This is a genomic window from Photorhabdus aegyptia, assembly GCF_000612035.1.
GTDB lineage: Bacteria > Pseudomonadota > Gammaproteobacteria > Enterobacterales > Enterobacteriaceae > Photorhabdus > Photorhabdus akhurstii.
In genome coordinates this window covers 1-45,828 of record NZ_JFGV01000041.1, presented here as the reverse complement: position 1 = coordinate 45,828, position 45,828 = coordinate 1, and the positions used below count along the sequence as shown (strand labels likewise).

Genomic DNA, 45,828 nt, shown 5'->3' with positions numbered 1-45,828 from the left:
TCTATGCTCCCGGGGATTCGCTCCCTTGCCGTCGCGATGCATCTTGAAATCCATAGGGTATAGATGATATGAATAAGCCCACACAAGTTGATGGGCCATAAGGTATTTTTACCCGTCAACCTTACCGCAACAATAACGTTAGCGATAGCGTTTTATCGGGCTATTTTGATCCTGTTCAGCAAGCCAGGCGAGTTTATCGCCTATTTTACTTTCTAACCCTCGGTTAGCCGGATGATAATAGCGGGTTTCCCGCATCTCAGGTGGAAAATAAACTTCACCCCCCGCGTAAGCATTAGGTTCATCATGAGCATAACGATATTCTTCGCCAAGCCCCATCCCTTTCATCAATGTTGTCGGTGCATTGCGCAAATGTGCAGGAACATCATAGTCAGGTTTCTCCTGCGCATCAGCCATCGCTGCCTTAAACGCGGTATAAACCGCGTTACTTTTCGGTGCGCAAGCAAGATAAACAATAGCTTGGGCAATCGCTCTTTCACCTTCTGCCGGCCCAACGCGCGTAAAACAATCCCACGCAGCAATGGCTACCTGCATTCCCCGAGGATCGGCATTACCAACATCTTCGGAAGCAATAGCCAATAAACGGCGGGCAACATATAACGGATCACCACCGGCGGTAATGATCCGGGCATACCAGTAAAGCGCAGCGTCAGGTGCAGAACCACGAACGGATTTATGCAGTGCTGAAATCAAATCGTAATAACGATCACCTTTATTATCAAAACGAGCACTTCGCTCTCCACTGACCTCTTTCAATAGCGCCGGTGTCAAAACCCTCTGTCCCTGAGCATTGGTTTCTGCCATATCCGCCATCATTTCCAGCAAATTCAATGAACGACGGGCATCGCCGGAAACCAGCTCCGCAATCATGTGACGGGTATTTTCAGGCAAAATGATATTCTGTCCATGATAACCGTGCTCTTTATCATTCATTGCCTGATCAAGTACTTGCTCAATCTCTTCTGTTGTCAATGATTTAAGCAGATAGACCCGTGCCCGTGAAAGTAATGCGGAATTCAGTTCAAAAGAGGGGTTTTCTGTTGTCGCACCGATAAAGGTGATCGTGCCATCTTCAATGTGTGGCAGAAAAGCATCCTGTTGGCTTTTGTTAAAACGATGTACTTCATCAACAAACAGGATAGTTCTACGCCCTGCATTCCGGTTTTGACGCGCCTTTTCAATCGATTCACGTATCTCTTTGATGCCGGAAGTGACCGCAGATATCCGTTCAACATCAGCTTGAGCATAATGCCCAATAATTTCAGCTAATGTTGTTTTGCCTGTCCCCGGCGGCCCCCATAAAATCATGGAGTGAAGTTGTCCAGCCCGGATAGCCCTTGGAAGTGGTTTTCCTTCTGCCAGTAAATGCTGCTGGCCGATATATTGCTCTAATGCCATTGGCCGCATACGCGCGGCCAATGGCTGGAATTCATTTTGTGAAAAATCGAGTGACAGGTTGTTCACTTAAACCTCACTGGCGCTGATCATCCAACGTAACGCCTTTCGGTAGCGTAAAACTGAACTTTGCCGCATCCACATGGGTATTTTGCTGCCCTTTTAATTGATAAGCACTCTTTTGTCCATCCTGTTCTATGGCAGAAAATTTTTGGATAGTGCCGTCAGCCGTGACGGTAATCGAGAAGCGTTTCAGATTGCCAGCGACATTATTCGGCGTCAGTTCAAAATCATTTCCTTGCTGGCTAATTTTATATTGAGACCAATCTTTAGCATCGTTACGAGTAATTAACATAAACGGCGTGTTACCTGTGGCATCTTTCAACCAATTAGCCGTTACCTGCTCAACAAATGGATTATAGAACCACAATGTTTTACCGTCCGATACCAAGACGCTTTCATCAGGGGATATCATGTGCCAGTTAAATAGGTTTGGTCGTTTAACCCACAACTGCCCTTCACCTTCCTGAATTGTCGCCCCATCATCACTGGTGACTGTCTGAGTAAAGCTGGCATGAAAACTGTTTACTTTACCCAAACGCTCCTGCAAATTCTGACTGGCATTTGCCCATGCCGCATTGATATTCATGCCAGCCATTAAACAACCAATCAATATCAGCTTTTTCATGTAAGAGATACCTTTCTCAGCGTTATTACTTCTTTCTCAACGTTATTACTTAAGTGATTTATTATCAGAGTCTTCAACGTTCAATATTCATTATCAGCTCTCATGTGGCGGCGGGGCCAATACTTCACGATTACCATTATGACCTGGAGCACTGACAATCTGTTGCGCCTCCATCTGTTCCACAATACGCGCCGCTCGGTTATAACCAATACGGAATTGACGCTGGACGCCAGAAATCGAAACTCGTCGTTTTTCCGTTACGAATTGAACTGCCTGATCAAACAGGGCGTCTAGCTCTTCATCACTATCAAAGCCCAGGCCACCCTCAGCATCATCACCACCACTGAGAATGCTGTCAACATACTCTGGACGACCGCGGGCTTTCCAATCATTCACCACTTCATGAACTTCCTGATCCCGAACAAAGGCGCCATGAACACGCACCGGAATCGAGGAGTTTGGCGCCAGATAAAGCATATCCCCCATTCCTAATAGAGATTCAGCGCCGCCTTGATCAAGGATGGTGCGGGAATCAATTTTGCTGGAAACGGTAAAAGCAATACGTGTCGGAATATTCGCTTTAATCAAACCGGTAATAATATCGACCGATGGACGTTGGGTCGCCAGAACCAAATGGATACCGGCAGCACGCGCTTTCTGCGCTAATCGTGCAATCAGCTCTTCAACTTTTTTACCGACAGTCATCATTAAGTCAGCAAATTCATCGACCATGACAACGATGTATGGCTCTTTTTTCAGTACTGGATGAGTAATATCCATGCTGTCACCGGGCTTCCAGAATGGGTGAGGGATTGGGCGTCCCATCTCTTCTGCCTGTTTAACCTTTTCGTTATAACCCGCCAGATTACGTACCCCTAATGCGGACATCAGTTTATAACGGCGCTCCATTTCACTAACGCACCAGCGCAGTGCATTAGCAGCATCTTTCATATCAGTAACAACTTCGGTTAACAGATGCGGAATGCCTTCATAAACCGATAACTCCAACATTTTCGGGTCAATCATAATAAAGCGCACATCCTCTGGTTTCGCTTTATAGAGAATGCTGAGGATCATGGCGTTGACGCCAACAGATTTACCCGAACCGGTTGTACCCGCCACCAGCAAGTGCGGCATTTTACCTAAATCAGCGACAACCGGCTGACCACCAATATCTTTACCCAATACAATTGTTAGTGGCGATGGATTATCACGGAACTTTTCACAATCCAATACTTCACGCAAATAGACCGTCTGACGTTTTTTATTCGGCAATTCTAAACCAACATAAGGTTTACCCGGAATCACTTCAACAATACGCACAGCGACCGCAGATAGAGAACGTGCTAAGTCTCTTGATAAATTGGAAATACGTGCTGCTTTAACACCCGGAGCTAAATCCAGTTCAAACCGGGTAATCACCGGACCGGGTGAGAAACCGACGACATCAGCTTTAACTCGATAATCACTCAGACGCGCTTCAATCAAACGGGACGTTTGCTCAAGGGCAAACATATCAACGGGTTCTTCTTCTGCTAAAGGACTGGTTAACAGTTCGAGCGAAGGCATTGGTGTCGTTGGTTTTGGCAACGGTTGATCGTTACGAACCAAAAATGGATGAAATAAGCTATTTTGCTGCGGTTGCTGCGGTTGCTGCGGTTGCTGCGGTTGCTGCGCAGTATTGTGTACAGGCGCTGACGCAAAAGCAATTTCTGTGAGCCATTCTGATTGATTTTTCGGCGCGGATTGAACAGAAGGCATAAACAGCGGCTCTGTTGGCTCCTTTTCAACTAAATCTTCAACCGGCGAGAAGTTATTTAAAATCGATAAACTCTCCAGAGCCGAGAGCTCTTTTTTCTCTTGGCGACTTTGCTCTTGATAACGCTTATGTTGCGACTGCTCAACTGTCTGTTTAACAATCTCTGTCGCTGTTTGAGCCTGTTCTTCCACCGAAGGCCGATTTTCCGGCTCAAATAAATTCTGTCTTATTTGAGGCTGAATTGAGACCTGTTTTTCTGTATCCGTCGTAATACGATAACGCTCGCGCTGTTGCTCAAGAAATTGCTGACGCAGCAACACTTCTTGCTGTTCATCAACATCAATATCATCCTCCGATCCATCTACTTGCTGTTTGATCTCATACTCACGCTGCTGTTCTGCAAGACGTTGTGAAGGAACTTTGATTCCATACAGTTCACGGCGGGTTGGAATACGGACAGGATTAGGACGAGGTAGTTCTGGCCCGATTCCTTGTTTAACCTGAGAGTTACCCGTTATAACCGTTGCGGCGGTTGCTGCCATAACATTTTTTTGCTCTGTATTTTTTGGCTCTGTTTCAGGCATGAAAGTGAAAGTATTACTGCTGTTTTGGCTACTTTCGACAGATTCAAATGTTGGCGTCGCTTGACGGTTAGATTCAGATATAGGTTCAAAATGGTACTCAGCAGGAATTTCAAATGTATAACGAACAGGTTCGTCGTTATTATTCTTTTCACTCTCTTCCACTAATGTCTGAGACTGTTCAATATCATCAGATCTATTGACCAGAATTTTAGGTTCAACATCAATATCAGCCATATTAATGGTAGGAATATCCGTTGGCTGTTCTTGTTCGATTTCTGTTTTCACTGATTCTGGTTCGTCCAGTTCAGTTTTTGCTAACTCTGCTGCTGAAGGTGCTGTAAATAGCACATCATCATGATCAATATCAGCCGCTGTGAATTCAGGTTCTGTTTTATCATAGGCGAGATCTTCCCGCGCAATAGCCGTTTCATCGTATGGCGTATATTCTTGTTCATTACGGCTGCGGTTGGTAATAAATCCTATTGCCCCCAGAATCACTGCCCCTGTTTTTTCAGCAATAGTCAACCATGACCAGCCAGTAAATAGCGTAAATCCAATCGCCCAAATACACAGCAAGACTAAAGTCGCGCCCAATTCATTAAACCAAGGCAACATTGCGCTGCTAAACAGACTGCCAATAATCCCGCCGGAAGCAAAGTAATGGAGATCGTCAACATTCAGCGCCGCTAATCCACATGAAGTTAAGACGATTGCCAATGCGCCAATAACGCGCAAAGCCAGCGCGAAGAAATCGACATACTCCCGGTCATCATGTTGCCTAAAAGCAGTCCAACAACCCAATATCATCACCGGGGGAATGGCATAAGCTAGAATACCAAATGCAGAAAACAGCGTATCGGCCAGCCATGCGCCAACTCCGCCACCCAAATTATGCACCGGTTCATGCCATGCAGTCTGAGACCAACTGGGATCAGAAGGATTAAAACTGACAAGCGCGACCATCAGATAAGCCGCCAGGATGACAATAACAAGCAACACAGCTTCTAACAGCCTGCGTCCACTACTCAGTCTCTTTAACTTAATATTTTTATCTTCTGTATATTCCTGGCTCAAGAAAGGCTCTCCAGGTTTCCTGTTGATTTAACGGAACAATTGATTTAACGGAACAACGCCGAGATAGCTCAGCGTTGAAACTGTATGCATAAACAGGAGTGTACCTAAGTTTTTCCAGTTTTGCACCTGTACATTTTTGGTAAGATTTTAGCGCGTCTTAATGACCAGACGGTTGCTCTGCTTAACTTCTTCCATTACAACATATGTGCGGGTGTCATTAACACCTGGCAAACGCAACAAAGTTTCGCCTAGCAACTTACGGTAAGCTGACATGTCTGGTACGCGGGTTTTTAACAGATAGTCGAAATCACCGGAAACCAAGTGACATTCCTGAATCTCTTCCAATTTTTGTACAGCAGCATTGAATTGTTCAAAAACATCTGGAGCACCACGGTTTAAAGTAATTTCAACAAATACCAGCAAAGATGCATCCAAATAGTGAGGATTCAGCAATGCCGTGTATCCAGTAATAAACCCTTGACGTTCCAGACGACGAACACGCTCCAGGCACGGGGTTGGAGACAAACCTACCCGTTTGGACAGTTCTACGTTAGAAATTCGCCCATCTTTTTGTAGCTCATTTAGGATATTACGATCTATGCGATCAAGATCTTTTCCCGGACGTTTTTTATTATCTATCATCTTGTTGATCTCTCTTTATTTTCCTACACCCATAACATTTTCCCCTATCTCTCTGAGTTTGAGTTGGAAAAGATGTCTTAAAGTTAAAGCCTCGCTCTATCAGCGTAAAGCAACTCACAGGCCATTTTTTTAATGCTACACAAAAGAGGATTATCCGCATGTCGATTTTTATGGAAACGAATTTAGCGAGGTGGATAATTATCTCTTACAGTGATGTTTTCGCAAATGCACAGCCGATTGTCAAAGTAAATGAGCAAAAATCAGAACAACCTGTGGAACAAATTTTCAGTTAATCGTTTCGATAGTCTACCATTAATTGAAAACGAACAAATGAAATACAAACAGCACTAAAAGAACACTTTTCTCAGGTTAAAATCATTATTAGTTAATATCTATCGGTAAAATCGTTAGTAACATGAGTCTTTTAGCTTTTTTTACCCTCCTATTTCTCCTACAATCGCTCGATATTCGATTAGGTGATAAATGGAAATGAGGTATTCATGAGCGCCGTCAAACACCACAAACTCATTATTCTTGGCTCCGGTCCAGCAGGCTATACTGCCGCGGTTTACGCTGCCCGAGCAAATTTACATCCGGTTCTTATTACCGGGGTTGAAAGAGGCGGTCAGTTGACTACCACCACCGAGGTCGAAAACTGGCCTGGCGATCCTGACGGTCTGACCGGCCCAGGGTTAATGGAACGCATGCATCAACATGCTGAAAAATTCCAAACCGAAATCATTTCTGACCATATTCAAAAAGTTGATCTGCAAAACCGGCCTTTACGCCTTTATGGTGATGAACAAGAATATACCTGTGACGCACTGATTATCGCAACAGGTGCTTCCGCCCGTTATTTAGGTTTACCTTCTGAAGAGGCATTCAAAGGACGTGGTATTTCAGCTTGTGCAACCTGTGATGGTTTCTTTTACCGTAACCAGAAAGTCGCCGTTGTCGGCGGCGGTAACACCGCCGTAGAAGAAGCCTTATATCTGGCAAATATTGCAGCAGAAGTTCACCTAATTCATCGCCGTGATACTTTCCGTTCAGAGAAGATCCTAATCGGTCGCCTAATGGATAAAGTAAAAAATGGCAATATCATCCTGCACACCGATCGTATTCTGGATGAAGTACTCGGTGATGATATGGGCGTTACCGGTGTTCGCCTACGCGATACCAAAAGCGGCGCTACAGAAGAATTAGCGGTTACCGGCACATTCATTGCTATCGGCCATACTCCCAATACCGCTATCTTTGAAGGCCAATTAGAACTGGATAATGGTTACATTAAAGTTCAATCCGGTTTGCAGGGTAACGCCACTCAGACTTCAATTCCCGGTGTATTCGCCGCCGGTGACGTTATGGATCATACCTACCGTCAGGCAATTACATCCGCCGGTACAGGTTGTATGGCAGCCCTTGACGCAGAACGTTTCCTGGATGGGCTAGCCGCTAAATAAATTCTTTTTCTTTCAAGGCGCTATTTCGGTAGCGCCTTTTAACATGTAACATATCGGCAGGATGCTGACACATAGGATATGTCCAGCCTTTTGGTACGCCATTACCCTCACCTGCTAGATTAGAATTTTTTTCTATGGACAAAACAAGACAGTACGAATTGGTTCGCTGGCTGAAACAGCAAAGTGCCCCAGCCCAACGCTGGCTCCGCCTGTCCATGTTACTCGGCTTAATCAGTGGATTGTTGATTATCACTCAAGCCTGGTTACTTGCCTCAATTCTGCAAGCTTTAATCATGGATAACCTTCCGCGCGAGCACATCTCGAATGAATTTTGGTTGTTAGCAACCATCTTTGCTCTACGGGCCATCATCAGCGCTATTCGGGAACGAATAGGCTTTATCTGTGGCAAAGTCGTGCGTCAAAAAATCCGCGCTATGGTATTGGATAAGCTTGAACAACTTGGCCCGGTGTGGGTTAAAGGCAAACCAGCCGGTAGCTGGGCTACTATCATTCTTGAGCAAATAGAAGATATGCAGGATTATTACTCCCGCTATCTGCCGCAGATGTCTCTTGCCGTCATGATCCCGATTCTTATCCTGATCACCCTATTCCCTGTTAACTGGGCTGCCGGGTTAATTTTATTCGCGACGGCTCCGCTGATTCCCCTGTTTATGGCACTGGTTGGTTTAGGCGCCGCAGACGCTAATCGGCGTAATTTTGTCGCGCTAGGACGGTTAAGCGGTAATTTCCTGGATCGACTACGCGGGCTGGAAACGCTGCGCCTGTTTTATCGTGGCAATGCAGAAGCACAACAAATCAGCGAATCCACCGAAAATTTCCGTCGCAGGACAATGGAAGTGCTGAGATTAGCGTTCCTTTCTTCCGCAGTGCTGGAATTCTTTGCTGCCATTTCTATTGCTATTGTGGCTGTCTATTTCGGTTTCTCCTATCTAGGGGAGCTTAATTTTGGCAGTTACGGGATGGGCGTTACCCTGTTTGCCGGTTTTCTGGTGTTAACCCTCGCACCGGAATTTTTCCAGCCATTGCGCGATCTGGGCACTTACTATCACGCCAAAGCACAGGCGGTCGGTGCCGCAGAAGCATTAGTGACTTTACTGAGCAGTGATAGCGAACATGCACCTACCGGTGGTGATAAAACGCTAAATACCCAAGATTCGTTAACCATCATTGCTAATAATCTGGAAATTCTGGCCCACGATGGCAACCGGCTTGCTGGCCCGTTGAATTTTACTATAGAGAAAAATCAGCGGGTGGCATTAGTTGGTCCAAGCGGAGCAGGTAAAAGCTCCCTGTTGAATTTACTGTTAGGGTTCCTGCCCTATCGTGGCTCAATACAAATTAATGGCGCTGAGCTGCGTGAGTTGGATCTACAGAGATGGCGTAACCAACTGAGTTGGGTTGGACAAAATCCACATCTGCCTGAACAGACTTTGCTTGATAATATTCGTCTGAACCAACCTAATGCCAATCAACAACAAATCCATCAGGTTATGGAGCAAGCATACGTCACCGAATTTATTCACGATTTACCCGATGGGCTGAATACCATTATCGGTGATAATGCAGCACGATTATCCGTTGGTCAGGCCCAACGTATCGCGGTTGCCCGTGCCCTATTGAAACCTTGCCGGTTATTATTACTGGATGAGCCTAGTGCCAGCCTGGATGCGCATAGCGAACAACAGGTGATGGCAACACTCAATCAGGCATCTCATCATCAGACGACCCTGCTAGTTACCCATCAATTGGAAGAAACGCTGGAATATGATCAGATTTGGGTCATGCAAAAGGGGGGGATTATTGAACAGGGAGATTACCAGACGCTAAGCCAATCTCAAGGGGTATTCACCCGCCTGTTATCCCATCGAAGTGAGGAGCTGTAGTTATGCGGGTATTGCTTCCTTTTCTGGCGCTCTATCGTCGTCATTGGTTTCTTATCAGTTTAGGCATGGTTCTGGCCGTTGTTACGCTACTCGCCAGTATAAGTTTACTGACCCTCTCTGGCTGGTTCCTTGCTGGCGCAGCACTAGCAGGTTTTGCCGGTTATACCTTCAACTATATGCTACCGGCCGCGGGTGTCCGTGGCTCTGCCATTCTTCGAACTGCCGGACGCTATGCTGAACGGTTGGTTAGCCATGACGCCACTTTCCGGGTATTGGCACATTTACGGGTTTTTGCCTTTCAGAAAATTTTGCCACTCTCACCGGGAGGAATGGCTCGTTTTCGTCAGGGCGAATTATTAAACCGGCTAGTCGCTGACGTTGAAACATTGGATCACCTCTATTTACGGGTGATTTCGCCGATATTATCAGCTTTTATCGTTATTATAGTTATCACTTTCGGTCTTGGTTTTTTGGATCTCACATTAGCCTATACTCTTGGCGGTATTATGCTGACGCTGTTGATCCTACTGCCATTGGTATTTTATAACGCAGGTAAATCCGTCGGCCGCGATCTGACTATTCTGCGTGGTCAATACCGCACCCAACTTACAGCGGCGTTGCAAGGGCAAGCTGAATTGATGGTATTCGGTGCGGTTGGCCGTTTTCGCAAGTCAATGGCCGATATTGAGTCACATTGGTTAAGACGTCAACAACAGCAAGCCAATCTGACCGGTTTGTCACAGGCAATCATGATTTTCGCCACCGGTATGACTGTCACATTGATCTTATGGCTGGCAGCTAACGGCGTGGGAGGCAACAGCCAGCCGGGAGCATTAATTGCACTGTTTGTCTTCTGTTCTCTTGCCGCGTTTGAAAGCCTGGGGCCTGTCACAGTTGCATTCCAACATCTAGGGCAAGTCATTACCTCTGCAACCCATGTTTCTCAATTGATGCAACAAGAACCGGAAATCACATTTCCTGCATCAGGGCCGGAAAGTTCGGCACAAGCCAGCATTGATATCAAAAATATCAGTTTCACCTATCCTGATCAGCCAATAGCCGTCCTGAAAAACATTTCTCTCTGCTTGAAAGCGGGAGAACATATCGCGCTGTTAGGCAAAACCGGTTGTGGTAAATCTACCTTACTACAATTACTGACCCGCGCCTGGGATGTTGATTCAGGCACAATCTGTCTGAATCAACATCCCATTACTGCTTATGACGAATCAACTCTGCGCAGTATGATATCGGTTGTTCCACAACGAGTGCATGTGTTCAGTCATACTTTGCGTCAGAATTTATTACTGGCAAAACCAAATGCAGCCGATAATGAACTGGAAACTGTGCTGAAACAGGTAGGTTTAAACAATCTACTGGAAACCGATGAGGGGCTAAACTGCTGGATGGGCGAAGGTGGTCGTCAGTTATCAGGTGGTGAACAGCGTCGCTTGGGGATTGCCAGAGCGTTATTGCACTCGGCACCACTGATGTTGCTGGATGAACCTACGGAAGGACTCGATGCGGACACTGAACAGCAAATTCTGTCTTTACTGCGTCAGCATTGTCAGCATAAGTCATTAATTATTGTCACCCACCGTCTGTACGGACTTGATCATATGGATCGTATTTACGTCATGGATGGCGGCACCATTATTGAACAAGGGCAACATGATGAATTACTGACCCAGCAAGGTCGCTATTATCAATTTCATCAACGGCAACATCAGATTCGTCTTGAACCGGAGCAGTAACACACGATGCCAATAATTCAACTGAATGATGATTCATATGATTTCCCTCACCCGAAAGAAGCATTAACGGAGCCTAATGGCCTACTGGCGGTAGGAGGGGATTTATCCGCCAAACGATTAAATGCGGCTTACCATCAAGGCATTTTCCCTTGGTTTTTACCCAGTGAAGTGCCACTTTGGTGGTCTCCCGATCCACGTGCGGTAATCATTCCCGGTGAATTGCATATCGGCCGAACATTACGCCGGTTTTTGCGCAATCATCCATACCGTATTACGGTGAATCATGCCTTTGAACAGGTGGTTTATTTCTGCGCTCAACGGCAGGAAGGAACATGGATAGGCCGGGATATCCAACAAGGTTATCAGAAATTGCATCAAACAGGACAAGCGCACTCAATAGAAGTCTGGCACAATGAGCGGATTGTTGGTGGCTTGTATGGTGTTAGCGTTGGCACACTATTCTGTGGTGAGTCTATGTTTAGCAGAATGGAAAATGCATCCAAATGTGCGTTCATTGCTTTCTATCACCATTTTCTGCGACACGGTGGTGAACTACTGGATTGCCAAGTGCTTAACCATCACACTGCGTCACTAGGTGCAAAAGAGATCTCCAGGGAAGAATTTATTCAGCATCTTTATCAATTCAGAAATCGGTCATTAAGACTCGGTTGCTGGTCACAACAAGTACTGGAATTATAATCAACATTTGACCGATTCATGTTGATTATAACGTAAATATCACCATGCACCATTTGCAAAATAACGGGTTAAAATACAACATTCCTTTACATAATGAGGGTTTTTCGGCATTATCTTGCCCGTTAAAAACGATGGTTATTAAACTTAGAGGATTAGATGGCCAAAGAAGACAATATTGAAATGCAAGGTACCGTGCTAGACACGCTACCAAACACTATGTTCCGCGTTGAGTTAGAAAACGGGCACGTAGTCACTGCTCACATCTCAGGTAAAATGCGTAAAAACTACATCCGCATCCTGACAGGCGACAAGGTTACAGTTGAGCTGACCCCATATGACCTGAGCAAAGGCCGTATCGTCTTCCGTAGCCGCTGATTCATTACCGTTTATCAGGTATTACACCACAGGTAGCAACTTTGTATCTAACAACGTTGTATTCACCTGTGGTGTCACTCTTTATTAGTGCACTACATCTTCCGGCTTCTGCTTATAAGCACTGCTGAAATCGTAGGTCAGTACGCGTCTTACCTTATCCAGGCCAATACTTACTGAGCCACCGTGAACTAATGAGCCGAACAGAAGTTCATTTGCCAACGGTTTTTTCAAGCTATCCTGAATAACCCGCGCCATTGGTCGAGCACCCATTGCTTTATCATAGCCTTTGTCACATAACCATTGACGAGCATCCGCACTGACCTCCAACGAAACGCCTTTTTCATCCAATTGTGCTTGCAGGGCGACAATGAACTTATCAACTACCTGTTGAATAACCTCGATAGAAAGCGTATTAAACCAGATGATGCCATCAAGACGGTTACGGAATTCCGGTGTAAACACTTTCTTAATCTCTTCCATTGCATCAGAACTGTTATCTTGCTGCTTAAATCCAATGGACTTGCGCTGTGTTTCACGTACTCCCGCATTGGTTGTCATGACTAAAATGACGTTACGAAAATCCGCTTTACGGCCGTTGTTATCAGTCAAAGTACCGTTATCCATGACTTGCAATAACAGGTTAAATACATCTGGATGTGCTTTTTCAATCTCATCAAGCAGTAATACTGAATGAGGATGTTTAATCACCGCATCTGTAAGCAATCCTCCTTGATCAAAACCAACATATCCCGGTGGCGCCCCAATTAAACGGCTTACTGTATGGCGCTCCATATATTCTGACATATCAAAACGCAATAATTTGATATTCAGCACCTTAGCAAGCTGTACGGTGACTTCCGTTTTCCCCACGCCTGTCGGACCTGCAAGCAGGAAAGAACCCACCGGTTTATTATCCTGCCCCAACCCTGCACGACTCATCTTAATGGCCTCGGTCAATGCCGCAATCGCGGTATCCTGACCAAATACCAACATTTTCAGCCGCTCATCCAGTGTTCTTAAGACATCTTTATCACTGGCAGAAACGGTTTTTTCAGGGATACGGGCAATCCGGGCAACGACGAATTCAATATCCGACACATTAATCGTTTTTTTACGGCGACTAATCGGCACCAGACGGGTACGCGCCCCGGCTTCATCAATCACATCGATCGCTTTATCCGGTAAATGGCGATCAGTAATGTATTTCACTGATAAATCAACCGCGGCGCGGATCGCTTTCGTGGTATAACGTACATCATGGTGCGCCTCATACTTTGGCCGCAACCCTTTAATAATCTGTACCGTCTCTTCGGGTGAAGGCTCAACAATATCAATCTTCTGAAAACGACGCGCTAACGCCCGATCTTTTTCAAAAATATTACTGAACTCATGATAGGTCGTAGAACCAATCACTCTAATACGACCACTAGATAACAATGGCTTAATCAGATTAGCCGCATCGACCTGCCCCCCTGACGCGGCGCCCGCACCGATAATGGTATGGATTTCATCTATAAATAGAATACTTTTCTTATCCTGCTCAAGGGTTTTTAACAATGCTTTGAAGCGCTTCTCAAAATCACCACGATATTTAGTTCCCGCCAGTAATGAACCAATATCCAGCGAATAAATCGTACAATTAGCCATCACCTCCGGTACATCTTTTTGCACAATCCGCCATGCCAACCCTTCTGCAATGGCGGTCTTACCGACCCCCGACTCGCCGACTAACAATGGGTTGTTTTTCCGACGACGACACAACACCTGGATTGTTCTTTCCAACTCATCCTGGCGGCCAATCAATGGATCAATCTGCCCTCTTTGAGCGAGTTGATTCAGATTAGTTGTGAAATTTTCCAACCGATCCTCACCTGTAGAGTGTTCTTCCGCAGATTGCGAGCCTGTCTCCTGATGATCCGATTCAGTGTCCTCTTTTTGCGTTCCGTGAGAAATGAAATTAACCACATCCAGACGACTAACATCATGTTTACGCAGCAAATAAGCAGCCTGAGACTCCTGTTCGCTAAAGATAGCCACCAGCACATTAGCACCGGAAACTTCTGAACGCCCAGAGGATTGAACATGAAATACCGCGCGTTGAAGAACACGTTGAAAACTCAACGTCGGCTGAGTCTCCCGCTCATCATTTTCAGGTAACAACGGTGTCGTTTGTGAAATAAAATTCTCCAGCTCCTTACGCAATTGAGCCAGATTGACCTTGCAGGCTTCCAATGCTTCACGCGCTGATGAATTGCTTAACAACGCCAGCAATAGGTGCTCCACAGTCATAAACTCGTGTCTGTTATCCCGTGCTTTAGCAAAGGCAATATTAAGACTAAGTTCAAGCTCTTGGTTGAGCATAGGCACCTCCCCCTAAAATCAGTATACCTGGTCAGATTTTTTCCAGCGTACAAAGTAATGGATGCCCGTGCTCCCTGGCATACATATTTACCTGAGCCGCTTTAGTTTCTGCCACCTCAGCAGTATAAACTCCACAAACAGCCTTCCCTTGATAGTGGACATCCAACATTAACTGCGTTGCCCGTTCAATATCATAAGAAAAGAACTTTCGTAATACGTCAACTACAAACTCCATCGGAGTGTAATCATCATTGTTAAGAATGACCTGATACATTGACGGCGGCTGCAATTTTTGCTGTCGTTCATCCTTAACAGATTCCTTACTTTTCAAACTATTATGATACTCGCTCATTATTTTCCCAACAGGATTAACCTCTAATACCAGCTACTACCAGCAAATAAATTATGTTGCCATTTATCTTATCATTCTCTGGGCAACTCCTTTTACCACAGACTATTCCCCTATGAAAACTCGGCATAAAAGTGAATGAACGAAACTCATATCGTTATCTATATCAAACTTTAGTCATTCAAAACAACCAGACATTTGTTCTGTGCTTGACGAGAATTTGATTTTTACTACAGTATGTTTTGTGAACAAACATAGATAATGTCGCTGTTTACATGTGATTGTTTACGACTGTTATATTAATGGCTCATCTCAACCGAAATTATTAAACGAGGGATGTAGAAGTATGGAGACAGGTACTGTTAAGTGGTTCAATAATGCGAAGGGCTTTGGGTTTATTTGCCCGGCAAGCGGCGGAGAAGATATATTCGCTCATTACTCAACCATTCAGATGGACGGTTACCGGACGCTGAAAGCGGGCCAGAAGGTGAATTTCAGCGTTCACCAAGGCCCAAAGGGAAATCATGCCAGTATTATTGTTCCCCTTAAAAACGAACCCAAAGGCTAAATAGCCTGGCCTGTGGGTCATAACCAGGTATTATTCACACGCCGCTGGTCATTGCCTGCGGCGTAACGTATTTCATTTCCACTTATTCTCTTGCCAACGCTTCTATCGGATCAAGTCGAGCAGCATTACGGGCAGGTAGAAACCCAAATATCACGCCAATTGCGGTAGAACAGGCGAAAGCACTGAGTAAGGCTATCGGCTGGAAGACAAAATGCCAACCAGGCAGCGCCAGTTGTGCAATCAATGCAATCGTATAAGAGAGTGCAATGCCCAAAACACCGCCAACCAGACAAACCAAAATAGCTTCTATCAGAAACTGCTGCATCACATCACTGGTTCTGGCGCCTACTGCCATACGGATACCGATCTCTCTTGTACGTTCAGTCACCGAAACTAACATAATATTCATCACGCCAATACCGCCAACTATCAGCGAAATTACCGCCACCATCGTCAAAAATAGTTGTAAAGTATGGGCTGTTTTTTCCGCCGTTTTTACCATCATGTCCACGTTATAGGTGAAAATATCCTTTTTCCCGTGGCGTAAAGTGAGCAATTGAACAATCTTCTTTTCTATATCCTTAGAGTTATAACCATCCTTTATTCTGACAGTAATCGAATCCAGATAATTTCGGTTCACCAGACGGCTGGTCATCGTGCTATGAGGCAACCAGACATGCAATGATTTGCTACTGCCAAATGTCGCTCTCTTATCAGATACCACTCCCACAATTGTGGCCGGCATATTACCCACCAGGATCACATCTCCAATCACATTTTTCTGGTGAGGAAACAGCTTGCGCTGGGTATTTTTATCAATCACCACAACTTGCCCCTGACGGCGTATCATATCCAATGAGAATCCCATCCCTTGGGAAAAGCGCAGAGCATAAACTTGAAAAAACTCATCACCCACGCCAGTCACCCTCGAAGCTACATCAATGTTCCCTTTACGAAGGCGCATTTGTCCCTCGATTTCTGGTGAAACCGCCAGAATATAGGGCTGCGCTTTAATCGCGTCGGCATCCTCTATTTTCAGCGCTTGCATATTGACCGGATCATCAAGGCCAAAATCTTCTCCCGGATAAATATCAATAGTGTTGGTCGCAATCTCTTTAATATCAGATAACACCGATGCCCTAGCCGCATCTCCGATAACCAAAATAGTCACAACGGAAGCAATACCAATGATAATCCCTAACATGGTTAGTAAAGTTCGCATCTTGTTGGCAACCATCGCCCGCCATGCCATGAATAAGGCTTCATTAAACCGCCCAAGGGTCTGGCGTATCGACGATATTTTTGATGTTAATGACGGGGCCTTAGTGACTTTTCTACTCACTTGCGTGCCAGAATCACTCATAATGCGACCATCTTTGATCTCAATAATCCTCTGTGCCTGCGCCGCAATTTTCGGATCATGAGTGACAATAATGACGGTATGCCCCTGTTCACACAATTGTTTGAGGATTGCCATCACCTCTTCGCCAGAATGGCTATCCAACGCTCCGGTTGGTTCATCAGCCAAAATGACTTGACCACCATTCATCAACGCCCTGGCGATACTGACCCTCTGCTGCTGCCCACCAGAGAGCTGCCCCGGCTGATAGTCGATTCGCTCTTCAAGCCCTAAACGACCAAGCAACTCTATTGCTCTCTGGCGACGTGCTGCTTTAGCGGCTCCTGCGTAAATAGCGGGAATTTCCACATTCTGTTCAGCAGTTAAATGAGTCAGTAAATGATAACGCTGAAAAATAAAGCCAAAATGCTCCCGTCTCAGTGCGGCCAATTCATCATTACTCAATTCAGCAACATTCTGTCCCGCGACCCGGTATTCACCATTACTAGGTTGATCAAGACACCCAAGAATATTCATCAGTGTCGATTTACCCGAGCCTGACGCACCGATAATCGCAACCATCTCACCGGCGTAAATAGACAAGGTGACATCATCCAGTACTTTTACCTGTTGCTCACCCGCGGGATAGCTGCGCTCTATACCTTTCAGCTCAAGTAACGCATTCATTACTCATCCCCTGCTGCATCACTAAGACCAGTAATCACCTGCTCATGCTCTTTCAGACCAGACAGAATTTGTACATTCACATCATTGCGTACGCCAATGGTCACTTCTCGTTTCTCTTCTTTATCTCCATTCAGGATATCCACCTCATAGCGAGTTGGCGTAATCTGTTTACCCAGAGCCGAGATCGGGATCGTTAACACATCACGATGGGAATCGAGTTGAATTTTCACCTGGGCGGTCATTTGCAAACGCAAAAGTTGCTGAGGATTAGCCACCTCGAAACGGGCATAGAAGAAAATTGCATCATTAATCTTTTCTGGCGTCGGCAAAATATCTTTCAACACCCCTGGAAAATTTTTATCCGGGGCGCCTAATACGGTAAAAGAAGCTTTCTGACCCGGTTTCAGGTAAATAACATCTGCCTCTGATACTTCTGCTTTTACCAACATCGTGCCCAAATCAGCCAGCGTCAGAATGGTCGGGGCTTCCTGTGCCGCAATGACTGTTTGCCCCTGAAGCGTTTTGATATTGACAACGATACCATCCATTGGTGCGGTAATCCGGGTATATTGCAAATTCGTCTCAGCAGTATCAAGGCTGGCCTGATTTTTACTGATTTGCGCCAATAAAGTTTCTACCTTCGCTCTTTTCACTTCAACATCCGTTTTAGCCTGATCCAATTCCTGGAGCGAGACCGCCTGCACTTTTGCCAGATTGTTCTGACGCTGTAATGTAAGCCGCGCCAATTTCAATTGTGCCCTGGCTTCTATCAGATCAGCATTCAACTCTCTGATCGTGGCTTCAACTTCTTTAACCTGGTTTTGCGCTGGCTTAGGATCAATCAATGCCAATAACTGGCCTTTTGTCACCTTATCACCCACCTCAACATACAAATTCTGCAACTGACCACTTACCTGTGCGCCAACATCTACTTTTCTGACTGCATCCAGTTTCCCTGTTGCCAATACATTCTTTTCCAAATCACCTTTAATGGCAGGAACTGTTTGATATTTAATCGCTTCCGTCCCATGTAGAAAATACCCCAGAACCAATGTGATAACTGCCACAATAGCTAACAACACAACCCATCGACGTTTCGAACGAATAAAATTCATTTAAATATCACCATATTAAGCATTGAATTCAAAGAAATGGTAAAAACTTATTTCTTGCAATACCACGAAGACTAAGGACTTTCACTCATTCTAGATAGATACTGTTCCTTTTACGTTTTATACACATTAAACGTTTTTAATAACACTCCACCTTAAGAATAAAAAATTCTTTGAGCAACAGCATACTTCTCTCTATCCTGACTATTCTCTTAATGTAAAAAAATTGATATCTTTTATTTTCATGGTTTTTACAACCATTTTTGAAAGTCTTTACAACCGATTTTTATACTAGATTTGGATAAAAAGACATTAACTGTTTTACAGGATGTTAATTATGTACTCTGGGCTGCTGATCATTCTTTTGCCGTTAACGCTAGGCTATCTTATCCATTTGAATAATAAGGCATTGTTAAATGCTATTCATCGCCTTCTTAACGCGATGGTTTATATCATCCTGTTTTTAATGGGGATCAGCTTGGCTTTGTTGGACGATTTAGGCCGCAACCTCTTCTCTATCTTTCAATATGCAATAACATTTTTTTTATGTATTTTTACAGCTAATATGCTAGCGTTATTCCTGCTTGAAAAACGCGATCCTTGGATTGTTAGTCCACATAAACAGGAAAAACCGCCTTCCCGTTTACATATGATCTTCGAATCACTGAAATTATGTGGTGTGCTGATTTTAGGTTTCCTGCTTGGGCTCACTGGCTGGTCATGGCTACGCTTCTCCAATCCTGCCAGTAAAATCGCCTTAATCGTTTTACTGCTATTCGTCGGTATTCAATTACGCAACAGCGGTATGAGCCTGAAACAGATATTACTAAACCGCCGTGGTGCCATTATTGCGATTATCATTGCTGTCAGCGCGCTTATCGGCGGTACAATTGCAGCACTTATTCTCGGACTTCCAGTGAAAACAGGTTTAGCATTAGCTTCTGGTTACGGCTGGTATTCCCTTTCTGGCATCTTACTTTCCGACGCTTACGGGCCAGTAATCGGCAGTGCCGCATTCTTTAATGATCTGGTGCGCGAACTGGCGGCAATTATGTTAATTCCAGTTCTAATCAATCGATATCGTTCAAGCGCTCTAGGATTAAGCGGTGCAACCTCGATGGATTTTGTCTTGCCAGTATTACAACGGTGTGGTGGAGTCAGTATTGTTCCAGCAGCAATAGTTCACGGTTTTATACTGAGTTTGTTAGCGCCCTTACTGATGGCATTCTTTACTTAACCAGAATTTGAGCCACAATTAATACTTGATGTCATCAATAACGGTTCGGACGCTTCATTTGTCATAAGTCGTCCGCTGCCGCTGCTTGCCCTATATGCTTACTCACTGTGGTCGATTCATCCTCCCACAGTATGGCAACAGAATAAATAAGCTTTTGTTGATAAATCACACAAGGAGAGAATAGAGCACGTTAATCAGGCATGTAATTGAAATATCAATTAATAATATTCTGTGCATAAGATGTTGCATAATTATGCTAACGGGTTTAGCATCGAAATAAATCACTGACTATTCAGAATAAAAGCATGAGTATTCAATTAAAAAGCATTGATTGCTATTACGGTGTCCATCAAGCACTGTTTGATATTAATCTTGAGTGTTCTCTAGGGGAAACAATGGTTTTGCTAGGGCCAAGCGGTGCCGGTAAAAGTACGCTGTTGCGAGTATTAAACCTGCTGGAAATACCACGATCCGGCCAGTTACATATAGCTAATCATCAATTCGATTTCGAACAAACACCAGGAACAAAGGAGATTCGTTCTCTACGCCAGAATGTAGGTATGGTTTTTCAGCAATATCACTTGTGGCCCCATCTTACCGTTATGGATAACCTGATCGAAGCACCCTGTCGCGTGTTGAATTTATCCAGGCAACAGGCACAGGAAAAAGCGAATAAGCTTCTTTCCCGTTTGCGCTTAGATGATTTTGCTGGCCGCTTCCCACAACATTTATCTGGAGGACAACAGCAACGGGTTGCTATCGCACGCGCATTAATGATGGAACCTCAGGTTTTATTATTTGATGAACCAACGGCAGCATTGGACCCAGAAATTACAGCACAGGTTGTCAATATCATCCATGAATTATCTGCAACGGGCATTACACAGATTATCGTTACCCATGAAGTGGAAATCGCCCGCAAGGCCGCGAGCCGTGTCGTATATATGGAAAACGGCCGCATTGTAGAACAAGGTGATATCGGCCATTTTACCCAACCACAAACCAAAGCCTTTGCTAATTATCTATCACACTAACTATTAATAGGATATAGCGATGAAAAAACTACTTTTTGCAGCCCTCTTAGGCACAGTAACTTTATCTGCAACCGCCACGGAAAAAGAGACCATTCGTTTTGCCACAGAAGCCACTTATCCTCCATTTGAGTTCATCGATGCAAATAATAAAATTCAGGGTTTTGATGTCGATTTGGCCAATGCTCTCTGTGAGAAAATTAATGCAACATGTACCTTCACTAACCAATCCTTTGATAGCCTGATCCCCAGTCTGAAATTCCGTCGCTTCGACGCTTTAGCCGCCGGTATTGATATCACTCCTGAGCGCCAAAAGCAGGTTGATTTTACTAACACTTATTACGACAACTCAGCGGTTTTTATTTCCGTTAAAGGTAAAGTCTCCAGCGTAGCAGAGCTGAAAGGCAAACTTGTAGGTATCCAGAATGGTACAACTCACCAGAAGTATCTGATGGAACAACGAAAAGAGATTAAAACCGTTCCTTATGACAGCTATCAAAATGCGATTCTGGATCTGAAAAATGGCCGTCTGGACGCCGTTTTCGGTGACACTGCCGTTGTTAACGAGTGGCTGAAAAAGAATGAAAATTTAAATACCATCGGTAACAAAGTCACCGACAAAAATTACTTTGGCATCGGTTTAGGGATTGCCGTTCGTAAGGGTAACAAAGCGCTACAAGATAAATTTAATAAAGCACTTGCCGACATCAAACGAGATGGTACTTATGACATCATCTATAAAAAATGGTTTAAATAAGTCGCTGAATCTCCATGAATGAATTCCAATCTCTAACAAGCGCCGCCGGCATCACCGTCGGCCTTGCCGTGTCTGCATTAGTGCTTGGTCTGATTTTAGCCATGCTATTTGCCGCCTGGGAATCAGCCCGTTGGAAACCCTTTGCCATACTTGGCACCTGTTGGGTCACTCTGTTCAGAGGATTGCCGGAAATTTTGGTCGTGCTGTTCGTCTACTCCGGCGCGTCACAACTTCTCCTGATACTGGCTGATGGCTTTGATGTTTATCTTATCTTCTGGCATCCCAGAGTTCAGATAGAGATTCAAAACTTTTATGTCAGTCCATTTCTTTGTGGCGTCATTGCACTTTCCCTGCTCTACTCTGCCTATGCATCCCAGACACTCCGTGGTGCGATAAAAGCCATTCCTGTCGGCCAATGGGAAGCCGGTCAAGCATTAGGTCTTGGTCGCACTGAAATATTTTTCCGCCTGATCATGCCCCAAATGTGGCGACATGCTCTACCGGGGCTCGGCAACCAATGGTTAGTTTTGTTGAAAGATACCGCATTGGTATCGCTTATTAGTGTGAATGAGCTGATGCAGCAAACCAAAAGTATTGCCACACGCACTCAAGAACCTTTTACCTGGTATATGATCGTGGCGCTTATCTATCTGGCTATTACTCTGATCAGTCAGTTTATTTTGAAGAAAATTGAGATGCGTACCACTCGCTTTGATCGGAGTGTTCCCTGATGCTTGAGTATATTCAACAAATTTTACCGGGGTTGACAACCAGTCTGAGCCTGACCGTCACAGCGCTTTTTGTTGCTTTCATGATGTCCGCCCTGTTCACTATGGTTCTGACCATGAAATTGCCGGTACTGACACAACTGGTAAAAACCTATATTACTCTGTTCACCGGTACGCCTTTGCTAGTGCAGTTCTTCCTGATTTACTACGGACCGGGGCAATTTCCATCCATAAAAGCGTACCCGTGGCTTTGGCAATTACTGTCTGAGCCCTGGCTGTGTGCAATGGTAGCACTGGCGCTTAACAGTGCGGCATATTCTACTCTGCTATTCCACGGCGCGGTAAAGGCAATTCCTGCTGGTCAGTGGCAATCCTGTCAAGCGTTGGGCATGTCTAAAGCACAATCTATGCGGATATTGCTGCCCTATGCTTTTAAACGGGCGTTATCTTCCTATTCCAACGAAGTTGTATTGATTTTCAAAAGTACCTCTCTCGCAAGTACGATTACTTTGCTGGAAGTCATGGGATACAGTCAGCTGCTATTCGGCCGTAATTATGATGTGATGGTTTTTATCGCCGCAGGGGTGATTTATCTATGTGTTAACGGAATCCTGACTTTACTGATGCGAATGATTGAACGCCGTGCACTCGCTTTTGAGCGCCATAACTAAATGGGATGGGCGGTTCTTCTAGAACCCCCATTCCCCACATATTCTTTCGTTATTTAATCGTAACTTAACCTCAATAACGTTAAAACTTCGTAATGCTCGGTATGGGGAAACATATCAAACAACTGTGTCTTTTCTACACGATAGTTGGCTAGTGCCGCAATATCTTTCGCCATTGTCTGAGCGTTACAGCTTGAATAAAGAATATAATCCGGCGCCATTTTACTGAGATAATCGCACAACGCTTTACCAATTCCCCGACGAGGTGGGTTTACCAAAACCAATTGCGGAATTTGCTCTTTCGCCACGGCGAAATTTGTCGAGTCCAAAGCTTGAAACTCGATATTTTCCAAACCCAGTATTTTTGCCGAATCACGGGCACAATCAATGGCTTCGGGGCTGATTTCGATTCCGGTTAAACAGGTGTTTTTATCTACGCAATGCAGACCAAAACCCCCAACACCACAAAATAGATCCCACATGCTACTGATTTTCAATTCACGAACCCAACGCCCTGCTGTTGCATACAATTCAGAAGCCATGTTCGGGTTAGTCTGGAAAAAACTATGTGGACGAATGTAAAGAGGAATACCATTGAACTGTTCCTTGAGCGCTTTTTGCTCAGTAAATAGGATCTCTGTTTCTCCCTCTAAGATCGCCATATGGATCGGCTGAATATTAGCAGAGATCACCGTAAGCTGTGGCAATTGCTCAAGCAACCGGGGCAAGGAACGCTCCAATTGAGCAATTTTCGTTTCAGAACGCAGTACAAAACGCAACATCATTTCACCGCTATGACGGCTTTCTGTCAGCAACAAATATTTTAGTTCACCCCGCTTACGAGCAACGTTATACGGCGTCAACCCGGCATAAGCAATGAACGATTTAACAACATCGAATACAGGCTGAAAATGTGCTGGATAGAGGGGACAATTACACAGATCAACCGCCGTGCCATCACGATACAGCATACCTAGTAATGGACGTTCTACACTGCCACTGACGACCATTTTGGCTTTGTTACGAAAAGCGTCTGATTGGCTGGCGATTGGAGGTAACCATTGATTCACAAGGGTTTGAGATAATAACTGTTTTAAATTCTGCTGTTTATCTTCTAACTGCTTAGAATAGGGTTTTTCAAGCCACTGACAAGAGTGACAATGCCCCGCAGAATAATGCGTACATTGCATTGTAGGATAACCGTGTTGGAAATATTAGTGCAAAGTAAAAGTCGGCGCTTTAGCAGAAGTTTGTGCTTCTTCTTCCTCTTCAATGTCACCCTCAATTTCGATATCACGATTAATATACAGCAAGTTATTACTGTGAATTTCAAAAATCACACCTGCAATCTGCTCTTCGCTTTGTTGCAAGAAATGAGAAAACTGGGAAAAAGTCAGCCCGGCTGAAATAAGGAAAGATTGACACACCACCAGTTTCGGTAAATTTTCATCCTGAATATCAAGAAAAGCCTTGATTGTCAGGGAACTGGCATTAATCTGGCTTAGATTAGCCATCAGAGGAATAATGGCGGTTGGTTTAACTTCAGCCAATGCAGAAAACAAGATTACATTGTCTAACAGATCAATTTTGGCATCAAATAAACCATCAATATTCTGCATATGAGGTAGATGCAGCGCTTGGCATGAATCGCACTCAAAGTAGGAAATTTTGAGCTGATCCAACCACTCACGCAATACCGATAAGTCAGGAATGACAAGTGAACTCATCTAACAACCCCATACAACGGAAAATGAAAAAGCGCTATAGCTTACGAAATAATTCTTTATCGCGCTATCACCAATAACTGATAAATTATTTTTATCTACCGTTATCACTACCTTCTGCCTTATTTTTACTCTCTTTTTTATGATCAATTCCCAGAAAAGAGAGACCACACACTGCACGCCAAATGATATTAACCGCAGCGGGGACCAAACAACCCACGCCGGTGAAAATCATAACAACATGTGCTTCTGGCGTCATTAGTAAATCTGTTAAGACGACAATATCATTAATAGTCAAATATGCTAGAAGCAAGCAGCCAATACCGATAATTTCTAGCAGGATAACCTGTTTTGGCATATCTGCCAATGAACTCATACTGCTTTGACGACTTTTCATCACACCCTCTTTAACAACCTGATGCTGCATTATACTACCGAAAACTCTGTTACCAAAATTGGTATGTTGAATTAAAACAAAAGGCAATTTCTGCTTTTTTTTACAAATCTATGCAGGCATAGTAGCGTTCAAATAGGCATGAACAACACATCAAACCGCATTATTTTAATATAACCAAGAGGAGTGTATATGTTTACTGTGATTTTCGGTCGTCCTGGCTGCCCATACTGTGTCCGCGCGAAAGAGCTGGCGGAACGACTGAAAGAGCAACGTGATGACTTTGATTTCCGTTATGTTGATATTCACGCAGAAGGTATTACTAAAGCTGATCTGGAAAAAACGGTTGGCAAACCCGTAGAAACGGTTCCACAGATTTTCGTTGACGAGAAGCATATTGGTGGCTGTACAGACTTCGAAGCATACGTGAAGGAACACCAACTGCTACAATAATCGAACTTCCCCCTTTGCTTTATTGTGGTAAAAATCGCCGTTGATTATTAGCCGCAGTGGACTCGGTTGATTTGTGCAAAAAATGTTATTTTCACCAAACTGAAAAAAAATCTGATTTTTTTTCTTATCACGAAGAACTTTCTTGCCAAGTCGTAGTCTGAGTTAATGCCACTGCTTTTCTTTGATATCCCAATATTGAGGAACCCGATAGTCATCCACTTTGGTTCAAGACTATCGGGTTTTTTTATCGTTTGAAGAATATACCGTCATAAACACATAACCGATTCTACAAATGATCAAACTATCAACTACTTGTACTATCACTTCGGTAATCCAGAAACTATTATCATATATATCAATTACTTGCTTAGTTTCTGTCATGACGATTACCTGTATTTCCTTGACCGAAATATAAACCAAACATAAATAACATCAACAATTACGCTTTACTCACAAGTCGGCCAACTTTACTCTCTTGCGTCCGACTATCGTGATGTACATAAGTGACTATATGTGAGGCCCGATTTGTTAGAACAAATAAATCATGATCTGTTTACTTTTTTCAATGCTACACCTGAATCATCACCAGCCATGATTGCAATAGCGGTGTTCATTGCAAAATATCTGGTTCTTATTTTCCCTCTAACATTGGTTAGTTTCTGGTGCTGGGGTTCAGAGCGTACTCTCCCTTATCATCGGGTTATCGTCAGTAAAACCACCATTGCCTTCTGTTTTGCCATGCTAACCTCATACTGTATCGGTTTACTCTGCCCTCACGACCGCCCTTTTGCAGAAGGTTTTGGTTATAACTTTCTGCCTCACGCACCAACAACCTCATTCCCAAGTCACCACGGAACAGCTGTCTTCACTTTCGCTTTATCCTTTCTATTCTGGTATAGAATTTGGCCAGGCTTATGTATGATGGCAATTGCACTGGCTATCGCATGGGCCAGAGTCTATTTAGGCATTCATTGGCCGATGGATATGGTCGGAGCATTTATCGTCAGCCTAATGGGATGCACTTTTGCGCAAATAATCTGGAGCCTGTCTGGTGAAAGTTTACAAAAAAGATTGAACAGCCTGTACCAACGTTGCTGCGCTTTTCCTATCCGTAAAGGCTGGATAAAAAGCTAGTAACATAAATGCAACTTAATAACTTGAGATAAACAAACCCTATTTTAACATCTATTTGCGCTTAAATTCAGCTCAACGATTTTCATATAAATCAATAAATCTGTATAAATCACTATGTAAATAGATATACAACGAAGGAGATTATTAAAACTTGATCAAAGGATAGAGAGTACATCTTTCATGCATATTATTGATGCCATTAATCCATTATCCTGGTTTTATATATATCTTTCACAAAAATACAAACATGACATCAGAGATAGCTATTTTTAAAATTCGGTAATAAATTGATATTTATCAATTTATTAACCATTTCTTCTATTTGTTATTTCCATTTATTAATATGTAAACGAATAGACAAGAAATAACAAAAACATAAGATAATAATGAGAGTTGAGTAATGGGAAAATTGAGGTTATAATTTGACCTCGTTAAAATTCGCAATATTTAGGCAACAATTACACTAAATCTCGCAACATGATGACTTTTCGAGATATATTCCGCATTTGAGACTATGATCACGGTACTATTCACTAAAAATCGCTATCTTGCCGCTATCAAAAGTCTGGTCTTAAAATTTCCAGACTTTCTTTCAAAAAAGAAAGTAAAGCGAAAATTTTGGATTATTAATTTAAAGTCCAATTTTCGACCAAGATGTTAATGTGGTAATAAAAACGTTTAAATAAACACCAAAGATATTTAAAGAATTTATTTTTTATAAAGAAAGAGTTAGGCCACATGTATTTGCATTTATTGCATACTTGCGGCATTGTAATTTCGTTTTTTAATTTACCGCGTTATTCTCGGAGATAACTATGGATATGACTCAAACAGGTACAATCGCATCGCAGGCGACCAGCCCAAGCGATTATAAAACCTGGCGTAAATCAGATACAGTATGGATGCTTGGCTTATACGGCACCGCGATTGGCGCCGGTGTATTATTCTTACCTATCAACGCTGGTATTGGCGGCCTGCTGCCTCTTCTGGTGATGGCACTACTGGCTTTCCCTATGACTTTTTTCGCCCATCGCGGGATGTGTCGTTTCGTTCTATCGGGTAAAAACCCAGGTGAAGATATTACCGAAGTCGTAGAAGAGCACTTTGGCAACCTGGCAGGTAAACTTATCACCCTGCTCTACTTCTTCGCTATCTACCCGATTCTGTTGGTTTACAGCGTTGCTATTACCAACACCGTAGACAGCTTTATTGTTCACCAATTACATCTGCCATCACCTCCTCGCGCCCTGCTGGCTCTGATCCTAATTATTGGCATAATGACCATCGTTCGTTTCGGTGAACAGGCTATTGTTAAGGCGATGAGTGTGCTGGTATTCCCATTTGTTGCTGTTTTGATGCTGCTGGCGTTCTATCTGATCCCTAACTGGAACACCGCAATCTTTGAAAACATCACCATCTCTGCATCAGGTGCAAGTCATGGGCTGCTTATTACGCTATGGTTGGCAATCCCGGTAATGGTATTCTCCTTCAACCACTCGCCAATTATCTCGGCGTTTGCCGTGGCAAAACGTGAAGAGTATGGTGAGAATGCTGAGAAAAAATGCTCCCGCATCTTGGCATACGCCCATATCATGATGGTTGCCACTGTGATGTTCTTCGTATTTAGCTGCGTATTGAGCCTGTCTCCAGAAAATCTGGCAGAAGCCAAAGCACAAAATATTTCTATCCTCTCTTATCTGGCTAACCACTTTAATACGCCAGTGATTGCCTACATTGCTCCGTTTATTGCATTCATAGCCATTACCAAATCTTTCCTTGGTCATTATCTGGGAGCGCGTGAAGGCTTTAATGGTATGGTTATTAAGACGTTGCGTGACCAAGGCAAAACTATTGAGCCTAAAAAGCTGAATCGTATCACGTCCATTTTCATGTTAGTCACGACTTGGATTGTTGCGACTCTGAACCCAAGTATTTTAGAAATGATAGAAAGACTGGGTGGCCCTGTTATCGCAATGCTGCTGTTCATTATGCCAATGTATGCAATCCGCAAAGTTCCTGCAATGCGCAAATATGGCGGCAAACTAAGTAACCTATTTGTCATCTTTATGGGATTGGTGGCTATCTCTGCGGTCCTCTATTCACTGTTTGCATAGATAAACACGACTTGGTTGCTGTTCTCTTTAAACGAACAGCAACCAAATAATGATATGAGCTAACCGACGGAAAAATTTAAGCTTCCCTCCACTTCACCCAATCCCCTTGCTGTTCATCATATTGCCATAAATCGTCCTCGTTAAAATATCCGCGTTCATCTATTGGCACCCCCTGCTCCTCTTCTTCGTCCCATTGTTGACGCAACTTATCTGGCAGGATATAAGGCGTCTTGGTCGCAATCTCCCCGGTAAAAGGAAACCTATTGCCTGTCTCTTCAAGACGGATAAATCTGGCATCAGTAGGAATATTAGAGATAACTACAGCCTCGGTTGTTGAAGGAAAGAGAATATAACCGTTAATCAGCGGGAAATATCGTGGTAAACCCGGTTTATACGGCGGCGGAATGATATCAACGGCATTCCACATAAGATGATAATCTAACCCCTCATCGTTATTAGGCCCCATTGGATAACCTTGGTAAAAATAACGGTTATGAACGGAATAATTACCCGTCAATACATATGCAATATAAAAATAGTAACTAATCAGATCGACTTCTTCTGTTCTGAACGTACCGAATATTGAATGTAAAGGAAATGTTCCCATACCGCCAAGGAGACCAAGAACTTCATACTGTTCATCATGACCATATTGATCAATATATTTCCCAGTCTTGATTTTCGACACCTGTATATCGGTCAAAATATTATCGCGTCCATTACTTGGGTTGAATCTATATCGACCATAAAGAAAATGCAAACTATCTTCATAAATGTAAGTAAATTGCTCCTGATTAAGCATACGGAGAGGATTAGGCTTATCCGTCCATCGCTTGTCAGTACTTAAGTTATTGCGATTTCCGAAACGGATAGAAAGCGCTAACGGATCAAGATATGACATATAACCACCTTCATCATAGAACAGTGAGCCTATACGCCCATTAGAAAACGATAATTATTTTTCCAACAACGACTTAACGCTATATTATCATGCCAATTGATAACTACCTCCCAGGCATTATCTCAAATATGTTACTGCTAAGGCACTAAATGCACATATTAACTCCCTGCCAAGAATAAGCAATCTACGTCTATATTCAATAGAATAATGAATTCTAATTATTTTATTTCTAATAACATTCTTCTATTGATAAATAGAAAATTGCTCTAATACAATTTAGCCTTAATATTGAAATAGTTATTTGCATGGCTATTTTATTTACTATTGAGTTTTTTAAATAATAGACCAATACTTCATAAAGAAAAGTTTTTTTTATAAAAAACACATACAATATCTCATTTACATTAATATTTATATAAATTTCAAATAAATAAATTAACCATATTTATTTACAACAATTAAAAATATAATTTAAATTTTTAATTATCAAGCTAATCATTCAAAACAAATAAATTACAAATAACATTTTAATTTGATCTAATTATATGAAATATAAAAACTTCCGGTTGTTTTATATTTATCATGTTGACAATTTATTTTCTATTTTTAGCAATATAACTCTACTTATCAATTAATTACATTATTTTTTCAAATTTATTTGACAACCTATAAATGGCACCTATAGTTATATGTGTTAGAGAAAATGTTATATGCCAATTAAAAATGTTAACTGTCCTATATTTTTAGTGCGAAAAAAATTTCTTATGTAGATTGCTTTTATAGTAGAAGTACCAACCACCTTATATTTCTCAAACAAACGGTTTTCCGTTAATTATTCAGAGACAATATAGGTCATTTATTAATTAATTTATATTTTGGAGTTTATATTATGATTAACGACATGCATCCTTCTTTAATCAAAGACAAAGATATGGTAGACGACGTAATGTTACGTAGCTGTAAAGTCATTGCAATGAAAGTTATGCCAGACAAAGTTATGCAAGTCATGGTGACTGTATTAATGCTTGATGGCACATCTGAAGAAATGCTTTTAAAATGGAATCTGCTAGATAATAGAGGCATGGCGATTTATAAAGTCCTGATGGAAGCACTTTGCGCGAAGAAAGATGTGAAAATAGGAACCGTAGGAAAAGTTGGTCCTCTCGGTTGCGATTATATTAATTGCGTAGAAATCTCTATGTAAAATAATCGCCTGTGAAATGCTTGAGCCAAATAATAGATTCCTAATAGAAACTCTATCTGATTGAAGCGATTTCATTAATCGCGAAATACAGTACTTTTGTGATAGGAGTTTGGCACAGCATTTCTCTGGTATAATGAAGCTGATTCTTATAACAGCACATTCTACCCTATTTGAGGCAGAGCGTAATATTAACGCTCTGCCTGGTTGTATTTAATATAAAAATATAAATTCATAAAAATAATATAAAATAAAACTCCAAAAAATTATAATTAATTAACCAGTTATCTATTTCATACAGACAATATCAATATATTATTATCAAAATTTAATTTCGTTCGAAAACATTTCTTATAAAAACCACCTTTAGGATAGAACACAGCCCCCATTCAATCTTAAAAAGACAAGGTATAACAATATCCCATTATTGTACACTGTGAATAATTAACAACATATGTAATTACATCAATAACATTCGCAATATATAATTATTAATAAAATATCATACACTCAGGCATTATTAACATTAAAATAGATTCAAATTAATTAATTTCAAACGTTGCAGTTATATATATCTATGCGAAATATTATAGGGTAATAATAATTTCATAATGTTTTATCTGAATATTAACTAGAAAACAGAAATTTAAACCATTCACTACATACTGGCTGTTCATTTCAATGCCTACAGCTTATTTCTTACCCATACTCTATTAATAAGAACATCCTGTATAAATAATCCCTACTAGAGCAGATTGTTAATTTTTTAATTTCAACGACACGAAATAAATATCAATATTATTTTTTGATTAGAGTGATACCTTTGATTATTATAACCATTTAGAGGAAATATATTATTGGCAACATTTTAACAGCATCAATAATTATATAACACAGATAAACTTTTAATATGGATTACAATTACCAATTATCTTATATTTCTTCGGCGGACAAATTACTGTTCTGCACATTTTGGTAAAAAATTCTATTGTTCAATTACATTAAATTAAAAGGTTAACACGATGAACTATGCAAATCCTGCTTCTAATGAAGCGGCAACAGAAAATAAACCTGAAAACACTTCTCCAACTCCTAATTACTATTTCGCTGTTGGTACAGTAACTTCAGTTCAAGCTGCACCTGATCAAAACCAATTGCAAGTGACTGTAACTATGCAATTCCCTAACGGCAAATTTAACTATCTGTTATGGTGGAATGCGCAGGACTACAGAGGTGCTGCACTGTATCATCTTCTTCTGAACGCTTGCAGTAATAACAAACGTGTAAATATAACTTCTTCATCAGCGGTTTCTCCTGGTGGTTACAATTATATCTACAACGCAACATTGTTGGCTTCTTAATATAAAGTCATAAATTGCTAAATAGCTGCGCCTAATTCCTTATTGCTACAATAGAAATTGAGTGTAGTATTTCTCTGGTAGAACAAAGCTGATGTTGAGTAAAAGCTAACAGTATTTTCTACCAGAGATTCCCTTCTCCAGGCAGGTCCTTAATCACAAGGTTCTGCCTGTTCTCGCAACACCGTTTTAAATTCACGATAATTAATAAATAATATCTTATTTCAATAATGCTATTTCGGTGTCATTAATCTATATGCAATGAATCTAAAAATCATTTCAAATAGAAAATAAAAACCTAGAAGAGTAATAAAAAGATAATAATAGACCTGAAATTAATCCTAATAAATTTATTGATCATACATTTAACACACCCAATAACAACATATTAAAACAATTGTATTAAATCTACTTATGGACATTAATATTTTAATTTTTTACAAATTAATTTCTTATCTAATATTACCTATAAAATAATTAAAATCCATTTTCTTGACAAATATCAATAACGCTTACTACTATTTTTAATGCTTGAATATCTATTTTTCTCTCACTCATTTCTCTTCATAATAGGTGATAAAATGTCAGAAGAAAGCCAACGTATTAAACAGCCATCCTCCGGTTACGCAACAGATCATTTCTACGATGGAGCATGGCATAGAGCCGTCAAATTTGTTGAGGGCAGTGTTGAATTTTTTGATGTTTATGATGTTATATTTGAGGGGATTACTTACCAATCTCCACCGATCTTAGTTTCTGAGAATCTCATTATCGTTCCCATAGCAAAAGATGAAGTTGCCTGGAACAGTAAAATAGAGATATATGGTGCTATTGGCACTGGAGAAAGTGAAAAGATTTTTTCTGACGGTGATGCTGTCCGACCTTTTGCTGGTGAACTTGATGTTTCAAATCCTCAGGAACCTCTTGTTATTTTCGGCGGAGGCAATGTTAGTCGTTTTCCCAACTACACAGCCAATGTCAATGGGGTTGAATATGGTGGTTTGATTATAGATCCAGAAAAGAATTCAATATCCTTATTACACCCCATTGAAGATGGAAAACTGATGGTATTTGGTAAAACTGAAACTGGCAAAAATGTCATTGTCTTTGAAATAGAAACTGAAGGTGAAAATAAACCGCTTAATGGATGGGTAGAGTTTCATGACGTAGCAACCTGTATTCTATTCAGAAGTGGTGATTTAACAGGATTCGCTAATAGCTATGAACTCCGATATGAAGGAACATCAACCCGCAATTATCGAGGTTTATCACCTACGCATATTCGCTACGAAAATATTGGTCATCATGTTAAAACTGAGGTTGAATTATGGGCTTACTGGCAAGATAAACCTGATGGTGTCTTATTATTCAAAGGCCGGTACAACGGATCTGCTGTAAAAAACAACAAACGTTGCTCTCTGGATGAAAAAAAATAAGTGTAAAACGTGCGCGGCAAAATGCCGCGCCCTAAGCAAGGCAGAATATAACTCCACCCAACCTGCCGCATAAACCACACATTGACATCAAATCAACCAAAAATCGCCTTAAACCAACCACTCACTTTCATCACAATCAAATCCCAAATGCGACTAAAAAAGCCACCTTCCTCCACCGCCTCTTTAACTACCAAAGGACGTTGTTCAATCACCTTATCCCCTAATTGGAAATTAATCACACCGACAACCTGATTTTTCGCCAAAGGCGCTGTCAATGGCGTCTGATTTAACGTGTAACTGGCTTTCAGATTTTTTAGCTGCCTACGAGGAATGGTGAGCGCCGCATCTTTTTCCACGCCAAGAGCAACATCTGAACGATCGCCATACCAAACCTTTTCTGAAACAAACGGTTCGCTAGCTTTAATGGGCGTCACTGTTTCATAAAAACGGAGTCCCCATGCAAGTAATTTTTCACTTTCGGCGAAACGAACCCGATCACTTGGCGCACCTAGTACAACAGAAATCAGCCGCATAGGTCCCTCTGTCGCTGAAGCAACCAGGTTATAACCAGCGCCGCTGGTATATCCGGTTTTCACACCATCAACATTTATATTCTTATTCGACAACAATCGGTTACGGTTAGGCTGTTGGATTTTATTAAAGGTAAATGTTTTCTCTTTATGCAGGGCATACTCATCAGGCACATCACGGATCATGGACTGACTCAATATCGCCATATCACGCGCAGTACTGAATTGACCCTCAGCATCCAATCCATGAACCGTGCGAAAATGGGTGTTAGTCAACCCAAGTGCTTTTGCATAATTATTCATCAGACTAACAAATACATCCTGACTACCCGCCACATAATCAGCTAAAGCAATGCTGGCATCATTGCCAGACTGAATGACAACGCCACGATTCAAATCGATCACTTTTACCCTGTCACCGGGTTTAAGAAACATGAGAGAAGAACCTTTCAATATGGGATTACCCGTCGCCCAAGCATCCTTTCCCACAGTAACGATATCTTCCGGCGTGATTTTTCCCGCTTTTATCGCCTGACCAACAACATAACTGGTCATAATTTTTGTCAGACTGGCTGGATCGAGCCGCTCATCGGGATTTCCCGCTGCCAAGATTTTACCGCTGTCATAATCCATTAACACATAAGCTCTAGCGTCCACTGGTGGAACGACAGGTTCATCCGATGCATAAACACAGGCACTTACCATTGATGCCACTGTCAGCACCGCAGTAGCACATTTCATCGCCAGACTTTTCCTCATCATCGCTCCCCTTTATTTAATAAGAAAAAATGTCAAATTCTTATTAATATAAAATGTTGTACGATAAGAAACCAACATAAACAGTGTAAAGATTGTGCTGATCATTGGTTTTCATGTAATCCAATAAAGCATATTGGTAGCAAATAACCGACTTTCTTAATTATCCCAATTCAAGGAGAAGCCCATGCTAACCATTTGGGGCCGTAAAAACTCTTCCAATGTAAAAAAAGTGCTCTGGTGTCTGAAAGAGCTCAATGTACCGTACAACCAGATCAATATTGGCGGTAAATTTGGCAAATTGGACGACCCACAATATCTAAAAATGAACCCAAATGGGCAAATCCCTTGTTTACAAGAAGGCGATTTTATTTTGTGGGAATCTAACGCAATCGTTCGTTATCTTGCAGCGAAATTTGGTAAAGATGTGCTTTATCCGCAAGATCTACAGGAAAGGGCAAATGCCGATAAATGGATGGATTGGGTTGGTTCACATCTGTTTCCTCATATCAAACAACTCGTGATAGGTTTTATTCGTACACCGGAAGCAGAGCGGGATCAAAAACAAATAGAACAAACTCTGACTGAAATCGAAAAACTGATGAAAGTGCTCGATAACACCCTGGCAGCACAGAAATATCTTTCTGGCGATAAATTTGGCATAGCTGATATTGCATTAGGACCCATGATTTATCCTTGGCTTAACATCCCAATCAAACGTCCATCTCTGCCAAATATTGAACGCTGGTATCAATTAATGGCAGAAAGACCAGCGTTCAAAGAAATTGTCATGATCGAGTTAAGTTGAGAAAAATCAGCTCATTGGCATCCATCTAGGATCGGGATATTGATACTTAAATCCTAACTCCTGGCAAATACGGCTGCCATCAACAATTCTGCTGCGCACCTGAGTTTCTTCTCTGGAAAACTCAGGTGGAACTAAATCAAGCTGATTACTGGCCTTAGGATAAAATTCAGCTTTGGTTGGGTGAACAGGCGCACATAAATTATAAATATGCCCACCATTAGTCCTCTGAATTAATAAATTAATGGCTGAAATCACATCATCCTGATGAACTAAATTGACCGGCTGATTCCCCCCTTTAACGTCCTTTTTTCCCGCCAGAAAACGCCCGGCATGACGATCACTGCCTACCAAACCGGCTAAACGTAAAATATCAACGGAAATATTTGGCAGTTTGTGCAACCAATTCTCTAATTCAACCAATGCCTGAGCGGAAGACGTTTCAGGGCAAAAAGGCGCATCTTCATTGAGATTACCCGCAACAAAGCCATAAACAGAAGTAGAACTGGTGAAAATAATCCTTGGCACGGAGTATGAAAGAGCAGTATCAACAATTAACTGAACTGCCTTAACATAGTTATAACTGCCCCCCGCCGTGTGGCTTGCCGGTAAAGTGATGATCATCACATCGGCTACCATCAGTTGCTCCAAATCATCAAGCGCACAATTGATCTGAGGCTCCAGTTGTAACAAATAACATTCGATACCAGACATACGTGCTGCCTCTACACCATCTGGCGTCGTTTTACTGCCAACAACCTGCATGCCACTACGACTCAATGCCTTAGCTAATGGCATCCCCAACCACCCCAGACCGATAATGGAAACTTTTTTCATCACCACTCCTTCATATGCCTGATATTATTTTGATTATGCAAACAATTTGAACATTAAGCCACTGTTATTATTGGTCCTGTATCTCTCCCACAGAAAACAATATTTCGAGTAAAAACAAAACATTATTACAATATAAATTGATTGTTAAAAAAATAGATTGATTTTAGACCGTCAAATCGTATAGGTTGAATAGCGAGCAAAAAATTTAACCTCTGCTGGTCAATGAATAAAAACAACCGGCGGTAAACAGTCACCAATAGCAATAATAAATAAAGAGAAACCGTTATGATCCGCATTCAATTTAGCCATTACCACCATCATCATCCTGATTAGTCTTTCAGGCGGTTGTGTGCTGGAAGACGTTTAGCGGATCTTCCGGTGGCATGAATGCGATAAAACCCTCGGAAGAATCCTTCCGGGGGTTTTTTTATGTTTTTGATTTTAAGTGGGAATAAAAATGTTAGATAAATCACGTTTACGTATCGCAATGCAGAAATCAGGCCGATTAAGCGAAGATTCACGAGAATTACTGGCTCGCTGTGGTATTAAAATTAATCTGCAACAACAGCGCCTAATTGCATTCGCGGAAAATATGCCAATTGATATCTTGCGAGTACGTGATGACGATATTCCAGGGCTGGTTATGGATGGTGTCGTTGATCTGGGTATTATCGGTGAAAATGTGCTGGAGGAAGAGCTATTAAACCGCCGCGCTCAAGGAGAAGATCCTCGTTATTTCACCTTGCGCCGTCTTGATTTCGGTGCCTGTCGCCTTTCACTGGCCGCGCCTCTAGACTACAACTATACTGGCGTCGAATGTTTACAAAATGCCCGTATCGCAACCTCTTACCCTCACCTGTTAAAACGTTATCTCGATCAGAAAAAAATCCACTTTAAATCCTGTCTGCTAAATGGCTCAGTTGAAGTTGCCCCGCGCGCCGGGTTAGCAGACGCTATCTGCGATCTGGTTTCAACTGGCGCAACACTGGAAGCGAATGGCCTGCGGGAAGTAGAAATCATCTACCGTTCCAAAGCCTGTCTTATTCAACGTGATGGTGAAATGCCTGCCGATAAACAGCAACTGATTGAGAAACTGTTGACCCGCATTCAAGGGGTGATTCAGGCCCGTGAATCCAAATACATCATGTTGCACGCACCAAGTGCAAAACTCGAAGAAGTGATTGCATTGCTGCCTGGGGCAGAACGTCCAACAATCCTACCGCTGGCGGGGGATCAGAACCGCGTTGCCATGCACATGGTAAGCAGTGAAACACTGTTTTGGGAAACGATGGAGAAACTTAAATCCCTTGGCGCCAGCTCCATTTTAGTATTGCCGATTGAAAAGATGATGGAGTAAACGAAAATGACTAACCGTTTCGATACCCTGATCCACTGGCAAGAATGCCATGACGACCAGCAAAGCAATCTACTGACACGCCCTGCTATTTCAGCTTCCGAAGAAATCTCCCGTACAGTGGAACAAATTCTGCATGCGGCAAAAGAATATGGCGATCACACTCTGCGTGAATTCAGCCGCCGTTTCGACAAAATGGTTACTGAAAATATCCGTATTGCGCCGGAAGAGATCGCTGCCGCAGAAAACAGCCTGAATGACGACATTAAACAGGCAATGCAACGGGCAATGAATAATATCCGCGTCTTCCACGAAGCACAGAAGCCTATAAAGATCGAAGTAGAAACCCAACCCGGGGTCTATTGTCAACAAGTAACACGGCCTATTGATTCTGTCGGACTCTATATCCCCGGTGGATCTGCCCCACTACTTTCTACCGTTTTGATGCTCGGAACACCTGCTCAAATAGCGGGCTGCCATAAAGTGGTACTTTGTTCTCCACCACCGATTGCCAATGAAATTCTCTATGCAGCCACACTGTGTGGAATTACGGAAATATTCCAGATTGGTGGCGCTCAAGCCATTGCTGCTATGGCATTTGGAACAGAATCCGTACCCAAAGTAGATAAGATTTTTGGTCCAGGTAACGCTTATGTTACCGAAGCCAAAAGACAAGTTAGTCAGCGCATAGATGGCGCTGCCATCGACATGCCTGCTGGCCCATCGGAACTGCTTATTATCGCCGATGCGGAGGCAAACCCCGTCTTTGTGGCTGCCGATTTACTTTCACAAGCAGAACATGGCCCTGACTCACAAGTGATATTGGTCACACCTGATGAAACATTAGCCAGGAAAGTGATAGAGGAAATCGAAAAACAGCTTACCCTGCTTCCTCGCAACCAGATTGCCGCCAAAGCACTAGCGCACAGCCGGGTTATTGTGACAAAAAGCCTGCAACAATGTGTAGAAATCAGCAACCGCTATGGCCCAGAGCACCTGATTATCCAAACCCGCCAGCCGGAACAACTGGTTGAAAAAATCACTAGTGCCGGCTCTGTTTTCCTCGGTGACTGGTCGCCGGAATCTGCGGGAGATTACGCATCAGGAACCAATCACGTACTACCAACTTATGGCTACACTTCAACCTATTCCAGCCTTGGTCTGGCAGATTTCCTAAAACGGATGACGATTCAACAACTGACGCCACAAGGGCTGCTGAACTTATCTCAAACCATTGAAACACTGGCGCGAGCAGAACAACTGACCGCTCATCAAAACGCTGTCACTTTACGGGTGGCGGCGCTGAATATTGCCGGTCAAGGAGTAAATATGAATAACATTTTTGATGCCAATCTATTGGCACGAGAAAATATCCGCAAATTAACACCTTATATGTCTGCCCGTCGCCTTGGCGGCAAGGGTGATGTTTGGTTGAATGCCAACGAATACCCACTAGCGCCTGATTTCCAATGCACTGAGCAAACATTAAACCGTTATCCTGACTGCCAGCCAGCCTCGGTTATCCGTCGTTACGCCGCCTATGCCGGCTTACAACCTGAGCAAGTGCTAGCCTGCCGTGGTGCTGATGAATCCATTGAACTTCTAATCCGCGTATTTTGTGAACCCGGACAAGATGTAGTTCTGTTTTGCCCTCCGACTTATGGTATGTACAGTGTCAGCGCTGAAACTTTTGGTGTCGAGCAAAAGAAAATCACCGCACTGGAAAATTGGCAACTGGATATCGAAGCGATCGAAAATAACCTTGACCGGGTAAAATTGATCTATATCTGTAGCCCTAATAATCCAACAGGAAACTCAATTAATCCTGATTCATTGCGTAAAATTCTGGAACTGACCGCCAATCGTGCAATTGTCACTATCGATGAAGCATATATTGAATTTTGCCCGGAAAATAGTATCGCAAGCTGGCTAAAAAACTATCCAAATTTAGTCATTTTGCGAACCCTCTCGAAAGCTTTTGCTTTAGCCGGTCTGCGCTGTGGATTTACTCTCGCATCTGTGGATATCATCACTCTGTTGTTAAAAGTGATTGCACCTTACCCGCTTTCTACTCCCGTTGCGGATATTGCAGCACAAGCACTGACAGCAAAAGGCATCGCCATTATGCAAAAACGCGTCATTGAGACCAGGAAGAACCGCGATTATTTGCAACAAGCCTTGAATAAATTGGCTATCGTTGAAAAGGTATTTCCCAGTGAAACCAACTACATATTGGTGAAATTCTATGACGCAGAAACTGTTTTCAAAACATTATGGCATCAAGGCATTATCCTGCGCGACCAGCGCAAACAGCCCGGTTTAGAGGGTTGTCTGCGGATCACCATCGGCAGCCGTAAAGAGTGTGAGCAGGTGGTTGAAGCCATCAACAACCTTTCCACTATAAATGAACAACCAAAGGAGACAACAAACTGATGAACCAGAAACTCCTTTTTATTGATCGGGATGGTACGCTGATCACTGAACCGCCAACCGATTTTCAGGTTGATCGTCTGGATAAACTGGCACTGGAAACCGAGGTTATTCCTGCGCTGCTTGCCTTGCAAAAATCGGGGTTCAGGCTAATTATGATCACCAATCAGGATGGTCTTGGCACAGACAGTTTTCCATTAGAACAGTTTGAACCGCCACATAACCTGATGATGCAGATTTTCAGTTCTCAAGGCATCCATTTTGATGAAGTTTTAATCTGCCCTCACAAACCAGAAGAGAACTGTCATTGCCGTAAGCCAAAAATCAAACTAGTAGAAAAATATCTGGCAGCAGGCTCGATGGATACCGCTAACAGCTACGTGATTGGCGACCGGGAAACCGATCTGCAACTGGCAAAAAATATGGGCATTCAGGGATTACGTTATCATCCGAAAAACTTTGGCTGGTCCTCCATCAGTGAACAACTGACCCATAAAGATCGCCATGCTCACATTCAACGTGTCACTAAAGAGACATCCATCAATATTGACGTTTGGCTCGACCGTGAAAGCGGCAGCGATATCAATACCGGCGTCGGGTTTTTTGACCATATGTTGGATCAGATTGCCACCCACGGAGGTTTCCGCATGAATGTTCAGGTTAAAGGCGATCTCTGTATTGATGATCACCACACCGTTGAAGATACCGGCCTGGCATTGGGGGAAGCACTGAAACTAGCTTTGGGAGATAAACGGGGCATCTGCCGATTTGGTTTTGTGTTGCCAATGGATGAATGCCTTGCCCGCTGTGCTCTCGATATCTCTGGTCGCCCTCATCTGGAATATAAAGCTGAATTCAAACACCAGCGGGTGGGTGATCTAAGTACTGAAATGATTGAGCACTTCTTTCGTTCACTCTCTTATACAATGGCCTGTACGCTGCATCTGAAAACGAAAGGCAGCAACGATCATCATAGAGCAGAAAGCCTGTTTAAAGCCTTTGGTCGCACACTACGTCAGGCGATTCGGATAGAAGGCGATGCATTGCCTAGTTCCAAAGGGGTTCTGTGATGAAAATCGTCATTCTCGATACTGGCTGCGCCAACTTGTCATCGGTAGCTTATGCCATCCGAAAATTAGGCTATCAACCTCAAATCAGCCAGGAAGCAGCGACGATCCTGGCAGCAGATAAATTACTTTTGCCTGGCGTCGGCACTGCCAATGCCGCAATGGATCAATTGACACAACGGGAGCTTATACCGTTAATTAAAGTACTCAGCCAACCTGTGTTAGGTATTTGCCTCGGCATGCAGCTATTCGCTGCCACCAGCGAAGAAAGCGATAATGTTACAAGTGATAATATCACCCTACTCGAAATTATTGATTCTCCCGTCCAAAAAATGGCTACTCATGGGCTTCCATTGCCACACATGGGCTGGAATCAAGTTCTGCCAAAAGCCGGACACCCATTATTCCGTGGTATTGAAAACAATGCCTATTTCTATTTTGTCCATAGCTACGCGATCCCGCTGAATACCTACACCATTGCGCAAACTGAATATAGTAATACTTTCAGCAGTGCAATCGCCAAAGATAACTTCTTTGGCGTGCAGTTTCACCCTGAACGTTCCGGTGCTGCCGGAGCCAGACTATTAAAGAATTTTCTGGAGATGTAAGCACAATGATCATACCGGCATTAGATTTGATTGATGGCAAAGTAGTACGGTTACATCAGGGGGATTATGCTCAACAACGGGACTATAAGTACGATCCCCTGTCACATTTTCAACAATATGAACAACAGGGAGCAAAACGGCTCCATCTGGTCGATCTGACCGGTGCTAAAGATCCATCCGCCCGCCAGCTTCCTTTACTGCGCAAATTACTTGCAGCGGTTTCTATACCTGTTCAAGTCGGCGGCGGCATCCGTACAGAAGAAGATGTGAAAACATTGCTTGATGCAGGAGCCAACCGGATAGTGATTGGCTCTATCGCCATAAAACAACCGGTACTCGTTACCCAATGGTTTAAACGTTTTGGTGCGGAAAATATTGTGCTGGCGCTGGATGTCCGTATCGATGATACAGGCATGAAACAAGTTGCCATCAATGGCTGGCGGGAAAATTCCTCCGTCACTCTGGAACAAGTTATTGAGCAATATCTGCCTTACGGGTTGAAATATGTACTGTGTACAGATATCTCCCGCGATGGCACTCTAACTGGCTCAAATGTTGAATTATATCGGTCAATTTGCCAATACTACCCACAAATCGCGTTTCAGGCTTCGGGTGGCATCGGCACGTTAAATGATATCGCTTCTCTGCCTGCCAGCGGCGTGGCCGGAGTGATTATTGGTCGCGCATTACTTGATGAGAAATTTACCCTGACGGAGGCAATTCAATGCTGGCAAAACGCATAATTCCTTGTCTTGATGTTCGTGATGGACAAGTGGTTAAAGGTGTTCAATTTCGCAATCACGAAACTATCGGCGATATTGTGCCACTCGCTCAACGGTATGCGGAGGAAGGGGCCGATGAACTAGTTTTCTATGATATCACTGCCTCATCTGATGGACGGGTAGTTGATAAAAGTTGGGTCGCCAAAGTTGCGGAAGTGATCGATATTCCTTTTTGCGTTGCCGGTGGGATCAAAACCATCGAAGACGCAGGGCAAATCCTCTCATTTGGGGCAGATAAAATCTCTATCAATTCCCCTGCCTTGGCCGATCCAACCTTGATTACCCGTTTAGCCGATCGTTATGGCGTTCAATGCATCGTCGTAGGGATTGATACCTGGTTTGATGAAAACACCGGCCGCTATCAGGTTTATCAGTTTACCGGTGACGAAAAACGCACAAAGGCTACTCAATGGCAAACCCTCGACTGGGTAAAAGAAGCTCAACGCCGTGGGGCAGGTGAAATCGTACTCAATATGATGAACCAGGATGGTGTTCGCAATGGCTATGATCTGACTCAACTAAAACAGGTGCGCGACGTTTGCCATGTTCCTCTCATTGCCTCTGGCGGCGCAGGGGCGCCAGAACACTTTCTTGATGCCTTTAAACAGGCAAATGTCGATGGCGCACTAGCAGCATCTGTATTTCATAAACACATTATTAATATTAGTGAATTAAAACAGTACCTTTCACAACAAGGCGTGGAGATAAGAACTTGCTGACCGCACAACAAATCGAAAAATTGGATTGGGAAAAAGTCGCTTATATGATGCCGGTTATTGTACAACATGCTATATCCGGCGATGTCCTAATGATGGGCTATATGAATAAAGAAGCACTGAATATCACTATTAGTTCGGGCAAAATCACTTTCTTTTCCCGCAGTAAACAACGTCTATGGACCAAAGGTGAAAGCTCCGGCCATTTTCTCAATTTGGTCAATATCTATCCTGATTGTGACAATGATGCCCTATTGGCACTCGCAGATCCAATCGGCTCTACCTGTCACTTTGGTACATACAGTTGCTTTACTCCGGCACAAACTGAATGGGGGTTTCTCTATCAGCTTGAAAAATTACTGGCAAGCCGCAAAACAGCCGACCCTGACCACTCATACACCGCAAAATTATATGCCAGCGGTACGAAACGAATCGCTCAAAAAGTGGGTGAAGAAGGAGTAGAAACTGCTTTGGCCGCGGTAGTTAATAACAGAGAAGAGCTAACGAATGAAGCGGCAGATCTGATGTATCACCTAATGGTTCTACTACAGGATCAAGAGCTGGATCTTAGCTGTGTTATTCGTCGATTACGGGAAAGATAAGGCAGAGATCAATTTAATTTCAGATCCTTATCCTATCAATGTTTTTTGGCATCTCCGCTGCTCTGGCCGAGTTTGAACGTGAGCTGAACACACTCTAGCAAGTCTGGCATCAGCATAGGTGTGCGGCAAGAAAGGCTGTCGGCCATTCAAAATGACTGCGGCTAAATTGTGTCCGGCCATGAGACAGCCGAAAATCAAGGTTAGCGAATTGTGCAAGGAACTTAGCATCACTCGACAAACGTTGTACCGACACATATCGCCGAAAGGTGAGTGACGTCCAGACAGATTGAAACTGCTTTCACACCCATGACGTCAGAATCTTCAATATCCCATCTGCTAACACGTGCTACACCAACGGTTCTAGATCAAATCCTCAGCGAACTCCTGATTAACCAACCGCAGAAAGCTTCCGCAATAAGATGCAGAGACCATTCATCAATATACTCTTTAGGGCAATGTCACCCACAGGTTGATATTTGATGCAAAAATAGAATAAAAATTATAAAATCCATGAGGTAATTTTTATTTCAATGGTTTTACTATTCACTGATTAAAGGAAAAAAGGAAGATGGCATATCGTTATGATGCAGACTTACAGTTTTTATCTGAATGTTCAGATAAACAACTTGAAGATTTGGTATATCTGTTAACTCACAATAAGAATGGAGAAAAAAGATGGACGGAAGAATTAACAACAAACGAACTATATAAATCTCAATATCCGAATCATAGTAAGTACTGGGAGGCTATCGCAACAGAGATACAATGCTTTGGTGGAAATACATTTGCTACAATTCTTAGAGGTGGTAAAGGTGTTTTATATAAGGAAATTCTGTGCGATGTATGCGATAAATTAAAAGTTAATTACAATAAAGATTCAGAAACAGTAACAATAGAAAACAATCTTTTGATGAAGATTATGACAGACGCATTAAGCTCAATGTCCACAGAGCAAATAAGAGAGTTAGGAGGCGAGCTAGGAATAAAAAACACATCAGGATTAACATCACAGGCCCTTACTGCTGGATTTCAAGCAATATTTAAAGCCGGGGGTTTTAAATCCTATCAGCTAACGGCCATAATCGTAAATCAGGTGATGAAAGCACTTATTGGACGAGGACTAAGCTTCGCGGCTAACGGGACATTGATGCGAACAATATCAGTATTAGCAGGTCCCATTGGCTGGGCAATTACAGGGACCTGGACAGCAATTGACATAGGAAGTGCGGCATATAGAGTCACAATCCCAGCAGTGATTCAGGTAGCTTTCTTAAGAAGCCAACAGTCAGCTAGAATTGCTGATGAAACGCAGATCTAAATTAACAATCACCTCCTCCAAATATATAGTAACCCGAATTCTGCTTAAGCCATCATTGAAATATCTTTCTCTGAGTAGAAAATTTTCAGTGATGGCTTTTTCAATTTAAGGCTGTAAGCAAT

42 protein-coding genes, 1 pseudogene and 1 other annotated feature are annotated in these 45,828 nt (G+C 42.7%); of the genes and pseudogenes, 29 read left to right on the top strand and 14 right to left on the bottom strand.

The genetic code is table 11. The features are described from left to right. Positions 1 to 138 precede the first annotated feature (138 nt). From BA1DRAFT_RS13625 to lrp, 4 genes are all read right to left on the bottom strand, one after another. Positions 139 to 1,482 carry a replication-associated recombination protein A gene (locus tag BA1DRAFT_RS13625; protein ID WP_036780088.1) on the bottom strand — a complete coding sequence of 448 codons (1,344 nt, stop codon included), beginning with the start codon at positions 1,480 to 1,482 and terminating at the stop codon, positions 139 to 141. A 7-nt stretch (positions 1,483 to 1,489) separates the two neighbouring features. Further along, positions 1,490 to 2,101 carry an outer membrane lipoprotein periplasmic chaperone LolA gene (gene lolA, locus BA1DRAFT_RS13620; RefSeq protein ID WP_036780086.1) on the bottom strand — a complete coding sequence of 204 codons (612 nt, stop codon included), beginning with the start codon at positions 2,099 to 2,101 and terminating at the stop codon, positions 1,490 to 1,492. 93 nt (positions 2,102 to 2,194) lie between these two features. After that, positions 2,195 to 5,518 (bottom strand): DNA translocase FtsK 4TM domain-containing protein, encoded by a 3,324-nt coding sequence (locus tag BA1DRAFT_RS13615; RefSeq protein ID WP_036780083.1) that lies wholly within the window; start codon positions 5,516 to 5,518, stop codon positions 2,195 to 2,197. 147 nt (positions 5,519 to 5,665) lie between these two features. After that, a complete protein-coding gene (gene lrp, locus BA1DRAFT_RS13610) occupies positions 5,666 to 6,160 on the bottom strand; it encodes a leucine-responsive transcriptional regulator Lrp (RefSeq protein ID WP_011145896.1) in 495 nt (164 codons plus the stop codon). A 500-nt stretch (positions 6,161 to 6,660) separates the two neighbouring features. On the opposite strand from lrp, the gene trxB reads away from it, so the two are divergent. The 5 genes from trxB (at position 6,661) to infA (ending at position 12,349) form a co-directional block, all read left to right on the top strand. Beyond that, positions 6,661 to 7,620 (top strand): thioredoxin-disulfide reductase, encoded by a 960-nt coding sequence (trxB, locus tag BA1DRAFT_RS13605; RefSeq protein WP_036780081.1) that lies wholly within the window; start codon positions 6,661 to 6,663, stop codon positions 7,618 to 7,620. A gap of 134 nt (positions 7,621 to 7,754) precedes the next feature. After that, positions 7,755 to 9,524: a heme ABC transporter permease/ATP-binding protein CydD gene (gene cydD, locus BA1DRAFT_RS13600; RefSeq protein ID WP_036780078.1), complete on the top strand. Its 1,770-nt coding sequence runs from the start codon at positions 7,755 to 7,757 to the stop codon at positions 9,522 to 9,524. 2 nt (positions 9,525 to 9,526) lie between these two features. Continuing rightward, positions 9,527 to 11,275 carry a heme ABC transporter ATP-binding protein/permease CydC gene (gene cydC, locus BA1DRAFT_RS13595; RefSeq protein WP_036780076.1) on the top strand — a complete coding sequence of 583 codons (1,749 nt, stop codon included), beginning with the start codon at positions 9,527 to 9,529 and terminating at the stop codon, positions 11,273 to 11,275. A gap of 6 nt (positions 11,276 to 11,281) precedes the next feature. After that, the gene (aat, locus tag BA1DRAFT_RS13590; RefSeq protein WP_036780073.1) at positions 11,282 to 11,974 is read left to right on the top strand and encodes a leucyl/phenylalanyl-tRNA--protein transferase; all 693 of its coding nucleotides are present in this window, start codon (positions 11,282 to 11,284) and stop codon (positions 11,972 to 11,974) included. 156 nt (positions 11,975 to 12,130) lie between these two features. After that, complete coding sequence (gene infA, locus BA1DRAFT_RS13585) at positions 12,131 to 12,349, top strand: translation initiation factor IF-1 (RefSeq protein WP_002211347.1); 219 nt, start codon at positions 12,131 to 12,133, stop codon at positions 12,347 to 12,349. A gap of 84 nt (positions 12,350 to 12,433) precedes the next feature. On the opposite strand, the gene clpA is transcribed toward infA, so the two are convergent. After that, on the bottom strand, positions 12,434 to 14,710 hold the full coding sequence (clpA, locus tag BA1DRAFT_RS13580) for an ATP-dependent Clp protease ATP-binding subunit ClpA (protein ID WP_036780070.1): 2,277 nt from the start codon (positions 14,708 to 14,710) through the stop codon (positions 12,434 to 12,436). Between the two features lie 31 nt (positions 14,711 to 14,741). Then, positions 14,742 to 15,062, bottom strand: a complete 321-nt coding sequence (gene clpS, locus BA1DRAFT_RS13575; protein ID WP_036780068.1) for an ATP-dependent Clp protease adapter ClpS — start codon at positions 15,060 to 15,062, stop codon at positions 14,742 to 14,744. A gap of 343 nt (positions 15,063 to 15,405) precedes the next feature. Between clpS and cspD the strand changes: the two genes are divergently transcribed. Next, the gene (gene cspD / locus BA1DRAFT_RS13570; protein WP_036780066.1) at positions 15,406 to 15,627 is read left to right on the top strand and encodes a cold shock-like protein CspD; all 222 of its coding nucleotides are present in this window, start codon (positions 15,406 to 15,408) and stop codon (positions 15,625 to 15,627) included. 82 nt (positions 15,628 to 15,709) lie between these two features. On the opposite strand, the gene macB is transcribed toward cspD, so the two are convergent. Both macB and macA read right to left on the bottom strand, forming a co-directional pair. Further along, a complete protein-coding gene (macB, locus tag BA1DRAFT_RS13565; protein WP_036780063.1) occupies positions 15,710 to 17,653 on the bottom strand; it encodes a macrolide ABC transporter ATP-binding protein/permease MacB in 1,944 nt (647 codons plus the stop codon). Next, entirely contained in the window at positions 17,653 to 18,768 is a 1,116-nt protein-coding gene (macA, locus tag BA1DRAFT_RS13560) for a macrolide transporter subunit MacA (RefSeq protein ID WP_036780060.1), read from the bottom strand. The genes macB and macA overlap by 1 nt, the downstream gene beginning before the upstream one ends. Before the next feature lie 334 nt (positions 18,769 to 19,102). Between macA and BA1DRAFT_RS13555 the strand changes: the two genes are divergently transcribed. From BA1DRAFT_RS13555 to artM, 5 genes are all read left to right on the top strand, one after another. Beyond that, complete coding sequence (locus tag BA1DRAFT_RS13555) at positions 19,103 to 20,002, top strand: LysO family transporter (protein WP_036780057.1); 900 nt, start codon at positions 19,103 to 19,105, stop codon at positions 20,000 to 20,002. Between the two features lie 305 nt (positions 20,003 to 20,307). Beyond that, positions 20,308 to 21,036: an arginine ABC transporter ATP-binding protein ArtP gene (artP, locus tag BA1DRAFT_RS13550; RefSeq protein ID WP_036780054.1), complete on the top strand. Its 729-nt coding sequence runs from the start codon at positions 20,308 to 20,310 to the stop codon at positions 21,034 to 21,036. Between the two features lie 19 nt (positions 21,037 to 21,055). Next, on the top strand, positions 21,056 to 21,790 hold the full coding sequence (gene artJ / locus BA1DRAFT_RS13545; RefSeq protein ID WP_036780051.1) for an arginine ABC transporter substrate-binding protein: 735 nt from the start codon (positions 21,056 to 21,058) through the stop codon (positions 21,788 to 21,790). A 14-nt stretch (positions 21,791 to 21,804) separates the two neighbouring features. Beyond that, complete coding sequence (artQ, locus tag BA1DRAFT_RS13540; protein WP_036780049.1) at positions 21,805 to 22,521, top strand: arginine ABC transporter permease ArtQ; 717 nt, start codon at positions 21,805 to 21,807, stop codon at positions 22,519 to 22,521. Then, positions 22,521 to 23,189: an arginine ABC transporter permease ArtM gene (gene artM / locus BA1DRAFT_RS13535; RefSeq protein ID WP_036780047.1), complete on the top strand. Its 669-nt coding sequence runs from the start codon at positions 22,521 to 22,523 to the stop codon at positions 23,187 to 23,189. Before artQ ends, artM begins: the two co-directional genes overlap by 1 nt. A 53-nt stretch (positions 23,190 to 23,242) precedes the next feature. On the opposite strand, the gene rlmC is transcribed toward artM, so the two are convergent. The 3 genes from rlmC to BA1DRAFT_RS13520 all read right to left on the bottom strand — a co-directional run bounded on the left by rlmC (position 23,243) and on the right by BA1DRAFT_RS13520 (position 25,337). Further along, positions 23,243 to 24,376: a 23S rRNA (uracil(747)-C(5))-methyltransferase RlmC gene (gene rlmC, locus BA1DRAFT_RS13530; RefSeq protein WP_036780045.1), complete on the bottom strand. Its 1,134-nt coding sequence runs from the start codon at positions 24,374 to 24,376 to the stop codon at positions 23,243 to 23,245. Between the two features lie 24 nt (positions 24,377 to 24,400). Then, positions 24,401 to 24,913, bottom strand: coding sequence for a type III secretion system chaperone family protein (locus BA1DRAFT_RS13525; protein WP_036780044.1), 513 nt, complete (start codon positions 24,911 to 24,913; stop codon positions 24,401 to 24,403). 91 nt (positions 24,914 to 25,004) lie between these two features. Continuing rightward, complete coding sequence (locus BA1DRAFT_RS13520; RefSeq protein WP_235201103.1) at positions 25,005 to 25,337, bottom strand: YbjC family protein; 333 nt, start codon at positions 25,335 to 25,337, stop codon at positions 25,005 to 25,007. A gap of 159 nt (positions 25,338 to 25,496) precedes the next feature. On the opposite strand from BA1DRAFT_RS13520, the gene BA1DRAFT_RS13515 reads away from it, so the two are divergent. The 3 genes from BA1DRAFT_RS13515 (at position 25,497) to BA1DRAFT_RS13505 (ending at position 29,005) form a co-directional block, all read left to right on the top strand. Next, positions 25,497 to 25,757: a GrxA family glutaredoxin gene (locus BA1DRAFT_RS13515; RefSeq protein ID WP_011145878.1), complete on the top strand. Its 261-nt coding sequence runs from the start codon at positions 25,497 to 25,499 to the stop codon at positions 25,755 to 25,757. Positions 25,758 to 26,282: 525 nt separating this feature from the next. Next, a complete protein-coding gene (gene ybjG / locus BA1DRAFT_RS13510; protein ID WP_036780095.1) occupies positions 26,283 to 26,891 on the top strand; it encodes an undecaprenyl-diphosphate phosphatase in 609 nt (202 codons plus the stop codon). 815 nt (positions 26,892 to 27,706) lie between these two features. Continuing rightward, positions 27,707 to 29,005: an HAAAP family serine/threonine permease gene (locus BA1DRAFT_RS13505; protein ID WP_036780040.1), complete on the top strand. Its 1,299-nt coding sequence runs from the start codon at positions 27,707 to 27,709 to the stop codon at positions 29,003 to 29,005. Positions 29,006 to 29,081: 76 nt separating this feature from the next. Here the strand turns inward: BA1DRAFT_RS13505 and BA1DRAFT_RS13500 are convergent, their stop codons facing one another. Further along, entirely contained in the window at positions 29,082 to 29,906 is an 825-nt protein-coding gene (locus tag BA1DRAFT_RS13500; RefSeq protein WP_036780037.1) for a hypothetical protein, read from the bottom strand. A gap of 889 nt (positions 29,907 to 30,795) precedes the next feature. Here BA1DRAFT_RS13500 and BA1DRAFT_RS13495 point away from each other — a divergent pair. The 3 genes from BA1DRAFT_RS13495 to BA1DRAFT_RS13485 all read left to right on the top strand — a co-directional run bounded on the left by BA1DRAFT_RS13495 (position 30,796) and on the right by BA1DRAFT_RS13485 (position 33,901). Further along, positions 30,796 to 31,110 (top strand): hypothetical protein, encoded by a 315-nt coding sequence (locus tag BA1DRAFT_RS13495; protein ID WP_036780034.1) that lies wholly within the window; start codon positions 30,796 to 30,798, stop codon positions 31,108 to 31,110. A gap of 1,019 nt (positions 31,111 to 32,129) precedes the next feature. Then, positions 32,130 to 32,468, top strand: coding sequence for a hypothetical protein (locus BA1DRAFT_RS13490; protein ID WP_036780031.1), 339 nt, complete (start codon positions 32,130 to 32,132; stop codon positions 32,466 to 32,468). A gap of 578 nt (positions 32,469 to 33,046) precedes the next feature. Then, positions 33,047 to 33,901 (top strand): hypothetical protein, encoded by an 855-nt coding sequence (locus BA1DRAFT_RS13485; protein WP_036780028.1) that lies wholly within the window; start codon positions 33,047 to 33,049, stop codon positions 33,899 to 33,901. Between the two features lie 92 nt (positions 33,902 to 33,993). Here BA1DRAFT_RS13485 and BA1DRAFT_RS13480 read toward each other — a convergent pair whose 3' ends face one another. Beyond that, positions 33,994 to 35,193: a serine hydrolase gene (locus tag BA1DRAFT_RS13480; protein ID WP_036780025.1), complete on the bottom strand. Its 1,200-nt coding sequence runs from the start codon at positions 35,191 to 35,193 to the stop codon at positions 33,994 to 33,996. A gap of 181 nt (positions 35,194 to 35,374) precedes the next feature. On the opposite strand from BA1DRAFT_RS13480, the gene BA1DRAFT_RS13475 reads away from it, so the two are divergent. Next, positions 35,375 to 35,995, top strand: coding sequence for a glutathione S-transferase family protein (locus tag BA1DRAFT_RS13475; RefSeq protein ID WP_036780023.1), 621 nt, complete (start codon positions 35,375 to 35,377; stop codon positions 35,993 to 35,995). A 6-nt stretch (positions 35,996 to 36,001) separates the two neighbouring features. Here BA1DRAFT_RS13475 and BA1DRAFT_RS13470 read toward each other — a convergent pair whose 3' ends face one another. Next, positions 36,002 to 36,829 carry an SDR family oxidoreductase gene (locus BA1DRAFT_RS13470; RefSeq protein ID WP_036780021.1) on the bottom strand — a complete coding sequence of 276 codons (828 nt, stop codon included), beginning with the start codon at positions 36,827 to 36,829 and terminating at the stop codon, positions 36,002 to 36,004. A gap of 285 nt (positions 36,830 to 37,114) precedes the next feature. On the opposite strand from BA1DRAFT_RS13470, the gene hisL reads away from it, so the two are divergent. From hisL to BA1DRAFT_RS13425, 11 genes and pseudogenes are all read left to right on the top strand, one after another. Further along, positions 37,115 to 37,162 (top strand): his operon leader peptide, encoded by a 48-nt coding sequence (hisL, locus tag BA1DRAFT_RS24665; protein ID WP_109791964.1) that lies wholly within the window; start codon positions 37,115 to 37,117, stop codon positions 37,160 to 37,162. Next, positions 37,138 to 37,260, top strand: a sequence feature (His leader region). (Overlaps the previous gene by 25 nt.) A 26-nt stretch (positions 37,261 to 37,286) precedes the next feature. Next, on the top strand, positions 37,287 to 38,186 hold the full coding sequence (hisG, locus tag BA1DRAFT_RS13465; protein WP_036780019.1) for an ATP phosphoribosyltransferase: 900 nt from the start codon (positions 37,287 to 37,289) through the stop codon (positions 38,184 to 38,186). A 6-nt stretch (positions 38,187 to 38,192) separates the two neighbouring features. Then, positions 38,193 to 39,512: pseudogene (gene hisD / locus BA1DRAFT_RS23185) on the top strand (histidinol dehydrogenase); the annotation flags it as partial. Next, the gene (gene hisC / locus BA1DRAFT_RS23180) at positions 39,513 to 40,616 is read left to right on the top strand and encodes a histidinol-phosphate transaminase (RefSeq protein WP_036780090.1); all 1,104 of its coding nucleotides are present in this window, start codon (positions 39,513 to 39,515) and stop codon (positions 40,614 to 40,616) included. It begins immediately after the preceding pseudogene. Then, the gene (gene hisB / locus BA1DRAFT_RS13450) at positions 40,616 to 41,683 is read left to right on the top strand and encodes a bifunctional histidinol-phosphatase/imidazoleglycerol-phosphate dehydratase HisB (protein ID WP_036780016.1); all 1,068 of its coding nucleotides are present in this window, start codon (positions 40,616 to 40,618) and stop codon (positions 41,681 to 41,683) included. The genes hisC and hisB overlap by 1 nt, the downstream gene beginning before the upstream one ends. Continuing rightward, a complete protein-coding gene (hisH, locus tag BA1DRAFT_RS13445; RefSeq protein WP_036780013.1) occupies positions 41,683 to 42,288 on the top strand; it encodes an imidazole glycerol phosphate synthase subunit HisH in 606 nt (201 codons plus the stop codon). The genes hisB and hisH overlap by 1 nt, the downstream gene beginning before the upstream one ends. A gap of 5 nt (positions 42,289 to 42,293) precedes the next feature. Next, complete coding sequence (gene hisA / locus BA1DRAFT_RS13440; protein WP_036780010.1) at positions 42,294 to 43,031, top strand: 1-(5-phosphoribosyl)-5-[(5-phosphoribosylamino)methylideneamino]imidazole-4-carboxamide isomerase; 738 nt, start codon at positions 42,294 to 42,296, stop codon at positions 43,029 to 43,031. After that, positions 43,013 to 43,789 (top strand): imidazole glycerol phosphate synthase subunit HisF, encoded by a 777-nt coding sequence (hisF, locus tag BA1DRAFT_RS13435; protein WP_036780008.1) that lies wholly within the window; start codon positions 43,013 to 43,015, stop codon positions 43,787 to 43,789. The genes hisA and hisF overlap by 19 nt, the downstream gene beginning before the upstream one ends. Continuing rightward, positions 43,783 to 44,388: a bifunctional phosphoribosyl-AMP cyclohydrolase/phosphoribosyl-ATP diphosphatase HisIE gene (hisIE, locus tag BA1DRAFT_RS13430; RefSeq protein ID WP_036780006.1), complete on the top strand. Its 606-nt coding sequence runs from the start codon at positions 43,783 to 43,785 to the stop codon at positions 44,386 to 44,388. The genes hisF and hisIE overlap by 7 nt, the downstream gene beginning before the upstream one ends. 151 nt (positions 44,389 to 44,539) lie before the next feature. Continuing rightward, the gene (locus BA1DRAFT_RS24820) at positions 44,540 to 44,662 is read left to right on the top strand and encodes a helix-turn-helix domain-containing protein (protein WP_072164804.1); all 123 of its coding nucleotides are present in this window, start codon (positions 44,540 to 44,542) and stop codon (positions 44,660 to 44,662) included. A gap of 294 nt (positions 44,663 to 44,956) precedes the next feature. After that, a complete protein-coding gene (locus BA1DRAFT_RS13425; RefSeq protein ID WP_036780003.1) occupies positions 44,957 to 45,706 on the top strand; it encodes a YaaW family protein in 750 nt (249 codons plus the stop codon). The last annotated feature ends 122 nt before the right edge of the window (positions 45,707 to 45,828 follow it).

What these genes read in the sequence shown, in the direction of transcription:
- lolA (WP_036780086.1), bottom strand. Translation starts at nt 2,101, where the DNA reads ATGAAAAAGCTGATATTGATTGGTTGTTTAATGGCTGGCATGAATATC.
- lrp (WP_011145896.1), bottom strand. Translation starts at nt 6,160, where the DNA reads ATGATAGATAATAAAAAACGTCCGGGAAAAGATCTTGATCGCATAGAT.
- trxB (WP_036780081.1), top strand. Translation starts at nt 6,661, where the DNA reads ATGAGCGCCGTCAAACACCACAAACTCATTATTCTTGGCTCCGGTCCA.
- cydD (WP_036780078.1), top strand. Translation starts at nt 7,755, where the DNA reads ATGGACAAAACAAGACAGTACGAATTGGTTCGCTGGCTGAAACAGCAA.
- cydC (WP_036780076.1), top strand. Translation starts at nt 9,527, where the DNA reads ATGCGGGTATTGCTTCCTTTTCTGGCGCTCTATCGTCGTCATTGGTTT.
- aat (WP_036780073.1), top strand. Translation starts at nt 11,282, where the DNA reads ATGCCAATAATTCAACTGAATGATGATTCATATGATTTCCCTCACCCG.
- infA (WP_002211347.1), top strand. Translation starts at nt 12,131, where the DNA reads ATGGCCAAAGAAGACAATATTGAAATGCAAGGTACCGTGCTAGACACG.
- clpA (WP_036780070.1), bottom strand. Translation starts at nt 14,710, where the DNA reads ATGCTCAACCAAGAGCTTGAACTTAGTCTTAATATTGCCTTTGCTAAA.
- clpS (WP_036780068.1), bottom strand. Translation starts at nt 15,062, where the DNA reads ATGAGCGAGTATCATAATAGTTTGAAAAGTAAGGAATCTGTTAAGGAT.
- cspD (WP_036780066.1), top strand. Translation starts at nt 15,406, where the DNA reads ATGGAGACAGGTACTGTTAAGTGGTTCAATAATGCGAAGGGCTTTGGG.
- macB (WP_036780063.1), bottom strand. Translation starts at nt 17,653, where the DNA reads ATGAATGCGTTACTTGAGCTGAAAGGTATAGAGCGCAGCTATCCCGCG.
- macA (WP_036780060.1), bottom strand. Translation starts at nt 18,768, where the DNA reads ATGAATTTTATTCGTTCGAAACGTCGATGGGTTGTGTTGTTAGCTATT.
- BA1DRAFT_RS13555 (WP_036780057.1), top strand. Translation starts at nt 19,103, where the DNA reads ATGTACTCTGGGCTGCTGATCATTCTTTTGCCGTTAACGCTAGGCTAT.
- artP (WP_036780054.1), top strand. Translation starts at nt 20,308, where the DNA reads ATGAGTATTCAATTAAAAAGCATTGATTGCTATTACGGTGTCCATCAA.
- artJ (WP_036780051.1), top strand. Translation starts at nt 21,056, where the DNA reads ATGAAAAAACTACTTTTTGCAGCCCTCTTAGGCACAGTAACTTTATCT.
- artQ (WP_036780049.1), top strand. Translation starts at nt 21,805, where the DNA reads ATGAATGAATTCCAATCTCTAACAAGCGCCGCCGGCATCACCGTCGGC.
- artM (WP_036780047.1), top strand. Translation starts at nt 22,521, where the DNA reads ATGCTTGAGTATATTCAACAAATTTTACCGGGGTTGACAACCAGTCTG.
- rlmC (WP_036780045.1), bottom strand. Translation starts at nt 24,376, where the DNA reads ATGCAATGTACGCATTATTCTGCGGGGCATTGTCACTCTTGTCAGTGG.
- BA1DRAFT_RS13525 (WP_036780044.1), bottom strand. Translation starts at nt 24,913, where the DNA reads ATGAGTTCACTTGTCATTCCTGACTTATCGGTATTGCGTGAGTGGTTG.
- BA1DRAFT_RS13520 (WP_235201103.1), bottom strand. Translation starts at nt 25,337, where the DNA reads ATGCAGCATCAGGTTGTTAAAGAGGGTGTGATGAAAAGTCGTCAAAGC.
- BA1DRAFT_RS13515 (WP_011145878.1), top strand. Translation starts at nt 25,497, where the DNA reads ATGTTTACTGTGATTTTCGGTCGTCCTGGCTGCCCATACTGTGTCCGC.
- BA1DRAFT_RS13505 (WP_036780040.1), top strand. Translation starts at nt 27,707, where the DNA reads ATGGATATGACTCAAACAGGTACAATCGCATCGCAGGCGACCAGCCCA.
- BA1DRAFT_RS13500 (WP_036780037.1), bottom strand. Translation starts at nt 29,906, where the DNA reads ATGTCATATCTTGATCCGTTAGCGCTTTCTATCCGTTTCGGAAATCGC.
- BA1DRAFT_RS13495 (WP_036780034.1), top strand. Translation starts at nt 30,796, where the DNA reads ATGATTAACGACATGCATCCTTCTTTAATCAAAGACAAAGATATGGTA.
- BA1DRAFT_RS13490 (WP_036780031.1), top strand. Translation starts at nt 32,130, where the DNA reads ATGAACTATGCAAATCCTGCTTCTAATGAAGCGGCAACAGAAAATAAA.
- BA1DRAFT_RS13485 (WP_036780028.1), top strand. Translation starts at nt 33,047, where the DNA reads ATGTCAGAAGAAAGCCAACGTATTAAACAGCCATCCTCCGGTTACGCA.
- BA1DRAFT_RS13480 (WP_036780025.1), bottom strand. Translation starts at nt 35,193, where the DNA reads ATGATGAGGAAAAGTCTGGCGATGAAATGTGCTACTGCGGTGCTGACA.
- BA1DRAFT_RS13475 (WP_036780023.1), top strand. Translation starts at nt 35,375, where the DNA reads ATGCTAACCATTTGGGGCCGTAAAAACTCTTCCAATGTAAAAAAAGTG.
- BA1DRAFT_RS13470 (WP_036780021.1), bottom strand. Translation starts at nt 36,829, where the DNA reads ATGAAAAAAGTTTCCATTATCGGTCTGGGGTGGTTGGGGATGCCATTA.
- hisG (WP_036780019.1), top strand. Translation starts at nt 37,287, where the DNA reads ATGTTAGATAAATCACGTTTACGTATCGCAATGCAGAAATCAGGCCGA.
- hisC (WP_036780090.1), top strand. Translation starts at nt 39,513, where the DNA reads ATGAATAACATTTTTGATGCCAATCTATTGGCACGAGAAAATATCCGC.
- hisB (WP_036780016.1), top strand. Translation starts at nt 40,616, where the DNA reads ATGAACCAGAAACTCCTTTTTATTGATCGGGATGGTACGCTGATCACT.
- hisH (WP_036780013.1), top strand. Translation starts at nt 41,683, where the DNA reads ATGAAAATCGTCATTCTCGATACTGGCTGCGCCAACTTGTCATCGGTA.
- hisA (WP_036780010.1), top strand. Translation starts at nt 42,294, where the DNA reads ATGATCATACCGGCATTAGATTTGATTGATGGCAAAGTAGTACGGTTA.
- hisF (WP_036780008.1), top strand. Translation starts at nt 43,013, where the DNA reads ATGCTGGCAAAACGCATAATTCCTTGTCTTGATGTTCGTGATGGACAA.
- BA1DRAFT_RS24820 (WP_072164804.1), top strand. Translation starts at nt 44,540, where the DNA reads ATGACTGCGGCTAAATTGTGTCCGGCCATGAGACAGCCGAAAATCAAG.
- BA1DRAFT_RS13425 (WP_036780003.1), top strand. Translation starts at nt 44,957, where the DNA reads ATGGCATATCGTTATGATGCAGACTTACAGTTTTTATCTGAATGTTCA.